This is a genomic window from Ramlibacter sp. PS3R-8 (assembly GCF_037572435.1).
Taxonomy (GTDB): Bacteria; Pseudomonadota; Gammaproteobacteria; order Burkholderiales; family Burkholderiaceae_C; genus Ramlibacter.
The window spans coordinates 792506-849251 of record NZ_JBBHGT010000001.1 but is presented as its reverse complement, the minus strand read 5'-3'; the positions used below and the strand labels follow the sequence as shown (position 1 = coordinate 849251).

General features: G+C 67.6%; 48 protein-coding genes and 2 tRNA genes (2 of these 50 cut by a window edge). 17 read left to right on the top strand and 33 right to left on the bottom strand.

The features are described from left to right. Window positions 1-636: the 5' portion of an Lnb N-terminal periplasmic domain-containing protein gene (locus WG902_RS04000; RefSeq protein WP_340058632.1), read on the bottom strand. It extends 405 nt beyond the left edge of the window; only the first 636 of its 1041 coding nucleotides appear in the window; its start codon is at window positions 634-636; the stop codon falls past the left edge of the window. 210 nt (window positions 637-846) lie between these two features. On the opposite strand from WG902_RS04000, the gene WG902_RS03995 reads away from it, so the two are divergent. From WG902_RS03995 to WG902_RS03980, 4 genes are read left to right on the top strand one after another with little or no spacing between them, the layout of a single operon-like run. After that, a complete protein-coding gene (locus tag WG902_RS03995; RefSeq protein WP_340058631.1) occupies window positions 847-2079 on the top strand; it encodes a DUF3300 domain-containing protein in 1233 nt (410 codons plus the stop codon). 2 nt (window positions 2080-2081) lie between these two features. Then, complete coding sequence (locus WG902_RS03990; protein ID WP_340058629.1) at window positions 2082-3005, top strand: DUF2950 domain-containing protein; 924 nt, start codon at window positions 2082-2084, stop codon at window positions 3003-3005. 2 nt (window positions 3006-3007) lie between these two features. Next, window positions 3008-4018 (top strand): amino acid ABC transporter substrate-binding protein, encoded by a 1011-nt coding sequence (locus WG902_RS03985; RefSeq protein WP_340058628.1) that lies wholly within the window; start codon window positions 3008-3010, stop codon window positions 4016-4018. 14 nt (window positions 4019-4032) lie between these two features. Continuing rightward, window positions 4033-5379, top strand: coding sequence for an ArsB/NhaD family transporter (locus WG902_RS03980; protein WP_340058626.1), 1347 nt, complete (start codon window positions 4033-4035; stop codon window positions 5377-5379). On the opposite strand, the gene WG902_RS03975 is transcribed toward WG902_RS03980, so the two are convergent. From WG902_RS03975 to WG902_RS03955, 5 genes are all read right to left on the bottom strand, one after another. Then, window positions 5369-5776, bottom strand: a complete 408-nt coding sequence (locus tag WG902_RS03975) for a response regulator transcription factor (protein ID WP_340058625.1) — start codon at window positions 5774-5776, stop codon at window positions 5369-5371. The two genes, WG902_RS03980 and WG902_RS03975, sit on opposite strands and share 11 nt — an antisense overlap. Window positions 5777-5826: 50 nt before the next feature. Further along, window positions 5827-6513, bottom strand: coding sequence for a response regulator transcription factor (locus WG902_RS03970; protein WP_340058624.1), 687 nt, complete (start codon window positions 6511-6513; stop codon window positions 5827-5829). Window positions 6514-6709: 196 nt separating this feature from the next. After that, complete coding sequence (locus tag WG902_RS03965; RefSeq protein ID WP_340058622.1) at window positions 6710-7723, bottom strand: zinc-binding dehydrogenase; 1014 nt, start codon at window positions 7721-7723, stop codon at window positions 6710-6712. A gap of 6 nt (window positions 7724-7729) precedes the next feature. Continuing rightward, window positions 7730-8701: a Bug family tripartite tricarboxylate transporter substrate binding protein gene (locus WG902_RS03960; protein WP_340058621.1), complete on the bottom strand. Its 972-nt coding sequence runs from the start codon at window positions 8699-8701 to the stop codon at window positions 7730-7732. A 35-nt stretch (window positions 8702-8736) separates the two neighbouring features. Beyond that, entirely contained in the window at window positions 8737-9351 is a 615-nt protein-coding gene (locus tag WG902_RS03955; protein WP_340058620.1) for a cupin domain-containing protein, read from the bottom strand. Between the two features lie 303 nt (window positions 9352-9654). Here WG902_RS03955 and WG902_RS03950 point away from each other — a divergent pair, with 303 nt between their 5' ends. Beyond that, window positions 9655-10215, top strand: coding sequence for an alpha/beta hydrolase (locus tag WG902_RS03950; RefSeq protein WP_340058619.1), 561 nt, complete (start codon window positions 9655-9657; stop codon window positions 10213-10215). Beyond that, window positions 10208-11119 carry a LysR family transcriptional regulator gene (locus WG902_RS03945; RefSeq protein WP_340058618.1) on the top strand — a complete coding sequence of 304 codons (912 nt, stop codon included), beginning with the start codon at window positions 10208-10210 and terminating at the stop codon, window positions 11117-11119. The genes WG902_RS03950 and WG902_RS03945 overlap by 8 nt, the downstream gene beginning before the upstream one ends. 156 nt (window positions 11120-11275) lie before the next feature. On the opposite strand, the gene WG902_RS03940 is transcribed toward WG902_RS03945, so the two are convergent. The 8 genes from WG902_RS03940 to WG902_RS03905 form a co-directional block, all read right to left on the bottom strand. Then, window positions 11276-11351 (bottom strand) — tRNA-Asn (locus WG902_RS03940). Between the two features lie 65 nt (window positions 11352-11416). Next, window positions 11417-12532 (bottom strand): NAD(P)/FAD-dependent oxidoreductase, encoded by a 1116-nt coding sequence (locus tag WG902_RS03935; RefSeq protein WP_340058617.1) that lies wholly within the window; start codon window positions 12530-12532, stop codon window positions 11417-11419. Window positions 12533-12569: 37 nt separating this feature from the next. Continuing rightward, window positions 12570-12899 (bottom strand): ferredoxin FdxA, encoded by a 330-nt coding sequence (gene fdxA / locus WG902_RS03930; RefSeq protein ID WP_340058616.1) that lies wholly within the window; start codon window positions 12897-12899, stop codon window positions 12570-12572. Window positions 12900-12952: 53 nt separating this feature from the next. After that, window positions 12953-14227 carry a sulfate adenylyltransferase subunit 1 gene (locus WG902_RS03925; RefSeq protein WP_340058615.1) on the bottom strand — a complete coding sequence of 425 codons (1275 nt, stop codon included), beginning with the start codon at window positions 14225-14227 and terminating at the stop codon, window positions 12953-12955. Continuing rightward, window positions 14227-15159 carry a sulfate adenylyltransferase subunit CysD gene (cysD, locus tag WG902_RS03920; protein WP_340058614.1) on the bottom strand — a complete coding sequence of 311 codons (933 nt, stop codon included), beginning with the start codon at window positions 15157-15159 and terminating at the stop codon, window positions 14227-14229. Before cysD ends, WG902_RS03925 begins: the two co-directional genes overlap by 1 nt. Beyond that, window positions 15156-15893 (bottom strand): phosphoadenylyl-sulfate reductase, encoded by a 738-nt coding sequence (locus WG902_RS03915; protein WP_340058613.1) that lies wholly within the window; start codon window positions 15891-15893, stop codon window positions 15156-15158. Before WG902_RS03915 ends, cysD begins: the two co-directional genes overlap by 4 nt. A gap of 1 nt (window position 15894) precedes the next feature. After that, the gene (locus WG902_RS03910; RefSeq protein ID WP_340058612.1) at window positions 15895-16269 is read right to left on the bottom strand and encodes a DUF934 domain-containing protein; all 375 of its coding nucleotides are present in this window, start codon (window positions 16267-16269) and stop codon (window positions 15895-15897) included. Continuing rightward, window positions 16266-18092 carry a nitrite/sulfite reductase gene (locus tag WG902_RS03905; RefSeq protein ID WP_340058611.1) on the bottom strand — a complete coding sequence of 609 codons (1827 nt, stop codon included), beginning with the start codon at window positions 18090-18092 and terminating at the stop codon, window positions 16266-16268. The genes WG902_RS03910 and WG902_RS03905 overlap by 4 nt, the downstream gene beginning before the upstream one ends. A 202-nt stretch (window positions 18093-18294) precedes the next feature. Between WG902_RS03905 and WG902_RS03900 the strand changes: the two genes are divergently transcribed. Continuing rightward, window positions 18295-19017 carry a hypothetical protein gene (locus tag WG902_RS03900; RefSeq protein WP_340058609.1) on the top strand — a complete coding sequence of 241 codons (723 nt, stop codon included), beginning with the start codon at window positions 18295-18297 and terminating at the stop codon, window positions 19015-19017. On the opposite strand, the gene mnmC is transcribed toward WG902_RS03900, so the two are convergent. Beyond that, window positions 19014-20771 (bottom strand): FAD-dependent 5-carboxymethylaminomethyl-2-thiouridine(34) oxidoreductase MnmC, encoded by a 1758-nt coding sequence (gene mnmC / locus WG902_RS03895; RefSeq protein ID WP_340058608.1) that lies wholly within the window; start codon window positions 20769-20771, stop codon window positions 19014-19016. The two genes, WG902_RS03900 and mnmC, sit on opposite strands and share 4 nt — an antisense overlap. Before the next feature lie 13 nt (window positions 20772-20784). After that, window positions 20785-21057, bottom strand: coding sequence for an oxidative damage protection protein (locus tag WG902_RS03890; protein WP_340058607.1), 273 nt, complete (start codon window positions 21055-21057; stop codon window positions 20785-20787). 131 nt (window positions 21058-21188) lie between these two features. On the opposite strand from WG902_RS03890, the gene WG902_RS03885 reads away from it, so the two are divergent. Together WG902_RS03885 and WG902_RS03880 are read left to right on the top strand one after the other, a co-directional pair. Further along, on the top strand, window positions 21189-22211 hold the full coding sequence (locus WG902_RS03885) for a sulfate ABC transporter substrate-binding protein (RefSeq protein ID WP_340058606.1): 1023 nt from the start codon (window positions 21189-21191) through the stop codon (window positions 22209-22211). Window positions 22212-22277: 66 nt separating this feature from the next. Further along, window positions 22278-22847 (top strand): NADPH-dependent FMN reductase, encoded by a 570-nt coding sequence (locus tag WG902_RS03880; protein ID WP_340058605.1) that lies wholly within the window; start codon window positions 22278-22280, stop codon window positions 22845-22847. A 6-nt stretch (window positions 22848-22853) separates the two neighbouring features. Here the strand turns inward: WG902_RS03880 and WG902_RS03875 are convergent, their stop codons facing one another. Then, window positions 22854-23504: an FMN-dependent NADH-azoreductase gene (locus WG902_RS03875; protein ID WP_340058604.1), complete on the bottom strand. Its 651-nt coding sequence runs from the start codon at window positions 23502-23504 to the stop codon at window positions 22854-22856. A gap of 115 nt (window positions 23505-23619) precedes the next feature. Here WG902_RS03875 and WG902_RS03870 point away from each other — a divergent pair, with 115 nt between their 5' ends. Continuing rightward, complete coding sequence (locus WG902_RS03870) at window positions 23620-24537, top strand: LysR substrate-binding domain-containing protein (RefSeq protein ID WP_340058603.1); 918 nt, start codon at window positions 23620-23622, stop codon at window positions 24535-24537. Here WG902_RS03870 and glgA read toward each other — a convergent pair. The 13 genes from glgA to WG902_RS03805 all read right to left on the bottom strand — a co-directional run bounded on the left by glgA (window position 24532) and on the right by WG902_RS03805 (window position 45208). Continuing rightward, a complete protein-coding gene (gene glgA / locus WG902_RS03865) occupies window positions 24532-26013 on the bottom strand; it encodes a glycogen synthase GlgA (protein ID WP_340058602.1) in 1482 nt (493 codons plus the stop codon). The two genes, WG902_RS03870 and glgA, sit on opposite strands and share 6 nt — an antisense overlap. After that, the gene (locus tag WG902_RS03860; protein ID WP_340058601.1) at window positions 26010-31085 is read right to left on the bottom strand and encodes a malto-oligosyltrehalose synthase; all 5076 of its coding nucleotides are present in this window, start codon (window positions 31083-31085) and stop codon (window positions 26010-26012) included. The genes glgA and WG902_RS03860 overlap by 4 nt, the downstream gene beginning before the upstream one ends. Then, complete coding sequence (treZ, locus tag WG902_RS03855) at window positions 31082-32899, bottom strand: malto-oligosyltrehalose trehalohydrolase (RefSeq protein ID WP_340058599.1); 1818 nt, start codon at window positions 32897-32899, stop codon at window positions 31082-31084. Before treZ ends, WG902_RS03860 begins: the two co-directional genes overlap by 4 nt. 4 nt (window positions 32900-32903) lie before the next feature. Continuing rightward, window positions 32904-35084 (bottom strand): glycogen debranching protein GlgX, encoded by a 2181-nt coding sequence (glgX, locus tag WG902_RS03850; protein WP_340058598.1) that lies wholly within the window; start codon window positions 35082-35084, stop codon window positions 32904-32906. Further along, window positions 35081-36379, bottom strand: coding sequence for a glucose-1-phosphate adenylyltransferase (locus tag WG902_RS03845; protein WP_340058596.1), 1299 nt, complete (start codon window positions 36377-36379; stop codon window positions 35081-35083). Before WG902_RS03845 ends, glgX begins: the two co-directional genes overlap by 4 nt. Then, the gene (glgB, locus tag WG902_RS03840; protein ID WP_340058595.1) at window positions 36366-38309 is read right to left on the bottom strand and encodes a 1,4-alpha-glucan branching protein GlgB; all 1944 of its coding nucleotides are present in this window, start codon (window positions 38307-38309) and stop codon (window positions 36366-36368) included. Before glgB ends, WG902_RS03845 begins: the two co-directional genes overlap by 14 nt. A gap of 153 nt (window positions 38310-38462) precedes the next feature. Next, window positions 38463-39176 carry an ABC transporter ATP-binding protein gene (locus tag WG902_RS03835; protein ID WP_340058594.1) on the bottom strand — a complete coding sequence of 238 codons (714 nt, stop codon included), beginning with the start codon at window positions 39174-39176 and terminating at the stop codon, window positions 38463-38465. Then, window positions 39169-39930: an ABC transporter ATP-binding protein gene (locus WG902_RS03830; protein ID WP_340058593.1), complete on the bottom strand. Its 762-nt coding sequence runs from the start codon at window positions 39928-39930 to the stop codon at window positions 39169-39171. Before WG902_RS03830 ends, WG902_RS03835 begins: the two co-directional genes overlap by 8 nt. Then, window positions 39923-40918 (bottom strand): branched-chain amino acid ABC transporter permease, encoded by a 996-nt coding sequence (locus WG902_RS03825; RefSeq protein ID WP_340058592.1) that lies wholly within the window; start codon window positions 40916-40918, stop codon window positions 39923-39925. Before WG902_RS03825 ends, WG902_RS03830 begins: the two co-directional genes overlap by 8 nt. Beyond that, a complete protein-coding gene (locus tag WG902_RS03820) occupies window positions 40915-41778 on the bottom strand; it encodes a branched-chain amino acid ABC transporter permease (protein WP_340058591.1) in 864 nt (287 codons plus the stop codon). Before WG902_RS03820 ends, WG902_RS03825 begins: the two co-directional genes overlap by 4 nt. Window positions 41779-41902: 124 nt before the next feature. After that, complete coding sequence (locus WG902_RS03815; RefSeq protein WP_340058590.1) at window positions 41903-43090, bottom strand: ABC transporter substrate-binding protein; 1188 nt, start codon at window positions 43088-43090, stop codon at window positions 41903-41905. A gap of 76 nt (window positions 43091-43166) precedes the next feature. Continuing rightward, entirely contained in the window at window positions 43167-44738 is a 1572-nt protein-coding gene (locus WG902_RS03810) for a benzoate-CoA ligase family protein (protein WP_340058589.1), read from the bottom strand. Beyond that, entirely contained in the window at window positions 44729-45208 is a 480-nt protein-coding gene (locus tag WG902_RS03805) for a flavodoxin domain-containing protein (RefSeq protein WP_340058588.1), read from the bottom strand. The genes WG902_RS03810 and WG902_RS03805 overlap by 10 nt, the downstream gene beginning before the upstream one ends. 111 nt (window positions 45209-45319) lie before the next feature. On the opposite strand from WG902_RS03805, the gene WG902_RS03800 reads away from it, so the two are divergent. The 3 genes from WG902_RS03800 to boxB all read left to right on the top strand — a co-directional run bounded on the left by WG902_RS03800 (window position 45320) and on the right by boxB (window position 49548). Then, window positions 45320-46237, top strand: a complete 918-nt coding sequence (locus WG902_RS03800; RefSeq protein WP_340058587.1) for a helix-turn-helix transcriptional regulator — start codon at window positions 45320-45322, stop codon at window positions 46235-46237. Window positions 46238-46242: 5 nt separating this feature from the next. Further along, window positions 46243-47937, top strand: a complete 1695-nt coding sequence (gene boxC / locus WG902_RS03795; protein WP_445263652.1) for a 2,3-epoxybenzoyl-CoA dihydrolase — start codon at window positions 46243-46245, stop codon at window positions 47935-47937. 186 nt (window positions 47938-48123) lie between these two features. After that, complete coding sequence (gene boxB, locus WG902_RS03790; protein WP_340058585.1) at window positions 48124-49548, top strand: benzoyl-CoA 2,3-epoxidase subunit BoxB; 1425 nt, start codon at window positions 48124-48126, stop codon at window positions 49546-49548. Between the two features lie 16 nt (window positions 49549-49564). On the opposite strand, the gene WG902_RS03785 is transcribed toward boxB, so the two are convergent. Next, on the bottom strand, window positions 49565-49933 hold the full coding sequence (locus WG902_RS03785; protein ID WP_340058583.1) for a hypothetical protein: 369 nt from the start codon (window positions 49931-49933) through the stop codon (window positions 49565-49567). A gap of 124 nt (window positions 49934-50057) precedes the next feature. Between WG902_RS03785 and WG902_RS03780 the strand changes: the two genes are divergently transcribed. Continuing rightward, entirely contained in the window at window positions 50058-52067 is a 2010-nt protein-coding gene (locus tag WG902_RS03780; protein ID WP_340058581.1) for a hypothetical protein, read from the top strand. On the opposite strand, the gene WG902_RS03775 is transcribed toward WG902_RS03780, so the two are convergent. After that, a complete protein-coding gene (locus WG902_RS03775) occupies window positions 52064-53644 on the bottom strand; it encodes a methyl-accepting chemotaxis protein (protein ID WP_340058580.1) in 1581 nt (526 codons plus the stop codon). The two genes, WG902_RS03780 and WG902_RS03775, sit on opposite strands and share 4 nt — an antisense overlap. 167 nt (window positions 53645-53811) lie before the next feature. Here WG902_RS03775 and WG902_RS03770 point away from each other — a divergent pair. The 3 genes from WG902_RS03770 to WG902_RS03760 all read left to right on the top strand — a co-directional run bounded on the left by WG902_RS03770 (window position 53812) and on the right by WG902_RS03760 (window position 55388). Next, window positions 53812-53888: transfer RNA gene (locus WG902_RS03770), tRNA-Pro, on the top strand. Between the two features lie 148 nt (window positions 53889-54036). Next, window positions 54037-54624, top strand: coding sequence for a hypothetical protein (locus tag WG902_RS03765; protein WP_340058579.1), 588 nt, complete (start codon window positions 54037-54039; stop codon window positions 54622-54624). 284 nt (window positions 54625-54908) lie between these two features. Continuing rightward, window positions 54909-55388, top strand: a complete 480-nt coding sequence (locus tag WG902_RS03760) for a hypothetical protein (RefSeq protein WP_340058578.1) — start codon at window positions 54909-54911, stop codon at window positions 55386-55388. Between the two features lie 1239 nt (window positions 55389-56627). On the opposite strand, the gene WG902_RS03755 is transcribed toward WG902_RS03760, so the two are convergent. Continuing rightward, window positions 56628-56746: the 3' portion of an alpha/beta hydrolase gene (locus WG902_RS03755; protein WP_340058577.1), read on the bottom strand. It continues 709 nt past the right edge of the window; the window shows 119 of its 828 coding nt (coding positions 710-828); its start codon lies off the right edge, out of view; its stop codon occupies window positions 56628-56630.

The window sequence follows — 56746 nt, the reverse complement described above, 5'->3', positions numbered from 1 at the left end:
CAGGTCCCGTTCGTCGCCAACCACGTACACGAGCTCGTACTGGCGGAAGAATCCGCCGAGCGTCGAGTAGCCTTCGGTTCGCTCCCTGCGCGCTTCGATCGATACCGCGAGGTACGCGTCACCGAAGCCGAAAGTGACGAACAGGTGCGCTATGGCGGGGCCCATCCAGTAGACGGAGACGAGATCCACGCTCTCCAGCTTGCGCAGGTCGAAGCTGCGGTCGTAGTAGCGCGCGTCGAAGACGGTTTCACTGCGGTAATCGAAGTTCCGGATGTTGTGGACGGTGACCACGTCGCCGTCGACGGTTGCGTGCGCCAGCCGGGCGACCTCGGGCGCCCACTCGCGGTCATTGGAAGGGCGGATGCCGCTCCACCATCCGAGCAGGGCGACGAACAGCGCACCCGCGACCAGCAGGCCGTGCCGCCGACGCCCCGGGACGAAGAACATCCAGCAAGACGCAAGAGCCACGACGCCGGCGGTGATCGCCATCGCCTGGCGCGTCGCCGGCCCGCCCGGACCGGCGAAATGGAGCAGCCCGGCACCCCATGCACCTGCGCACAGGATCGCAGCCGCGGTGATACCGACGCAGGCTGCACGTCCAGTCTTGCGAACGAAAGACTTCCTGGTCACGCTCATGAACGCACGGTCACCTTCCGCTTTGGACCGGCTCATTTCAGGGCCTGGGGGTACCCTGCGCTATAGGACCTTGGTCCACTGTGCAAGCCGGCGCGCCCACTTCACCATCCCCTCGACCAGACTTCCAGGGTGCACGTCATGATCCGATCGAGTCCCAGCTTGCTAGCCATCGTGGCTCTCGCCTGCCTAGCGTTGGCGGTGCCCCCTCGCATGGTGCTTGCGCAAGTGCCCGCGAGTCCGCCTGCGGCTGCGCCGGCCACGGGCGCCAAGGTTTACTCCGCAGCGGAGCTCGAGAAGCTGGTGGGGCCGTTCGCCCTCTATCCCGACGACCTCGTGGCGATAATCCTGCCGTCGTCGACCTTCCCGCTGCAGATCGTGCAGGCGGACCGGTTCCTCGAGAAACGCAAGACCAACCCCAAGCTTCCCATCGATGACGGCTGGGACGACGCCGTCAAGTCGCTGGTGAACTACCCCGAGGTCATCAAGAAGATGAGCGCCGACCTCGACTGGACCGAGAGCCTCGGCGAGGCCGTCGTCGCCAACAACGCCGCCGTCATGGACGCCGTGCAGGCCTTCCGCCGCAGGGCGCAAGGGGCCGGCAGCCTGAAGTCGGACACGCACCAGACGATCGTGGTGGAAAAGGAAGTCATCAAGATCCAGCCGACGGATCCGCAGGTGGTCTACGTCCCCCAATACAACCCCGAGCAGGTGGTGGTGTATGGCTCGCCCTACTACTACCCGTACTCGGCCCCGTATCCGGCGTACTGGTATCCCTATGCGCCGGGCGCGGCACTGGCTGCCGGCGTCATCTGGGGCGCCGCGATCGGTGCGATCTGGGGCGGCGGCCGCTACGGCGCCAACTACGGCGGCGGCAACAACAACATCACGATCAATCGCGGCAACAACAACATCAACACCGGCAACATCGGCAGCGGCAACCGCGGCGGTGGCAACTCCACCTGGAAATCGTCCAAGCAGCCCGGCCAGGTGTCGAGCGTGGGCAACCGGCAGCAGGGCGGCGGCGGCCGCGTGGGTGATGCGGGCGGCGGCCGCGGGGGCGATGTGGGCGGTGGCGGCAGGGGTGGCGGTGGCGGGGCTGGCATCGGTTCCGGCGGTGGTGCCGGCGGCGGAGTGGGTGGCGGTGGCAACCGCGCTGCGGCATCGTCGCGCCCGTCGGGCGGCGGCGGAGGCGGCGATGCCTTCGGCGGCATGGACTCGGGCGCCGGCGCCAATCGCGCCAGTTCGCGCGGGAGTGAAAGCCGCGCTTCGTCGAGTGGCGGAGCGCGCGCATCGCAGGGCGGTGGCGGCGGCGGCGGCGCTCGCGCCAGCGGAGGCTACAGCGGCGGTGGCGGCGGCGCCCGCGCCGGCGGAGGCTACGGCGGCGGAGGCGGCGGCCGCGGGGGCGGTGGCGGTGGACGCGGCGGCGGCGGAGGCAGGAGGTAATCATGAAAACCATCCAGGTTCGAACCATCAAGGGGATGCTGCTCGCTTGCATCCTGTCCGCGGCCTCCTGGCAGGCCGTTGCCCAGACAACGGGCGCCCAGCGCACGTTCGATTCGGCCGATGCAGCCGCCAAGGCGCTGGTCGCCGCGGCGGAAGCCAACGACGAGGCGGCGCTGGCCCAGATCTTCGGGCCGAAGCACGACAGCATCGCGTCCGAGGACAAGGTGCAGGGCCGCGAGAACCGCGCGCGATTCGCGCGGGCCGCCAAGGAGTACCTGCTGCTGCGTCCCGAGACGGATGGCCGGGTCACCTTGCTGGTCGGCACCGAGGCCTGGCCCTTGCCGATTCCGCTGGTGCAAAGCTCGGGCGCCTGGCGCTTCGACACCGCCGCGGGCGCCGAGGAAATCATCAATCGGCGCATCGGCGAAAACGAACTGGGTGCCATCGAGGTGCTGCAGTTCTACGGCGCCGCGCAGCTCCAGTACGCATCGAAGCCGCGTGACGGCAGCAACGTCCGGGCCTTCGCGCAGCGCCTCGCCAGTTCGGCCGGCCGGAAGGACGGCCTGTACTGGGAAGCGGACGCCGCGAAGGGCGACGAACCCAGCCCGATCGGCCCGATGCTCAAGGATGACGCCGCGGACCGCACGCCTGGCGAGGCCTATCGCGGCTACCGCTACCGGGTGCTCAAGGGACAGGGCCCCGCTGCGCCGGGGGGAGCCTACAGCTACGTGATCAACGGGCGCATGGTTGCCGGCTACGCACTGATAGCCTACCCCGCGCGGTATGGCCGTACCGGTGTCAAGACCTTCATCGTCAACCACTACGGGGTCGTGTACGAAAAGGATCTTGGACCGAAGACGCAGCAGGTGGCCGGGGCCATCACGACCTACAACCCGGACAAGACCTGGTCGCCGGTGACAGACTGACGATGCGGCTGGCGCGCGGCCTGTTGCTCTGCGCGGCTGCCCTGCTCGCCGCGCCAGTGCACGCTGGCGAGACCTTCAAGGCCGTCAAGGCGCGCGGCACCTTGCGGTGCGGGGTCAGTGAAGGCATTGCAGGCTTTTCGTCGCGTGATGCGACGGGGCGCTGGGTGGGCATGGACGCGGAGTTCTGCCGCGCCGTGGCGGCCGCAGCGCTCGGGAGCGGTGAAAAGGTCAGTTTCATCCCGCTGACGGCGTCCAGGCGATTTCCTGCCTTGCAGGCCGGTTCCATCGACATCCTGGTGCGCCAGACCACGTGGACCCTCGCGCGTGAAAGCGGCCTCAAGGTTCGCTTTGCGGGAATCCTGCTGTACGACGGGCAAGGCTTCATGGTCCCCGGAAAGAGCGCTGTCAGCTCCGTCGCCGCTCTGGACGGATCGACCGTGTGCGTGGAGAAGGGGACCACCCACGCCGACAACCTGGCCGAGTATTTCGCCACGAACGGATGGCGCGTCAGCCCCCTCGTGCTCGAATCGTCGGCCGAACTCGCGGCTGCCTTCCGCGGGGGCCGCTGCCAGGCCTACAGCTCGGACGTGTCGCAGCTGTCGTCGCTGCGCGCCTCGACCCCGGGCGGAGCGCAGGACTACGTCATCCTGAAAGATCGCATTTCGAAGGAGCCGATCGGTCCGGTCGTGCGAGCAGGCGATGAAGAGTGGCTCACGCTCGTGCGCTGGGTGCTCTTCATGCTGGTCGCAGCAGAGGAGCAGGGCATCACGGGTGCGAACGCCGCCAACCGGATGTCGACCCCGGCCGCGATCCGGGCCATCGGTGCGGCCGACGAGTTCAGCCAGTCGCTCGGCGTGGAACGAGGCTGGGCCCTCAGGGCGGTGCAGAGCGGCGGCAACTATGGCGAGATCTTCGAGCGCAGCCTGGGCGGGGGCAGTCCCTTGAAGCTGGAGCGCGGCCCGAACCGCCCCTGGACGCAGGGCGGGCTGATGTACGCGCCACCCATCCGATAAGCGAGACACCTGGCTTGAGCGACCTGCACATCTACGTCACGCTGGGAGTGTTCGCGACGGTCATCCTCGCGATCGCGTTCGACGTCGTCGACATGGCGCTGGCGGCGATGCTCGGGGTCAGTTGCCTGGTGGTGTTCGGTATCCTGAACGAGGCCGACATCGTGTCCGCCATGCGCGTTGCCGGCGGGCCCTTGCTGCTTCTCTTCGGCGGCATGGTGGTCGCGCGCGTCCTGAGCACGACGGGGGTCTTCGAACGCGTTGGCAACGTGTACTTGCGCGCCACGAAGGGCAGCGGAAAGCGGTTCCTGCTGCTGCTGTTCCTGCTGGTTGCGCCGCTGTGCGCCTTGCTGCCCAATGCCACGACCGTCGTCCTGCTCGCGCCCATCATCATCCGCGTGGCCAAGGCGCTCGACATCGACTTCGTGCCGGCGATGGTCCTGGCAGCGATCATCAGCAACTCCGCCGGCCTGCTGACGCTCGTCGGGGACCCCGCGACATTCCTCGTCGGCAGTTCGATCGGCATGAGTTTTGGCGAGTACCTGCGCAAGGTGAGCCTCGGCGGGGTGGCGGCCGTGCTGGTACCGCTCGCGCTGGTGCCCGTCCTGATGCCGGATCTGTGGCGCATGCGGCGTCCGCTGCCGCCGGCCGAGGCCGCTCCGCCGATCAAGCATCCCTGGTTCGCGGCGGCGTCGCTTGCCGTGCTCGCGGCCATGGTGGTCCTGTTCGTGGTCGGCGAAGAGCTGCCAACGCGCATCGTGCCGCCCGCCGTAGCGGTGATCGGCGCGTCGCTCGCGCTGCTGGTCGCCTTCACGGCCAAGCTGGAACCGCTCGACAACATCCTGGGCGACATCGACTGGAAGACGCTGGTGTTCCTGGCGGGCATCTTTTGCCTGGTGGAAGCGTTTGCCAAGACGGGCCTGCTCCAGATCATGGCGCTTCAGCTGCATGCATGGTTCGGCTCGCAGCTCATGCAAGTGGCAATGATGATGATCCTGGGCATCGGGCTCCTGTCAAGCCTGCTGGCCAATGTGCCGGTCGTTGCCGGATCGCTGGTCATGATCAAGGGCTACCTCGTGGCTGCAGCCGTGGTGCCTGAAATGGCGCTGGCGCCCGAGTTCACCGCCTGGCCGGCGCAGACGTTGCCTGTGTTCATCGCCATGATGTTCGGCGCCACGCTGGGCGGCAACGCGACCCTGATTGGCGCATCGGCCAACGTCGTGGCGGCGGGAGCGTGCGCCGCGAACGGGCGCAGGTTGACGTTCGCCAGGTTCCTGCGGTACGGACTCCCCATCATGGCCTGCCAGCTGGCGGTGTCCGCCGGCTATGTCTACTTGCTGGGCAGGTTCGCCTTCAAGGCGTAGCCGGCCTCGAAGCTGCCGGCGCCTCGGGTTTCGCTATCGCCCTCTGGATCGCATCCAGGAGCATCGTTTCATCCACGGGTTTGCGCAGGTAGGCCGTGGCGCCATACGCGAGCGTCTGGCGCCGGATCTCCGGCGTGTCGTCGCCCGTGATGATCACCACGGGCACGCCCGGGCGTGATGCGAGCAACGCTCTCTGCACGTCGACGCCCGTCATGTGCGGCATGCGCAAGTCGAGAACGACGCAACATGGAGAGCAGTCGGCAAGGGACCCCAGGAATTCGCTTCCGGAACCGAAGGTCCTGACCTGGAAGCCGGCGGAGCGCACCAGCCGTCCGAGCGCCTGGCGCACCGACTCCTCGTCATCGACGATGGCTACGAGGGCCGAGGCGGTGTGCATCCATGGAGAAGGTAGGCCCTGGCCGTGCAATAGCCAATGGGACCTTGGTCTTATCGAAGTTCGCTTCCCACCCGGCCGCGTTCCATCAGTCGGACCAGCTCGGCAACGGACCTGACGCGCATCTTCTCCATGACGCGGGCACGGTGCACCTTGACGGTCTTCTCCGCAGTGCCCAGATACCCCGCGATCTGCTTGTTCATGCGACCCTGGGCGACGTGGGCCAGCACCTCCTTCTCCCGCGGCGTCAGGGTCGCCATGCGTGCGGTTGCCAGGTCTTGCTGCACCTGCAAGGCGCGCAGCGTGGCGTCTTGCTCGATCGCGCGCGCAACCGCGGAGAACAGGAGTTCCGCGTCCACCGGCTTGGTCAGGAAGTCGACAGCGCCCCGTCGCATGGCGTCAGCGCACATGGGAACGTCTGCGCACCCCGAGAGAAAGACGATCGACACCGCGTGCGCACCTTCCTGCAAGCGGTGGGCAAGTCCGACGCCGTCGAGCCCGGGCAGGGCGACATCGAGCACAAGGCATGCATTCACGTCAGGGTTGTATGCGGCGAGGAAATCTTCGGCGCAGGAATGGGCCTGGACTTGATAGCAGCCAGTCGCGCCGAGCAGCCGTGCCAGCGCCACCCGCACGTGGAGGTCGTCATCGACCACGTGCACCGTCGGCAACTCCGCCTCGGTTGCTCGCAAGGACACGGGCTGCGGGCTTCGAAATTCGAACTGATGCGTGTTGTTCACTGGTTCCCCTCTTGCAGGCGTGCAGGTGCGCCCAAAGTTCCGCCCGAAGTGTAGGACGCCGAAAAACCGGCAGCCACAGCCCCTTCGGGCAGGTTCCCTGGTCGCCGCCTGAACCGTGAGCATGGAAAAAGGGGCCGGGTCATTTCGACCGGGCCCCTTGATTTTCCTTTGGAATCAACGACTTGTCTTGGCGCGCCTACAGCAGGCGGTCCGGAATCAACACCATCTTGCCCAGCGTCTGACGGGATTCCATCGCGGCATGCGCTTCGGCGGCACGACTCAGCGGCCAGCGCGTGGGTGCGGGTGACTTCAGTTTGCCCCGTGCCATCAGGTCGATCGCCTCGTTCATCAGCCGGCGCCGCGTTCCGTGCTGATCGTCCAGCGTGTGGATGGAATAGACGCGGACGCCGAGGCTTCGGCCCAGGCGCTGGCGCAGTGCGCCATAGAAGTCGGCATCCGGCATGAACCCTCCGAGATGGCTGTAGGAGAGCAGGGTCCCCAGCGGGGCGAGCAGGTCCAGGTTGCGAATCATGTCCGGCCCCGCCAGCGAATACACGACGTCGACGCCTCGTCCATTGGTGAGCTGCATCACTTCGGACGGCAGGTCTTCGCTTCGCAGCAGGACTTCGGCGATCCCCGCGGTGCGCACGAAAGCCGCCTTCTCGCGCGTGCTCACGATGCCGATGCAGTCTATCCCTCCTGCTGCGGCGAGTTGGGTGATGGCCAGCCCCACGCCGCCGGAGGCGCCATAGACCGCGACGGCGCGCGGCCGCCGGACACCTGACTCGTACAGCAGGGCCCCTGCCAGCTGGTAATTCGGCAGGCTCACGGCGTCGGTGAAGGCGATGCCGGGCGGCAGCACGAACAGGGCGTCCGCCGGCACCGCGATCGCGTCGGCGTAGCAGCCGCCGCGCACGGGCAACTCGCGCGAGCTGACGAGCACGTGCTGTCCTGGCCGGATGCCGTCCACCCGCGCGCCGATTGCGACAACGACGCCGGCCATTTCGTTGCCTGGAACGGCCGGCAATGGCGGCATCCACTTGTATTCGCCGCGCCGGATCATCAGGTCGGCGCTGCTGACGCCGATGGCCCGCGCCTGGACCACCACCTCGTGATCGCGAGCGATGGGCATCGGGTGCGACGCCGGCTGCAGGGCGGCCGGCCCTCCCGGCGCGGCGACCTGCATCACCAGGATCGTGGGCGGGCCCATCAGGAGCTACTCGGCCTTGACGCCGAGGCGCTTGAGGAGGTCGGACATGGCGAGCAGGTCGCGATTGAATTCGGCGGTGAACTGCTGCACGGATTGCGGTATGGCCTGGGCGCCCTGTTCCTGGAGCCACTTCTGCGCCGCAGCGGACTTCTGGAAATCCGCAACGCCCGCGTTGATCTTCTGGACGGTCTCGGGCGCCGTCTTCGCGGGCGCGAACAGGCCATACCAGCTGGAGATATTCATGTCCTTCAGCCCGAGCTCCGCGAAGGTCGGCAGGTCCGGGCTGAGCGGTGAACGCGTCGGCGACGCCACCGCGATCGCCTTCAGCCGGCCGTCGGCGAGCAAGGCCGACACCGTTTGCGGGCTGGCGAAGGTCATGTCGATGCGGCCCGCCTGCATGTCCGTCAACACGGGCGCAAGGCCCTTGTAGGGAACATGGATCATCCTGGTGCCGCTGGCGCGCATGAACATCTCGCCGGCGATGTGCGGAATGCCGCCATTGCCGGCCGAACCGAACGAGTACTTGCCCGGATCCTTGTTCAGCAATGCGATGACCTCGCCATAGGTCCTGGCGGGAAAGTGCCTGGCAACGGCAAGCAAGGTCGGCTGCTCGTTGACCTTGGCCACCGGCAGGATGTCGGTCGCGGTGTCGAATGGCAGCTTCTCGTACAAGGCTGGATTCACGACGATGGCGCGCGTGGCGATCAGCAGCGTGTGGCCGTCCGCCGGGGCGCGCGCCAACGCGGCCGCGGCAATGGTCCCGCCTGCGCCTGGCCGGTGGTCCACCACCACGGGAACGTTCCAGATGCTGGTGAGGTGCTGTCCCAGGCGCCGGGCGGCGTCGTCCAGCGGTCCGCCAGGAGCAGATGCAACCAGGATCGTGACGGCTTTGGCGGGATACGCAGGCGTGGCCGCGAAGGCGGGAAAGGCCAGGGCCCCCGCAGCCACCAGCATCAGCATTCGTTTCGAGGGGTTCATCCTGGTCTCCTGTTCTCGTTCTTGCCCGGTGCGTGTCAGTTGCCGTGCCAGACGGTGCCGAAGGTCACCCCCAGGTTGGCAAAGTTCGTGATCATCTGTTCGCCGTATTCCTTGCGCACCTTCTCGGCGAATCTGGGCGCATAGAGCAGGTCGTTGAAGGCATCCTTGATGCCGCCTTGCATGATCGCCATGATCAGCGCGTTGCCGTCGCTCACGTTGGTGACCTCGCGGAACACGCGCGGCGGCACCGCGATGAAGTCGTAGGGTTCCAGGATGGTCTCGTACTGTCCTTCGTTGCCCCACGCCACCTTGTACCGGCCGGTCAGGCAGATGAAGCATTCGACCGTCTTCATGTGCGCATGCAGGCGCGGGCCATGCCCCGGCGGGTTGTCGAGGATCGAAACCTCGACACCGGGTTCGCCGGAGACGGCCGGGATGGCATTCTTGCGCTTGTTCCCGGGAGGGGACATCAGCTTGAAGACGCTGTGCGCGGCCAGCTGCGCATACAGTTCTCCAGGAACGCCCACGTCGTTGGCCGCGCTGTAATTGCGCTTGGTCGGTGTGAGGTTCTTGAAGCGCGCAATGCGCGTTTCCATCTCCTCGGGCGTCGGCTCGAGGGTTTCCAGTGTCAGGGTGTGGTTCTCGCTCATGGGCTCTCCTTCGTCGGTCGCCGCATGATGCGTGCCGATGGTCGACGACGCCATGCTCGCAGCGCGAATTCCCGTCATAGACAAAGTGAATAGCAGGAGCTATCCTGAAGGCCGGCTGTCCCCTGGCTTCCTCTGTCACGAACCATCGATATTCGTATTAACCCTAGCATGTTGCCGCCCCCCCTGCGCCTCGATGTGCATCGCGACGGACAGCGTGTCCCGGCGGCCGCATGGCTACCTGGCCGGCCCAAGGCACTGGTCCTCGCCGGCCATGGGGGCAGCGGACACAAGGAAGCCCCTGGCATGCAGGCCATCGCAAGTGCGTTCCACGACCGTGGCATTGCCGTGCTTGCGATCGACGGACCCGTGCATGGCGAGCGTCGCCCGGACGGGTCCGTGGACCCTGCCGTCGCCAAGGCGGCCTTCCGCGACGCCTGGCGTCAAGGGACCGGCCGCGAGTCGATGGCGCAGGATTTTTCATGCGCTCTGGATGCGCTTTGCGCGCGGGAGGGTCTGCACGGCTTGCCCATGGGCTACGTCGGCGTTTCGATGGGGACCGCCTATGGCATTCCCTTGCTGGCCGCGGAGCCCCGGATCTCCGTCGCGGCGATCGGACTCTGGAGTGCCGCCTACCCGGCGAGCGCGCACCTCCTGGAGCACGCGCGGCGCATCCGGTGCCGGGTCTGGTTCACGCAGCAATGGCACGACGAGATCATCGACAGGGCCGGGGCCGCCGACCTGTTCGATGCCATCGGGTCGAACGACAAGCGCCTGGTCGCCTATCCGGGCGGTCATCGCGAACTCGACGGGGAACGGCTCGCCGATGCGGTGCGGTTCGTGGCCGAAAGCCTGGTGCGTGCCTAGCAACATCGACCTGCACCTGCTGCGCTGCTTTCAGGCGCTCCTGGCCGAACAGCATGTCAGCCGCGCGGCGCGCCACATCGGCATCGCCCAGCCGTCGATGAGCCACGCGCTGGGGCGATTGCGTGCCGTCTTCGACGATCCGCTGTTCGTCAATGCGCACGGCACCATGGTGCCTACGGCGCGCGCGCGCTCGCTGGCGGCACGGGTCGACGAGGTCGTGGGCAAGGCGGAGCTTCTGCTGGCCAGCACCGACCGGTTCGACCCGCGCACCGCGACGCTCGATTTCTCCGTGATGGCCGCGGAGTATGTCGAGTACGTCATGCTGCCCCCGCTGATGGAGCGCTTGCGCTCGGAAGCGCCTGGGATCCGCCTGCGTTTCCGGAATGCGGACCGTGAACGCGCATTCGACCTGATGGAAAGGGGCGAAGTGGACTTCCGCCTTGCGTGGTGGGCCGAGCCGGCCAGCACGTTGCGGTTCAAGGCCCTGTTCAACGACAGTTTCGTTTGCGTCGCGCGGCGCGGCCATCCTGCCGTGCGTAGCGGCAGCATCTCGGAAGCTGCTTTTGTCGACGCCGACCATGTGGTCGTCCAGCGCACGCGCAGCGGCTTGTCCTATGAGGCGCTGGAGTTAGCGTTCGCGCGGCGCAACCACACCAGAAAAGTCGTACTGCATGTCCAGGACGCCTTGAGCCTGTGCAACGTCGTCAGCCAGTCGGACTTGCTGGCGGCATTGCCGGAGCGCTTCGCCAAGCGACTCGGGCCGGTCTTCGGCCTGCAGGTGCTTGCGATTCCACTGTCGGTCGGGATGGCACGGCAATCGCTCTACTGGCACGAGCGTACGCACAAGCTTGCCAGCCATAAGTGGGTCAGGGAGCTGCTGACCTCCGTGGCAGCCTCCGTGTGAGGGCGAGGGCGGCGTTCATCGCCGTATCTCGTTCTTATGGCTGAGGTTGGGGGATGACGAGGCGAAAACCCCGAGCCGGGCGTTCCATGGCGGCCCGGGACCCCCAAGAGAAAAGGGTTTGCTGCCATTTTCATAGCAGCAAACCCTCTTGGAATTTGGCTCCCCGACCTGGGCTCGAACCAGGGACCTACGGATTAACAGTCCGGCGCTCTACCAACTGAGCTATCGGGGAACAGCCTTCAATTATAGCGTGGCTTTCCAGCGGTTCCTGGAGCGCGTCCACGCGACAGCAATGTGTCAGTCGAACACGGGCGACTCGACGCCCAGCACCTTGTGCAGCTTGGGGCTGGTGGTCGTGTACTGGAGGTGGATCTTGCCCTTCTCGGGGAAGATGATGGGCGCGGCGCCGAAGGCGGCCAGCGCGCATTCGTGGAACCCCGACAGGATCAGCTTCTTCTTGCCCGGGTAGGTATTGATGTCGCCCACCGCAAAGATGCCCGGCACGCTGGTCGCAAACTTCTCCGTGTCCACTTTGAGCTGCTTGCGCTCGATGTCCAGCCCCCAGTCGGCGATGGGGCCGAGCTTGGGCGACAGGCCGAAGAACACCAGCAGCATGTCCAGCGGGACGACGCGCGTCACGCCATCGGAGCCCGTGACCTTGACGCCCGTGAGCCGGCCGGACTTTTCTTCGTAGCCGGTGATCTGGCCGACGATGAACTGCATCTCCAGCTGCTCGCACAGCTCGCGCAGGCGCGCCACCGAGGCGGGCGCTGCCCGGAAGCCGTCGCGCCGGTGGATCAGGATGACGCTTTCGGCCTTGTGCGGGTTGCCGTCCGCATTGCCCGCCGCGAAGTTCAGCGCCCAATCCAGCGCGGAGTCGCCGCCGCCCACGATCACCAGGTTCCTGCCGGCGAATTCAGCGGGATTGCGCACCCGATAGTGCAGTTGGTCGCCGTCGAACTTGTCCAGGCCTTCCACTTTCAGCGTGCGCGGCTCGAAGGCGCCCACGCCCGCGGCGATGAAGATGGTCTTGGCCAGGAAGCGCACGCCCCGCGACGTCTCGATGAAGAAGCGGCCGTCGTCCTGCTTCTGCACCACGGTCACGGTCTGGCCCAGGTGAAAGGTGGCTCCGAAAGGCTCGATCTGCTTGAGCAGCGCGTCCGTCAGTTCCTTGCCGGTGCACACCGGGATGGCGGGGATGTCGTAGATCGGCTTGTCCGGGTACAGCTCGATGGGCTGGCCGCCGGGATAGGCCAGCGAGTCGATCACGTGGGCCTTGATCTCCAGCAAGCCCAGCTCGAACACCTGGAACAGCCCCACGGGGCCCGCGCCGACGATGACCGCATCGGTCTCGATGGGTCCGTCATGTGCCGCAGCCGTCTTGACCACTTCTTCGTTCAGTTTCAGTTCCATGATTCTTCAACATGCAAGCTCAAGGAGCTGGTGCGCCTCAGCGCACCAACTCCTTGAGCTTGTCCGGTTTGTCCTTCCATTCGTCCGCGTCGGCGGGCGCGGGCTTGCGCTTGGTGATGCTCTTCCAGCCGCCGGCGGTGGAGAGCTCCGCGTTCAGCTTGATGAAGGCGACCTGGTCCGCGGGCACGTCTTCCTCGGCATAGATCGCGTTCACCGGGCATTCGGGGATGCAGACCGCGCAGTCGATGCACTCGTCCGGGTCGATCACCAGCATGTTCGGGCCCTCGCGGAAGCAGTCCACGGGGCAGACGTCCACGCAGTCGGTGTACTTGCAGCGGATACAGGATTCGGTGACGACGTGGGTCATTGTGGGAGGAGGGTCTGGGAAGAGGGCCGGGAAACCCCTGATTTTATCCTGCGTCAGCGAACCATGACGGCGCCCGCCGTCTTGTGCGTCGCGGTGTCCACCAGCACCAGGGCCCCCAGCGCGCGGGAGCGCGCATAGGGCAGCGTGGCCAGTGGCTCCTGCAAGGCCAGCTCCACATGGCCGATGGAATTGGGCTCCAGGTGGTCCGCATCCTGTTCGGCCAGCGTAGTCACGTCCAGCTTGTGGACGATGCGCGTGACCCTGGCCTTGACCCAGCGGTGGCCATGCAGCGCAAAGTAGGTGCGGCCGGCGACCAGCGGCTCGTCGTCGAGCCAGGCGATCGTGACGGAGAGGTGGCGCGAGGGCGCAAAGCCGCCTGGCGCCAGCAGCCAGTCGCCGCGGGAAACGTCCACTTCACGGTCCAGGATGATGCCGGCGCTGTGGCGCGCGTGCACGGCCTGCGGCTCGCGGGCGTGGTCCAGCACCTGCGCCACCGTGGCGGTCTGGCCGCTGGGCAGCACGGTGACCTGCTGGCCCTGCTGCACGTGGCCGGTGGCCACGCGGCCCCAGAACACGCGGCGGCCGCGAGTGGTGTCGGCCGATGCGGAAAACTTCTCCACCCACTGCACCGGGAAAGCGAAGGCTTCGGTCGTTTCCGCCGGCGTCACGTCCAGTTGCTCCAGCAGCGCCAGCAGCGACAACCCGTGGTAGCCGCACCAGCCCGGCTGGCTGTCGACGACGTTGTGGCCCTTCAGCGCGGAGATCGGGACGATGGCGCGGGCCTTCACGCCCGCTGCTTCGGTGAAGGTCTCCAGCGCGGCGCGGATGTTGTCGAAAGCCAGGGTCGGATCGTCGACGGCGTCCAGCTTGTTGACGGCGAAGATGATCGCCGGCACGCGCAGCAGGTTGCACAGCAGCGTGTGCCGGCGGGTCTGGGGCAGCAGATCCAGGCGCCGCGCCTGCCACTTCAATTTGGTCGCATCGACCAGCACCACGGCCGCATCCGCGCTGGATGCCGCCGTCACCATGTTGCGGGTGTACTGCTCATGGCCGGGCGCGTCGCCGATGATGAATTTGCGCGTGGGCGTGGCGAAGTATCGGTAGGCCACGTCGATGGTGATGCCTTGCTCGCGCTCGGCGGACAGGCCGTCGGTGAGCAGCGCCAGGTCGGTCTCACCGGCGCGGGACACGCTGGCCAGCTGGTCCTGCAATACCGCACGGCTGTCCACCAGCAGGCGGCCGATCAGGGTGCTCTTGCCGTCGTCGACGGAGCCGCAGGTGATGAAGCGCAGCGCGGCGTCGTGGTCGGTGGCGATCGCGGTGGTCATCAGAAATACCCGTCCTTCTTGCGCTTTTCCATCGAGGAGTCGGACGTCTTGTCGTCCATGCGGGTGGCGCCACGCTCGCTGACTTCCACGCTCAGCGTCTCGGTCACCACGTCGGCCGCGTGGGCCGCCACGCTGGCGACCGGGCAGGTGCAGGTGATGTCGCCGACGGTGCGAAAGCGCACGGTGCGCGTGACGACCTGCTCGCCGTCCCTGGGCGGCGTCAGCGGGGTCACCGGCACCAGCAGGCCGCGGCGTTCGACCACTTCGCGCTGGTGCGCATAGTAGATCGAGGGCAGGGCGATGTTTTCGCGCTCGATGTACTGCCAGACGTCCAGCTCGGTCCAGTTCGAGATCGGGAACACGCGAAAGTGCTCGCCCGGCTGCAGCCGGGTGTTGAACAGCGTCCACAGCTCGGGCCGCTGCGCTTTCGGCTGCCATTGCCCGAAGCTGTCCCGGTGCGAGAAGATCCGTTCCTTGGCGCGGGCTTTTTCTTCGTCGCGCCGCGCGCCGCCGATCAGGGCGTCGAAGCGGAATTCCTCGATGGCTTCCAGCAGCGTCACCGACTGGTGCACGTTGCGGCTCTCGCCCGGGTGCGCCAGGCGCACCGTGCCGCGCTTCATCGAATCCTCGACGCTGCGCACGATCAGCTCGGCGCCGAGCTCCTTCGCCCTGGAGTCCCGGAAGTCGGTGACTTCCTGGAAGTTGTGGCCCGTATCGATCATCAACAGCGGGTAGGGGATGCGGCCCGCACCGAATGCCTTTTCCGCGCACTTCAGCATGACCAGCGAGTCCTTGCCGCCGGAGAACAGCAGCGTCGGCCGTTCGAAGGCGCCGGCGACTTCGCGCAGGATGAAGATCGCTTCCTCTTCGAGCGCGTCGAGGTGGCGGTTGCTGATGCGGCCCAGCAGCTGGGGTTCCGTCCGGGCGTTCATGCGGCGACTTTCTCTTCCTTGTTCACGTGCAGGCCGCACTCCTTGGCGGCTTCGTCCTCCCACCACCAGCGGCCGGCGCGGAAGTCCTCGCCCAGGCTGATGGCGCGCGTGCAGGGCGCGCAGCCGATGCTGGGGAAGAACTGGTCGTGCAGCGGGTTGTAGTCCACGCCCTCGGCCTGGATGTAGTGCCAGACGTCACCCCAGGTCCAGTCGGCCAGCGGATTGATCTTGGCGCGGCCGTTCCTGGCCACTTCGCTCGTGTCGATGGCAGGGACGTCGGCGCGGGCGGAGGATTGCTCGCGGCGCAGGCCCGTGATCCAGGCGCGTTGCCCGGCGAGCGCGCGCTGCAGCGGCTCCAGCTTGCGGATCTGGCAGCAGGCCTTGCGCAGTTCGATGCTGCGGTACATCGCGTCCTTGCCTTCGCGGCCGACGAAATGCACCACGGACTCCTGGACCGGGCGATACACCTCGACGCGGGTGCGCGAGGTGGCGCGGGTGCGCTCCAGCAGGTCCAGCGTCTCGCCGTGCAGCATGCCGGTTTCCAGCACGAACACCGGGATGTCCAGCTCCAGGCCGTTGATCAGGTGCGTGATCACCACGTCCTCGGCACCGAGGCTGGACGCCTGCTTCAGCGGCGCGAATTCCGAGGCGGCCCGGACCAGCAGCTTGCGGGTTTCGCCGAGCTTGGTTTCATAGTCGCGCGAGGCGCGCGCGTGCAGGTCGATCGCGCCCATCTCAGCTCCGCGCGAACAGCGGCCGCGTCACCACGGCATCGCCCTGGTAGAACCCGGCGTAGCGGGCGAACTGGCGCTCGGCATCGGCCGGATCCTTGCCTTCCTTGAGCACGGCGCTGGAAAAGCCCACGCGGTACATCTGCACCAGCTGGTCGACCAGCACGTCGCCGGTGGCACGGATGTCGCCCTGGAAGTCGCGGCGCTGGCGCAGCAGGCGGGCCTGCGTGAAGGCGCGGCCGTCGGTGAACTTGGGAAAGTCCAGTTCGACGCGATCGACGCCCTCCAGCGCGGCCTCCAGCGGGTCGGCGTCATTGGCCAGCACCAGCACCTGCAGGTGATCGGCCGGCACGGCGCCGGCAGCGAAGATGGTGATCATGCGGTTTCGCGCTCCACGAAGCGGGCGCCGTTGGCGGCGGCCTTGAAGGGGTCGATGCCCACGCGGCGCAGCGTGGTGATGAAACTTTCGGCCTTGCCGTCGGCGCCGGCGCGGCGCTCGCGCCGGTAGGTGTCCAGCACCGCCTCGATCACCACCGGCACTTCGGCCGCGGAGAACGACGGACCGACGACCTTGCCGGGCAAGGCGGGGCCGGACAGCGCGGTGCCATCGGAGCCGCCGAGCGTCACCTGGTACCACTCCTTGCCGTCCTTGTCGACGCCGAGGATGCCGATGTGGCCGGCGTGGTGGTGGCCGCAGGAGTTGATGCAACCGGAGATGTTCACGCGGATGTCACCCAGGTCGAACTCTTCGTCCAGGTCCTGGTAGCGCTGCGTGATCGCTTCGGCGATGGGCAGCGAGCGCGCGTTGGCCAGCGAGCAGAAATCGCCGCCGGGGCAGGCGATCAGGTCGGTCAGCAGGCCGATGTTGGGCTTGGCGAAGCCGGCCTTGCGGGCCGCGGCCCACAGCGCGGGCAGGTCGTCCTGGTGCACCCAGGGCAGGATCAGGTTCTGTTCGTGCGTCAGGCGCGCCTCGCGGGCCGAGAAGCGGTCCGCCAGGTCCGCCGCCTGTTCCATCTGGTCGGCCGTCGCATCGCCGGGCGCGTAGCCCAGGCGCTTGAACGACAGCGTCACGATGCGCAGCTCGGGGTTCTTGTGCGGGCGCACGTTGCGCTGCAGCCAGCGGTGGTACTGCGGGTCGGCTTCGGCGTCGGCGCGCACGATGGCCTGCACCTGGGCCTCCGCGCCCTTGCGCGTGTGGGGCACGATCGCCGGTGCCACGAACGATGCGGCCACGCGGTCGTACTCCGCCTGCGTCAGCGTGTGCGGGCCGCCGTCGTGTTCGACGATCGCCTTGAACTCCGCTTCCACCTTGTCGATGTAGCGCTGGCCCTCGGCCTTCACCAGGATCTTGATGCGCGCCTTCCACGCGTTATCGCGGCGGCCGTACTCGTTGTAGACCCGGATGCAGGCCTCGATGTAGGTCAGCAGGTGCTGCCAGGGCAGGAACTCGCGCACGACGGTGCCGATGATGGGCGTGCGGCCCATGCCGCCGCCCACCTGCACGCGGAAGCCCAGCTCGCCGGCCTCGCTGCGCACCAGCTGCAGGCCGATGTCGTACCAGCCCAGGGCCGCATGGTCGTGCTTCGAGCCGTTCAGCGCCACCTTGAACTTGCGCGGCAGGAAGGCGAACTCGGGGTGCAGCGTGCTCCACTGCCGCAGGATCTCGGCGAACGGCCGCGGGTCCGCCACTTCGTCGATGCCGATGCCGGCGAATTCGTCGGTGGTGATGTTGCGGATGGTGTTGCCGCTGGTCTGGATGCCGTGCATCTCGGCGGCGGCCAGCAGCGCCATCACCTCGGCGGCCTTGGTGATCGGGATCCAGTTGAACTGCACGTTGGTGCGCGTCGTGAAGTGGCCATACCCGACCTGGAGCTTCGTGGCCACGGGCGCGCCGCCGGGCACCGGCACCTCCCCCAGCGCCTGCTGCTTTTCCTGCGCGTCGCGCAGCAGGCCGGAATCCGGCTGGTCGTACTCGCGCGCAACGCGGGCCAGGGCGCGCAGCTGGTAGCTGGCGATGTCGCCGTAGGGCACGGCAACGCGCAGCATCGGCGCATAACGCTGGATGTACCAGCCGTTCTGCAGGCGCAGCGGCCGGAACTCGTCGTCGCTGAGCTTGCCGGCTTGCCAGCGTTCGAGCTGGTCGCGGAACTGGTCGGCACGTGAACGCACGAACTGACGGTCGAAATCGGTGTATTGGTACATGGGAACCTGGCGATCAACAACCCACGCGCGGGGGCCGGAGACGGGAATGTAGAGAGCGGCCTTATGAATCCAAACTATTTTTTTATTCCGGCCTTATGCGGATAAGCTTATGCACAAGCACGGACGCGGCTTGGCGGCGGTTGGGTCCGCGATGCCGGATAAGGCCGGAAAAGCTGGTTTTCACAAGGGGACACCGCAGGGCATGGCGCAGCGCATCTTCATCCAGGTGCTCGGGTTCTCCGAAGAGGAGCGGCACGCGCTCAACACGGTGTTCCGGCTGTCCGAACAGTGCCTGACGATGTACCAGCTGTGGACACCCGAAGCACCCGAGCCGGCGGGGGTGGCCTTGCTGGACGCCCAGAGTCACGAAGCCCGGCTGCATGCCGAGTCGCCGCGCAACCAGGGGCTCAAGATGTTGTGGGTGGGCGACAACCCCCCGCAAGGTGTCTGGCGGGCGTTCAACCGGCCCATGTCCTGGCCGGACATCCTGGAATCGCTCGATGCATTGTTCGCCGTGCAGCAGGGCATCGACCTCGACCTCGATGCCGTCGTGGCCGAGCCGATGTCCCTCAAGCAGGCCCTGATCGTCAGTCCCGACCGCGACGTCCGCCTGTACTTGCGGGCCCGGCTCGCCCTGGCGCGCGTCACGCTGGCCGATGAAGCGGAGAGCGCCACGGGCGCCATGGAGCTGGCACGCGACAAGCAGTACGACGTGGCCGTCGTGGATTGCGGCGTGCGGGACATGACCGCGTGGGCCCTGTTGCGCCAGCTTCGCAAGGGCCGCCGCCCCGTGGCCCATGTCGCTCTCACCAAGCAGCGCCGATCGCTTGCCGAACACGTGCGGGCCTGGTACGGCGGCGCCGAGGCGTTGCTGGACCAGCCGCCCCACCCGGCGCGCCTGGATGCCTGGTTGAGCCGCTTCTAGGCGAGCGCGCGAGCGACGTCCAGCGTCTGCGCCAGCCGCGCCTCCAGCGGCAACGGTTCGGCGTGCAGGCGGGCTGCCAGCAATTCGCCGCACAGCGCCGCGAAGGTCAGTCCGCGCGACCCCATCGCGGTGCTCACCCACAAGCCCGGCGCGATTTCGCCCACCAGCGGCCTGCGGTCGGCCGACGCGCAACGCACGCCGCTCCACGAGCGCACCGCGCCACGGTCGATCGCCGCTGCCATGGCGCCTGCGGCAGCCGGCAGCACCGCCCGAACCCGCTCCAGGTTGGCCAATGTGTCTTCGCTGCGATTGGATGTGTCCGCGTCGCCGCGCCGGTAGCTCGAGCCGGTGATCCAGGCGCCCCGGTCCACCAGCGGCACGTGGGGGAGGAAGTGCCCGTTTCCATTGACGGGGAAGGGCGGCAACGCCCGGTCGTCATCGGCATGTGGCGCCCACGTCACCTGGCCCCCGACGGCGTGCAGTTGCAGCCGGTCGCCCATCAGCGCGTTGCTGCCCAGGCCTGCGGCGACCACGACGAGGTCGGCGTCGGCCAGGCGTCCGCCGTCCGCAGCGACGATGCCCCAGCGAGCCCCGTCGCGCACGATGGCGGCCACCGCGCATGGTCCGACGAACCGGATCCCGGGCTCGCGCAGCCAGCTTCGCACCAGCGCCGCCGGTTCGATCCACGCTGCCTTCTGGTGCCACCAGGCCGTGTCCGCCGCCGCGACGCCCGCAGCCAGCTTCTGGGCATCGGTCGCCTCGCGGCTCCAGGGCAGCAAGGCCTCGCCGAGTGCCGGCAGGCTGCGATGGTCGGTGCCGCGCCACTCCAGCACGCCGGTTTCGGCCCACTCCAGTCCGGGGGCCAGCCGCTGGCGTGCCTGCTCCAGCGTCATGCGCACCCCCGCGCGTGACAGGCGCGACAGCAGGTTGTCGTCCGGGGATTGGTGCGGAGCCAGCAATCCCGCCGGAAGGCTCGATGCGCCGGCGGCTGGCGCGGCCGCCGCGTCCAGCACGCGCACCTGCCAGCCGCGCCGCGCCAGACTGGCGGCTGCCGCCGCCCCCGCCAATCCGGCCCCGATCACCACGGCGTCGCCGATGAGGGCGCCGCTTTCCAGGTCCAGCGCCTTCACCGGCCAGGCCGGGTCATGGCGCGCCGCCAATCCTGCGCCGGCGGCGGGCAAGCCTGGTCGAACCTGCACACGCCAGCCACAGGTCTGCAGGTCATGCCGCAGGGACTGCGAAGCCGCGGGTGCGGCCAGCATGGCGCCGCGCCGGCACAGGCGGGTCACCGCCTTGAGCCGATCGATCGTCCACGGCGCAGCGCCGACGCCAGCGTCCAGGAACACGGCATCGGCGCGAAAGGCCTGCTCGCGCAGCATGGCCGCGGGATCGCCGACGCAAAGCGTGAGCAGCACGCGGTCCTGCTCGAAAGAGAGGCGATGAAAGCCTGGCACCAGTCCTTGCCACTGCGATGCCAGCGCGTCGGCCAGCGGCTGCAACAAGGGATAGGTGCGCACGACGGCGTGCAGGTCGCCGGCGGCGGCGGGCCGCTCGACGAGCGCGACGACATGCAGCAGCCGCGGCCGCAGCGGGTCGCTGCGCCACGCCTGCCACGTCGAAAGGAATTTCAGGCCGGCGCCGAAACCGGTGTCCAGTACGCGCCAGTGCGGCCGGCCTTCCCAGGCGCGTGGGAGTTCGCAGCCTTCCAGGAAAACGTGCCGGACGTGTTCCAGCCCGCCGGCGGCCGCGGTCATCGCCCGGGCACTGTCAGGCGGGCGGAGGTGTGTAGCCCGCCGCGGCGTCCGCGCCACTGCCGAAGAAGTGGTTCTCCATCTGGCGCTTCAGGTACTCGCGGGCGCGCTGGTCCGCCAGGTTCAGGCGGTTCTCGTTGACCAGCATGGTCTGGTGCTTCAACCAGGCCGCCCAGGCTTCCTTGCTGACGGTTTCGTAGATCCGCTTGCCCAGCTCGCCCGGGTACGGAGGGAAATCGAGGCCTTCGGCTTCGCGGCCGAGCTTGATGCATTGAACGGTGCGTGCCATCGACGCCTCCTTGGATTTGATATGCGGTTGGGGAGCTGAGCTTATGCGGATAAACAAACGACAACTCAGTCGTTCGCGCTGGACCCGCCGGCTTCCAGAATGCGTCCACTCTCAACAAGGACGCCTTTTCCATGAGCCTTCGCCGCGACTTTATCAAGATTCCCCTGGCACTCGCCGCTGCAGCCGGCCTGAGCCTGGCAGGCTTGCCCGCTTTCGCGCAAACCGTGCAACTGCTCAACGTCTCCTACGACCCCACGCGCGAGCTGTACGTCGACTTCAACCGCGCCTTCGCCGCGTACTGGAAGGGCAAGACGGGGCAGGACGTCACGGTCAAGCAATCGCACGGCGGTTCCGGCAAGCAGGCGCGCTCCATCATCGACGGCCTGGACGCCGACATTGCGACGCTGGCCCTGGCCGGCGACACCGACGCGCTGGTGAAGAACGGCGGCTGGCTGGCGGCCGACTGGCAAAAACGCCTGCCCCACAACGCCTCGCCCTACACCTCGACCATCGTGCTGGTCGTGCGGCAGGGCAACCCCAAGGGCATCAAGGACTGGGATGACCTGGTCAAGCCGGGGATCAGCGTGATCACGCCCAATCCCAAGACCTCCGGAGGTGCCCGCTGGAATTACCTGGCGGCCTGGGAGTTCGGCAAGCGAAAGCTCGGCGGCGATGCCAACGCCAGGGAGTTCGTGGCCCGGCTGTTCGCCAACGTGCCCATCCTCGACACCGGGGCGCGGGGGTCGACGATCACCTTCGCCCAGCGCAACCAGGGTGACGTGCTGATCGCCTGGGAGAACGAGGCTTACCTGCTGGAGAAGGAATTCGGCAGCAAGGTCGACGTCGTGTATCCGTCCCTGTCGATCCTGGCCGAGCCCGCAGTGGCGGTGATTGACCGGAACGTCGCGCGCAAGGGAACGCGCGTCGTGGCCGAGGAGTACCTGAAGTACCTCTACACCGAGGAAGGACAGGACATCATCGGCAAGCACTTCTACCGCCCGGCCGTATCGCAGAAGGCGCAGGCCAAGTACGAGAAGCAGTTTCCCAAGCTGAACCTGTTCACCATCGAACAGGGTTTCGGCGGCTGGGCCAGGGCCGACAAGGAACACTTCGCCGACGGAGGCAGCTTCGACCAGATCTATACCCGCAAATAGGACGCCGCTGACATCGCAGGCCGCGCGCGGGGCGCACCATGTGCTCCGGTGTCTTGACCGGAGAACATGATGACTTACCGCATTGCCGTGGTCGTGGGCAGCCTGCGCCGCGAATCCTTCAACCGCCAGCTCGCGCTTGCGTTGCCGCGGCTGGCGCCGCAAGGGATGGAGTTCGTGCCCGTGCGCATCGACGACCTGCCCCTTTACAACCAGGACGACGACGCCAGGCAGGCCGAGCCGGTGCGCAGGTTGAAGAGCGAAATTTCCGGCGCACAGGGCGTGCTGTTCGTGACGCCGGAATACAACCGGTCGATCCCGGGCGTCTTGAAGAACGCCATCGACCATGCCTCGCGGCCCTACGGCCAGAGCGCGTGGGCCGGCAAGCCGGCGGCGGTGATCGGCGTATCGGTCGGCGCCATCGGCACCGCGATCGCGCAGCAGCACTTGCGCAACGTTCTGGCCTACCTGGACATGCCCACGCTCGGACAACCCGAGATGTTCATCCAGAACAAGCCCGGGCTGTTCGCGGCCGACGGCAGCATCGGCGCCGACGACACGAAGAAGTTCCTGCAGAAGTTCGTGGAGCGCTTCGCCGAGTTCGTGCGGCAGCACGCGGATGCTGCCGCCGCCCGCTGACGACTGCTACGCGCGCAGGGCGGCCTTGCCTTCGTTGGCGGCTTCGCGCACCTGGGCACGGATCTCGATGTCGGCCGCGGCCAGGGCCTGGTCCTTCGCCGCCGGGCCCATCGCGACGCCTTCGGCACGCACGAAGCGCACGTCGGTGATGCCGAAGAAGCCGAAGACCGTCTTCAGGTAGCTTTCCTGGTGGTCCAGGAAGGACAGCGCCGGATTCGTCGAGTACACGCCGCCGCGGCTGGAGACGACGATCACGGTCTTGCCGCCGGCCAGGCCTTGCGGGCCCTTGTCGGTGTACGTGAAGGTGCGGCCCGCTTGCGCGACGCGATCGATCCAGGCCTTGAGCTGGCTGGGGATCGAGAAGTTGTACATCGGCGCGCCGACCACCACCACGTCCGCGGCCAGGAACTGGCTCACCAGACGCTCGGAAATCGCGTTCTCGCGCTTTTGCGCTTCCGTCAGCGTGTCGGCGTCCAGGCCGAGACGGAAGCCCAGCGAGTCGGTGTTCAGGTGCGTGGGCGCGTCCACGGCCAGGTCGAGGTATTCGACGGTGGTGCCGGGGTGGCTGGCTTGCCACTGCGCGACGGTGCGCCGGGTCAGTTCGCGGGAAACGGAATTCGCGCCCAGGGCGCTGGAATCGATGTGCAGCAATTTCATGGTCTTCTCCTGTTCGGGGACGGCTCTGGAGCCGATGGATAGAGTGTGATGGCGCATCGATCTTTTGATAAGTCGCCAAAATCGGGTTTAATCGTCCTGCTGATAGGACGATGCCATGCAGGACCTGAACGACTTGCTCTACTTCGCCGAGGTGGTGGACCGCGGCGGCTTCGCGGCCGCCGGGCGCGCACTGAACCTGCCCAAGTCCAAGCTCTCGCGGCGGGTGGCGGAACTGGAGGAGCGTCTCGGGGTGCGCCTGCTGCATCGGACGACCCGCAAGCTCTCGTTGACCGCGGCCGGCGAGATCTATCACCGGCACTGCACCGCGATGCGGGAACAGGCGGAGGCCGCCGACGAGGCGGTGGCGCGCGTGCAGACCGAGCCGCGCGGTACCGTGCGCATCTCCTGCCCGGTCACGCTGGCGCAGACCACCTTCGGTCCGCTGCTGCCGCGCTTCCTGGCGGAGCATCCGCAGGTGCGCATCGACATGCAGGTGACCAACCGCGTGGTCGACCTGGTGCAGGAGGGCGTGGACGTCGCGATCCGGGTGCGCGGCTCGCTCGACGACAGCGGTTCGCTCGTGATCAAGAACCTCGGTGAAACGGCCGGTGCGCTGGTGGCGAGCCCGCAACTGTTGCAACGCTTCGGCACGCCGGCCGGCGTGGAGGACCTGCATCGCCTGCCGACGGTGGCCATGTCGGCGGCCGACGGACGCGCAAGCTGGCACATGGTGGGCCCGCGCGGCGCCACCTTCGAGCTGCAGCATGGCCCGGTCTATACCGCGGACGACCTGCTCTCATTGAAATTCGCGGTGGTGCAGGGCACCGGGATGTGCGTCTTGCCCGACTACCTGTGCAGCGAGGAACTGCGCCTCGGCGAGCTGGTGCAGGTGCTCCCCGGCTGGGCGCCCGCCAGGATGAAGGTGCTGGCGGTGTTCCCCTCGCGACGCGGCATGGTGCCGGCCGTGCGCCGCCTGCTCGACTTCCTCGCCGGCCACGTGGTCGGCGAACGCATCGCGCCCGGAGTGCTATAGCGCCGCAGCGATGCCGCGGCCTGCCTCGATGGCCGCTGCCCGGTACACCTCGAGGTAGCGCCTGGCGCTGTCTTCCCAGCCGAAGTGCCGCGCCATGCCATTGGCCTGGATGCGCTTCCACTGCTTCGGCTCGCGCCATGCGCGTTGCGCGCGCTCGAGCGCATCGGCGAGACCCTCGCCGTGCGCGCCGGCCATCACGAACCCGGTTCCATTCTCGGGATCGGCGCTGGCGTCCGTGACGGAGTCGAGCAGGCCGCCGACCGGCGCCACGATCGGCGGCGTGCCGTAGGCCTGGCTGTACATCTGGTTCAGGCCGCAGGGCTCGAAGCGTGACGGCATCAGGAATGCGTCGGCACCGGCCTCGATCAGGTGCGCGAGGCCTTCGTCGAAGCCGAGCGTGACGGCGACCTGCTTCGGATGCTGCGCGGCCGCGTCGCGCAGCGCCTGCTGCAGCGCCGGGTCGCCTTGCCCGAGCACCACGAGCTGGGCGCCGGACGACAGCAGTTGCGGCAGGTTTTCCAGCACCAGGTCGATTCCTTTTTGCGGCGTGATGCGGCTGACCACCGCGAACAGCATCGCACCGGCCTCGAGCTGCAAGCCCAGCCGCGCCTGCAGCGCCGCCTTGCACGCCGCCTTGCCCTTCAGGCGGCCCCGGCTGAAGCGGTGCGGCAGCAGCACGTCCTTGGCCGGGTCCCACACCTTCGGGTCGATGCCGTTGAGGATGCCGCTCAAACGGGAAGAGCGCGCGCGCAGGATGCCGTCGAAGCCGATGCCGTGTTCCGGCGCCTGGATCTCGCGCGCGTAAGTCGGGCTCACGGTGGTGACCGCATCGGCGAACTGGATGCCGGCCTTGAGCATCGAGAGCTGGCCCCAGAACTCCACGCCATCGATGCCGCGCCAGTGCCCGGGGATCCCCAGCGGATCCGCCGTTGCCATGTCGAACGTGCCCTGGAAGGCCAGGTTGTGGATCGTCAGCACGCTGGCTGCGGTGGGTTCGTGCGGCGAGACCAGCCGCGACTGCGCCAGGTACAGCGGCGCGAGGCCGCAGGGCCAGTCGTTCGCATGCACGACGTCGGCCACCCAGCCGCGCAAGGGTGAATGCGGGGTGCCGACCAACGCGGCGACGCGGGCGAGCAGGCCGAACCGCAGGGCGTTGTCGTGGTAGTCGCGGCCGCTTGCATCGACGTAAGGACCCCCGGGCCGCTGGTACAGGCCCGCACATGTGAGCAGCAGCATGGTGACGCCGCTGCCCACCTTGACGGGCACCAGCTGGGCGGCCGGCCACGGTCCCCACGGCGCCAGGTCCACGCCTTCGCCCATCTCGCCGGCGACCTTCATGCCCTGGTAGGCCGGCATGAGCACGTGGACGTCGTGGCCGAGCGAGGCCAGCGTGGCCGGCAGCGCCGCGCTCACGTCGCCCAGGCCGCCGGTCTTCACGTACGGCGCGCATTCGGGCGTGGCGAAAAGGATGTTCATGTTCCGGGTTCGGCGTCGGCGACGAGCACCGCAAAAGGCAGGCCGCCCGCGCCGCCGAACATGGCGGCCAGGTCGAGCGAAGGCTCGTCACCCGGGGGCAGCGTGAACACCTCGCCGGTGAGCCAGTTGCGCCAGCGCCGGAAGCGTCGCAGCCCCGCGGCCTCCTGCGAGCAGCGCAGGCCGGTGCCTTGCCACACATCGGGCGACCAGGCCTCGTCATCGCCGTCACACAGGGTGTAGGTCAGCCGCGCCACCACCACCAGCACCGCCTCGCGCTCGTGGATGCGCGCGAAGGCCAGCGCATGTTCGGCGGCGTCGCCTTCCACGCCCAGCGCCACGTAGCTTCCATCGCGGAAGAGAGCGCTGTGTTCGCGCCGCAGCCGCAGCAGCCGCCAGGTGACCAGCTGCTTGATCCGGCCGTCCGCCGCCTTCGCATGCAAGTCGCGCCACGCGCCCGCCTGCGGCCAGCCGCCTTCGTACAGCGCGCTCAGACCTTCCAGGTCGCGAGCCAGTCGCGGGTAATCCACCGGCCGCCGGTTGTCCGGGTCGACCAGGCTGAAATTCCAAAGTTCGCAGCCCTGGTAGACGTCCGGCACGCCCGGCACCGTGAACTTGAGCGCCAGCTGTGCGAGGCTGTTGCGAAAGCCGAAGGGCCCGATGCCGGCGGTGAACCGCTGCAGCTCGTCGGCGAAGGGACTCGGGTGTCCGGCGCGCAGCACGCCGTCGATGTAGCGTTCGATGGCCTCTTCGTAGTCCGGCGAGGGCGCGACCCAGCTCGTTTCCTGCTTGGCTTCGCGGATCGCCTTGCGCATGTAGGCCTGCACGCGGCTGCGCAGGTCTTCGCGGGCGGCGTCGTCCGGCGGCTCCGCCGGCCAGATCCCCACCAGGGTCTGGAACAGCAGCCAGATGTCGTTGTTGCTCGGCCAGGTGCCCTTGGGCGTGCGCGTCAGGTACAGCTGCGCCCAGCCGGACAGGCGCAGCACGCAGTCTTCCCACTGCGCGGGCAGCTCCGACAGCACGGCGATGCGGGCGCGCAGGTCCTCGCCGCGCTTGCTGTCGTGCGTGGACGTGCCCAGCATGCAGTGCGGGCGGTGCCGCTGGCGCGTGAAGTTGGCGAAGTGGAAGGCCGACACCGACACGCCAAAGCTGCGCGGATCCGACCCCACCTCGTTGAGCGACAGCAGGGGCACGTAGCGGTAGAAGGCCGTGTCCTCCATCGCCTTGGCCGTGACCGGCGCGGTGAACTGCTGCCAGCGCGCCAGGAAGCGCGAGCGCGGCTCGCGGGGCAATTGCGCCCCCTCGCCTTCGCCCAGCAGCACTTCGCGCAGGTGTTCCAGCACGGTGGCTTCGGATTTGCCCAGGCGCCGTTCCGCGCCCGCAATGGCCCAGTCCAGGTGCCGGCGGTCCATGTCGCTGGCGGGCTCGTCGGCGCGCAGGTACGTGCGGTAGACGGGGAAGGCCGCGGCGACTTCGGCCAGCGCGGCGCGCAGGCGGTTGCGCGTGAAGTCGCAGCGGCGCCGGTTGCGCCGCGTCAGGCGGTGCAAGGTGTGCGCCAGCCAGTTCAGCTCGGAATACAGCGACGTCTCGATGATCAGCTTCTTGCACTCGTAGAGCAGCGCATCGAAGTCCGTCGGCGCGTCGGTGAACGCGTGGTAGGCGGCGAGCATCGCGTTCTCGTTGCGGCTCTCCACGAACAGGCCGCCGACCAGGCTGCCGAAGCGGTACCCCGTATCGCCATGCACGGGCCAGTCCTCCGGCAACGGCTCGTGCTCGGCCTGGATCTTTTCCACCAGCAGGTACAGCGAGCGGGGATCATGCCCGCCCACCTCCGCCTGCGCAGCGTAGCGCGCCTGCAATTGCGCGAAGTAGGCCTGGGGGTCGCTCAGGCCGTCGGGATGGTCGATGCGCAGCCCGGTGAGCAGGCCGTCCTGCAGCCAGTGCAGCACCTTGCGGTGCGTCGCCTCGAACACCTCGGGGCGCTCCATGCGCAGCCCGGCCAGCGTGTTGACGTCGAAGAAGCGGCGGTAGTTGACGTCATCGCTGGCCACGCGCCAGTCGGCCAGCCGGTAGGCCTGCGATGCGATCAGCTGCTCGAGGGCGTCGAAACTCGCCGGCTCGCCGGCCTGTCCGTTCAAGCGCTGCACGCAAGCGTCGATCCAGCGCGCCAGCCATTCGTGGCCCGACGCCAACCGCGCGAGTTGGCGTTTGAACACCGCGGCATCGCGCACGCGGTTGCGCCGCGCTTCGGGCTCGGCGTCGTTGCGCGAGGGCAGTCGGCCCATCGAATCGAGCAACGCGGCCACGACGGCATGGCTGTCGCCTTCGCTGTCGTCGCGCGCGGGCGGCGCTGACAGCGCGGCGAAGATCGCCGGATAGCTGGCGGGATCGATGGGGAAGCGGTGGTCCCAGTAGCGCAGCCCGAACTCGCCGGCTTCCGCGTCGAAGTGAAGCTGGATTTCACCGGCTTCCAGCACCTTGCCGAAATGGTCGCCCAGCACCGGCAGCAGCAGCCGCCCGGCCATCTCGGCCTGGGCCGGCTGCCATTCGATGTCGAAGGTTTCCGCGTGGGCCGACGCGCGTCCGTGCTCCAGCACGTCGAGCCACCATGCGTTGTCGGCCTCCAGCACGCCCATGTGGTTGGGCACGATGTCCAGGATCTGTCCCATGCCATTGCGGCGCAGCGCCTGGCACATGCGCGCATGCGCGCGCTCGTCGCCCACTTCGTCGTTCAGCGCGCCATGGTCGATGATGTCGTAGCCATGCGTGCTGCCTGGCCGCGCCCGCAGGTAAGGCGAGCTGTACAGGTGGCTGATGCCCAGCGCATGCAGGTAGGGAACGGCCTGCGTGATGTCCTCGAAGGTGCAGCCCTTGTGGAATTGCACGCGGTAGGTGCCGCAGGGCACGTTGGCCGTCTCCAGCGATGGCAGCTCCAGCGGAGCCGCATCGCGTGCCTTCGGGCCATGCCGCTCGGCGCGCAGCACCGTGGTCAGGGAGGCCCAGCGCGCATCGCTGGCCAGCGCCTCGACCGTGACGGGCAGTTTGCGCCGCCAGTTGGGGAACCGGTCCTCGGTGGTCCCGGGCACGTTGACCTGCAGCAGCTGGCCGGTGACGTCTTCCAGCTGCACGCCCACCAGCCAGCAGGGCGTGCGCGCGAGGTAGGCATAGACGGCGTCCACCAGCGCGCTGGTGGCGTCCGGCAGCGACGTCGGCTGCACGCTGGCGCCCTGGGGCAGCAGGCCCTCGTGCTGCAGCGCCAGCAGCAGTCGGGCGCGGTCCTGCGCCCGGTTCAGGACTTGCTGCTCATGGGACGCATCGTCGGGGTACAGCGACAGCCTGGCGGATAGTTCGATGTCCTCACCGAGCCAGAAGCCCCGCAGCGTGGGCAGGTCATGCGTGCTGACCACGGCCAGCGCCTTGGCCTGCCACTGCGAAGGCCGGCGAAAACCGCCGTCTTCCTGGCGCTCGAACAGCAGCGGCCGATAGGACAGCAGGTTGCCCTCCCGCATGTGGTCGCGCATCGCGGGAGCCACGTTGCCCAGGTCCTCGCCGATCACCATGCACTCGTGGCGCAGGCTTTCCAGCGCCAGCACGCCCATCAGGTCGTCCAGCGGGTAGTCCACGTAGGTGCCGCCGTCCGGGCCGGTCCAGAACAGGCGCATCAACGCCATCACGTGGTCCAGCCGCAGCGCGCCGCTGTGCCGCATGTTGGCGCGCAGCGTTTCGATGAAGGGCTGGTAACGCGCCTGCTTCAGCCGCTGCGGACTCCACGGCGGCAGGCCCCAGTCCTGCCCGGTCGGGGCCAGCGGGTCGGGCGGTGCGCCGGCGTGCATGCCCAGCGCGAACATGTCGTGTTCCACCCAGGTCTCCGCGCCGCCGCCGTTGACGCCGACAGCCAGGTCGCAGTACAGCCCGATGCCCATGCCGCGGCTGCGCGCGTAGCGCTGACAGGACTCCAGCTGCACTTCGGCCAGCCACTGCAGCCAGAAGCGGAACTGGACGTCGGAGGCGTGCTGGTCGCGGAAGGCCCGCACGGCGGCGCCGTCCGGGTCGCGATACTCCTGCGGCCATGCCGGCCAGCCCCACACCCCGTGGTCGGCCGCGTGCAGGTGCTCCTGCAGGGCCTCGAACAGCGCATGCCTGCCGATGGTGTCCTCGCGCTGCTTCATGTAGGCGCTGAAGTGCGCGCCGCGCGAGCGGTCGCGGCCCAGCTCGTTCCGCTCGAAGTGACGCCACAGGATGCGCAGGACCTCCGTCTTGGCGGCCGCCACGCCCTCGTAATCCACCATCTCGGTGTCACGCAGGGTTCGCAGCTTGTCCTGGAAGGCGTCGGACTGCACCTTCTGCACGGCCTCCTCGCAGCCGCTCAGGTCCACCAGGGTCTGCACGTCGAGGTAGGCGGGATTGAGGGCCCGGCGGCTCGAAGGCGAATACGGGCTGGCCACCGCAGGGTTGTGCGGGAAGAGGGCGTGCAGCGGACTGAGCCCGATGAAGGACGCGCCCTGGTGGGCGGCCGCGTCGCACAGGCGGCGCAGGTCGCCGAAGTCGCCGATGCCCCAGTTGCGCGAGGAGCGCAGCGCGTACAACTGGATGGTGCAGCCCCACCAGCGCTCGCCGTCCCGCAGGCCGGGCGCCACGAAGCAGGCGCGCGGCGCCAGCACCACGCGGCAGTACTCGCCGGCCGGCGCCCCGTCGAGCGTCAGGCGGTAGTAGCCGGGGGCCAGGTCGGCCGGCAGTTGCACGGTGGCCTGCTGGTAGCTGCGCTGCAACTCGCCGCTCGCCGCGCTGCCCCGCCCGTCCTCCGGCACCAGCCGCCACGTTGCCGGCGCGCTGTCGTGGCTGGTCCAGCGCAGCGAGCTGTCGGCGCCGGTGCGCGCGACATGCACTGGCGGCAGGCCGAGATGCTGTTCGCGCGCGTCGGCGCCATCGCCGGCCATCGCCGCGACGGCACGCTCCAGCACGGCGGCGGGGACGAGTTCTTCCTTGCCCCAGAAGCCGTGGTACCGGTCGGCCACGCCGAGGCGCCGGGCCTGCTCCGCCAGCGCCGCGGGCGCCAGGTCAGTCACCGCATTCACAGTGTGATTTCCTGTCCGAAAGTCCAGCGCGCCGCATGGCCGGGCCAGACGCCGCGGTCGGCGCCGGCCGGCCACCGGTGGCTGAAGACATGCTGCGCTTCCACCGGCCCCAGGTGCTGGGGTTCGACGTGCAAGGGTTGGGAACCGAGGTTGAGTTCGAGGCACAACATCGCGCCGTCACTGTACCGCCACTGCACCGACAGGCCGCGGTCGCCGATGCGCTGCGCGGAATGCTTGCCCGTGAGCAGCAGCCCCTGGCGTGGCGTGATCCATTGCCTGCGCGCCGACAGCGCCGATCGCACCTCCGCGAGCCGTTGCGCACCCGGACCCACGCGCGAGTGGACTGGATCCGGACGGCTGGCTTCGAAAGTGGTGCGGCTGCAGGGATCCGGCAAGTCGCTGCCGCCCTCGTGGCCGAACTCGCGTTTGCGCCCGGCCCGCACGGCGTCGCGCAGTTCGCCTTCCCAGTCGGCGAAATAAAGGAAGGGCTCGGCCGCACCCCATTCCTCGCCGAAGAACAGCATCGGGATCGCGGGTGTCAGCAGCGCCAGCAGCGTCGGCAGGGCCGCGGCTTCGGCCGGCAGCAGTTGCGCCAGGCGCTCGCCACGCGCCCGGTTGCCGACCTGGTCGTGGTTGTGGGCGAAATTCACCAGCGTGGTCAGCGGCTGCGGCGGCGTCGCGCGCACGTCCTTGCGGGCTCCGCCTTCGTGCCGCTTCGACCCCTCGAACAGCATGCCGTGGGTGAAGCAGCGCGCGAGCAGGTCCATGGGCGCGGCGCCGTAGTCGTGGTAGTAGCGCTGGGTCTCCCCGGTCATCGCGACGTGCACGACGTGGTGGAAATCGTCGTTCCACTGGGCGTCGAAGCGGCCCGCCCGCGGCTGCGGCGCCAGGTGGTCGTACCCGTTGTCCTCGTTCTCCAGCACCAGGTGGACGTGCCGCCCGGCGCTGGCCGCGCGCACACGCTCCGACAATTCCTCCAGCACGTGGCGCGGCCCGTCGTCGCTGATCGCGTGCACCGCATCGAGGCGCAAGCCGTCGAAGCGGAACTCCTGGATCCAGTACACCGCGTTCTCGATGAAGAACTCGCGCACCCAGTGGCTGCCCGGGCCGTCGAAGTTGATGGCCGCACCCCAGGGGCTGGACTTCGTCTTCGAGAAGAAATCGGGCGCGTACGCATGAAGGTAGTTGCCGTCGGGACCGAAGTGGTTGTAGACCACATCCAGGAACACCATCAGGCCGATGCGATGGGCCTGCTGCACGAAGGCCTTCAGGTCGTCCGGCGAGCCGTACGCCTGGTGCGGCGCGAACGGCAGCACGCCGTCGTAACCCCAGCCGAACTTGCCGCCGAAGCTGGCCACGGGCATCAGTTCCACCGCGGTGATGCCGATGTCGGCCAGGGCTTGCAGGCGTCGCGCGGCGGCGGCGAACGTGCCTTCCGGCGTGAAGGTGCCCACGTGCAGCTCGTACAGCACGGTGTCCTGCCAGGGGCGGCCGGTCCACCCGTCGTCCCACGCGAAGGCGGCGGGGTCCGTCAGGACGCTGGGTCCGTGCGGGCCTTCCGGGTTGTCGCGTGATGCCGGATCGGGCACCAGCAGGCCGCCGTCGATGCGCCACCGGTAAGGCAGACCCGCAGCGGCTTGCGGCAAGGTGCACTCCCACCAGCCATCGCCCGCGGATTGCGCGGCCCGCAGTTCCGGCGCGTCGCCGCGGCCGGTCGCGAGCTCCACCTGCCGCGCCGCGGGCGCCCACAGCCGGAACGCCGCGCCGCGGCCGTGCAGGCGGGCGCCGAAAGGCATCTCGTGCTGGCAATGCACCTTGCTACTCCTGCGGCGCCTGGGTCAGCAGCGCCATGGAGTGCGCCAGCAACTCCAGCTTGGCCTCCGGCGCGTAGCGGCGTGCGCCGTCCTCGTCGAAGAAGCCTTCGCCGGTATAGATGCGAAGCGCCCATTCCCCTTCGTGCCGCGCCACTGCGGGCAGGGTGAAGGTTGCGTCCTCGCCGGTGGCGTTGAACACCAGCAGCACCGAGCGGCCCGACTCCTCTTCGTGCGAGGGCGCGAAGCGCGCGTCCAGCACCGCGGCCACGCAGCGCACCGCCGGGTTGGTCCATTCCTCCGGCGTCATCTCCTGGCCCCACACGCTGTACCAGACGATGTCGCGGCGGCCGTCCTCGTCCGCATGGCCGGTGAGCCAGGCGTTGTGCCGCAGCACCGGCAGTTCGCGGCGCAGCTTCAGCATCGACTGCGTGAAGGCGAGCAGCGGGTCCTGGCGGCGCTCGTCGGCCCAGTCGAACCAGCTGATGGGGTTGTCCTGGCAATAGGCGTTGTTGTTGCCGCCTTGCGTGCGGCTCATCTCGTCGCCGCCCAGCAGCAGGGGCACGCCGCGCGAGCAGAACAGGGTGGTGAGGAAGTTGCGCTTCTGCCGCTCGCGAAAGGCCAGGATCTCGGCGTCCTCGGTCGGACCTTCGGCGCCGCAGTTCCAGCTGCGGTTGTGGCTTTCGCCATCGCGGTTGTCCTCGGCGTTGGCTTCGTTGTGCTTGTCGTTGTAGCTGACCAGATCGTTGAGGGTGAAGCCGTCGTGCACCGTGATCAGGTTGACGCTGGCGCGCGGCCCGCGCCGCGAGGGGCCGTAGATGTCGGCGGAGCCGCACAGCGCCGCCGCGAAGTCGCCGAGGCTGCCTTCGACGCCGCGCCAGTAGTCGCGCACGCGGTCGCGGTACTGGCCGTTCCACTCGCTCCAGCCCTGCGGAAAGCCGCCGACCTGGTAGCCGTATTCGCCCAGGTCCCAGGGCTCGGCGATCATCTTGGCGCGCTTGAGCACCGGGTCCTGCGCCACGGCCGACAGGAAGGGTCCGCGGTGGTCGAAGCCGCCCATGCCGTTGCGCGCGATGGCGGGCGCCAGGTCGAAGCGGAAGCCGTCCACGTGCATCTCCTCCACCCAGTAGCGCAGGCTGTCCATGACCAGGCGCAGCATCGCCGGGTGGCTGGCGTTGAGCGTGTTGCCGGTGCCGGTGAAATCCAGGTAGTGGCGGTGGTCCTCGGTGAGGCGGTAGTAGCTGCGGTTGTCGATGCCCTTGAAGCACAGCGTCGGCCCGAGATGGTTGCCCTCGCAACTGTGGTTGTAGACCACGTCCAGGATCACTTCGAGCCCCGCTGCGTGAAGCGCCTTGACCATCTGGCGGAATTCGTTGACGTCGTTGCCGGCCATGTAGCGCGGATCCGGCGCGAAGAAGCCGATGCTGTTGTAGCCCCAGTAGTTGGCCAGCCCGAGGTCGACCAGCCGGCGCTCGTCGTTGAAGGCATGCACCGGCAGCAGTTCGATCGACGTGACGCCGAGTTTCTTCAGGTGCGCGATCGCGGGCTCGGTCGCCAGCCCCGCGAAGGTGCCGCGCAGGTGTTCGGGCACCTCGGGCATCTGCTTCGTGAAGCCCCGCACATGCACCTCGTAGAAGATGCTGTCCTCCATCGGCACGCCCGGATGCCGGTCGTCGCCCCAGTCGAAATGCGGATCGACCACCACGCACTTGGCCGCTTGCGCGGCGTTGTCGACCGTGTCCATGTGCAGGTCGCGCTTGTCCTGCCCGAGCGGATAGCCGTACTGCCAGGCGGCGCCCTTCAACGGCCGGTCCAGCTGTTTCGCGTAGGGGTCCAGCAGCAGCTTGTACGGATTGCAGCGCCAGCCCTGCAGCGGATCGTACGGGCCATGCACTCGCACGCCGTAGCGCGTGCCGGCCGGCAGGCCCGGCACGAAGCCGTGCCAGATGTCGTCCGTGCGCGCCGGCAAGGCGATGCGTCGTTCCTCGTGCGCGCCCTCGGCGTCGAACAGGCAGATCTCCACCCGCTCGGCGGCGCTCGCGAACACCGCGAAGTTCACCCCGCCGTCCTCCAGGTGCGCGCCGAGCGGCCACGGATGGCCGGCCTGCACCGCGCCCGCCGCCCCGCCGGCGGCGGGCGGGGCGCTGGCGCGGTGGGCTCGGGTCTTGGCGACGGCTCGCGCCGTCATGCGTGCACCTGCAGGCGCGGCGCCGCCTCGCCCATCCGCAGGGCCTGGTCCATCGCCGCGAGGAAGGGCGATGCCGCGCGGCGTGCCGGAAAGGCGCCCGCCGGCACCACCACGATGCCCGAATCCGTGACGGCAAAGCGCTTGCGGTCCTGCTCCAGGTCGAAGCCGATGCGCTCGCCGGGCGGAATGTCGTTGTCCTGGTCGATGATGGCGCGACGCACGCGCGCGCCCTGGCCGATGCGCGAGCGCTCCATCACGATGGAATGCTCGATGCACGCGCCGCGCTCGACCAGCACCGAGCGGCGCAGCATCGCGTGGTCCAGTTCCGCGCCGTCCACGATGCTGCCGGAGCCGACCACCGAGCGGTGGATCACGCCGTCCTCGATCTGGGCCGACTCGGCCTGCTCCGGGCTGGCATAGATCGGCCAGCGGCGGTTCGTGATGCGGAACCTGGGCTGCGCGCCCAGGGTGTCGAAGTGCGCCTGGAAATACGCGTCGATCGTGCCCACGTCGCGCCAGTAGGCCTGCTCCTCGTAGCTTTCGGTGCCGGGAATGGTGTTGCCGGCGAAGTCGTAGGCCACGAGCTTGTGGGACTTCACCATCGACGGCAGGATGTGCTTGCCGAAGTCCGTTTCACCGTTGTCGTGCATGCGCTTCAACTGGCGCAGCAGCACGTCGGCGTTGAAGATGTAGTTGCCCATCGAGGCCAGGGCCTGCGTGCGGCTGCCCGGCATGGGGCGCGCGCTCTTCGGCTTTTCCTTGAAGTCCGTGATGCGGTGATTGTCGTCCACGTCCACGATGCCGAACTGGTCGCACTCGCGCAGGTCGACCGGCAGCGTGGCGACGCTCGCATGGGCATTGCTGCGGACATGGAAGTCGATCATCTGCCGCACGTCCATGCGATAGATGTGGTCGGCGCCGAACACCGCCACGACGTCCGGCTGCATGGTCTCGATCAGGTGGATGTTCTGGTAGACCGCGTCCGCCGTGCCCTGGAACCAGTCCGGGCCATTGCGCATCTGCGGGGGAACGACGGTGATGAAGTGCTGCGGCATGAAACGCGCCATGGTCCACGTCTGGCGCACGTGCTCGATGAGCGATTGCGACTTGTACTGCACCAGCAGGTAGGTCGAGTAGATCTCCGAGTTGACCAGGTTCGACAACACGAAGTCGACGATGCGGTGCTTGCCGTTGAAGGGGACCGCCGGCTTGCAACGGTTCGCGGTGAGCGGGTGCAGGCGCGAGCCTTCGCCGCCTGCCATGACGAAGGCCAGCACGTTCTTAGTGGCGGGCATGGGGTGCTTCCTCGAGGTCTGTCGTTGGGATGGGGCCGTTGCAAAGGAACACCGTGCCCAGGGGCGGCACGGCGACGAGGGCGCTGGCCGGCCAGCCGCCCACCGGATGGGCCGTGGCCTGCACGCGCCCGAGATTGCCCACGCCGCTGCCGCCGTAGATGGCTGCGTCGCTGTTGAGGAGCTCGTGCCAGTCGCCGGCGGCGGGCAGCGCCACGCGCAGCGCGCTGCGGGGCTCCGGCGTCAGGTTGACGATGACCACGACCTGCGCGTCATCGGGGCCGGCGCGCCGCAGGAAGGTGAGGATGGTCGGCTCGTAGCGTTCACACGGCAGCCAGCTGAAGCCCTGCGCATCGAAGTCGTGCACGTGCAGCGCGGGCAGGCGCCGGTACAGCGCATTGAGGTCCGTGATCCAGCGCGCGAGGCCGGCGTGGAACGGCCGTGCCCAGAGGTGCCAGTCCAGTGTGCGCTCGTGGTGCCATTCCTCGTACTGGCCGAACTCGCCGCCCATGAACAGCAGCTTCTTGCCCGGGTGCGCCCACATGTAGCCGAACAGGTTGCGCAGGCCGGCGAAGCGCTGCCACTCGTCACCGGGCTGGCGCGCCAGCAGGCTGCCCTTGCCGTACACCACCTCGTCGTGCGAAAGCGGCAGGATGAAGTTCTCGTGGAAGGCGTACACCGCGGAGAAGCGGATGTCGTCGCCGTGGTAGCGCCGGTAGAAATGCGGCCGCGACGCATAGCGCAGCGTGTCGTTCATCCACCCCATGTTCCACTTCATGCCGAAGCCCAGGCCGCCCCAGTCCACCGGGCGCGAGACCCCCGGCCACGCCGTGGACTCTTCGGCGATCACGTGCACGTCCGGGAACTGCGCGTACACCGAGGTGTTCAGGTCGTGCATGAAACGCACTGCCTCGTGGTTCTGGTTGCCGCCCTGCGCGTTCGGAATCCACTCGCCGTGGCGGCGCCCGTAATCCAGGTACAGCATGGACGCGACCGCGTCGACCCGCAGGCCGTCGAAGTGGTACTTCTCCAGCCAGAACAGCGCATTGCTGATCAGGAAGTCGCGCACCTCGTAGCGCCCGTAGTTGAAGATCAGGCTGCTCCACTCCGGGTGGAAGCCCAGCCGCGGGTCCTCGTGCTCGTACAACGCAGTGCCGTCGAAGCGGGCGAGGGCGTGCGGGTCGGACGGGAAGTGCGAGGGCACCCAGTCGAGGATGACGCCGATGCCGCGCTGGTGCAGCGTATCCACGAACACCATCAGGTCCTGCGGCGTGCCGTAGCGGGAGCACGCGGCGAAGTAGCCGGTGATCTGGTAACCCCAGGAGCCGTAGAACGGATGCTCGGCCACCGGCATCAGTTCCACGTGCGTGAAGCCCAGGTTCTGGCAATGCGCCGCCAGCCGCAAGGCCAGGTCGCGGTAGTTCAGGAAACGGCCATCCTCTTCGCGCTGCCAGGACCCGAGGTGCACCTCGTAGATGGACATCGGGCTCTTGTGCGACTGGCGCTGCCAGCGCGTGCGCATCCATTCCTGGTCGCCCCACTCGTGAGAGAGGTCCCAGATCTGCGATGCGGTGCCCGGCGCCGGCTCCATGCGAAAGCCATACGGATCCGCCTTGTCCATCCAGTGTCCGTGCGCGTCCTGGATGCGGTATTTGTAGTACTGGCCCGCGCGTGCGCCCTCGACGAAGCCGCTCCAGCGTCCGCTGCCGTCTTCCAGCCGGTGCAGGGGTTGGAAATGCCAGTTGTTGAACGCGCCGATCACCCCGACGCTGCGCGCGTTGGGCGCCCACACCATGAACCAGGCGCCGCTTTCAGAGAGATGCGCGCCCATCACCTCGAACTGGCGGTGATGGTGGCTCGCCTGGTGGTCCCGCGCGTCGTCCCGGCGCCCGGGTGCGGCGCGCTTCTCCTCTTCGGGCAATTGGGGCTTCATGGCCGGCATCGTTGTAGCGGGCCATTGTGTTGGCGGCCCAGCACGGCGCTTGAAGGAAGCGCAGATCAAGCGGCGTAGGCGGGAACCTACATTTCGTTGGGGTTCGCGCGGGCAGCCCGGTGTCGTGCGCCGCTGACGAAGGGCGGGCGTTTGTCAGACGCCGAGGTGCTGCTCCAGCAGATGAGGCTGGGCGCGCAGCTCTGTCGAGCTCCCCGCGAAAACGACCTCGCCCTTGACCAGGATGACGTTCCGGTCGGTCACCTGCGTCACCTGCTTCCAGTTCTTGTCGACGATCACGCTGGAAATGCCGCTCGCGCGGATCAGGCCGCAGATCCGCCAGATCTCGCGCGCCACCAGCGGCGCCAGGCCCTCCGTGGCCTCGTCGAGGATGAGCACGTCCGGATTGGTCATGAGCGCCCGGCCGATCGTGAGCATCTGCTGCTCGCCGCCGGACAGCTGCTGGCCGCCATGGGCCAGCCTTTCGTGCAAGCGCGGAAACGTCTGCAGCACGCGCTCGAAAGTCCAATCGCGCTGCCCGGCCGTACCCGCCCGCGCCGCCATCACGAGATTTTCCTTGACGCTCAGATTGCCGAAGATGCCCCGACCCTCCGGCACATAGGCAATGCCGAGCTGGGCGACTTCGTAGGACGGCCGACCCGCCATGTCGCGGCCCTTCACGCGCACGCTGCCGGCGCGCGGCCGGACCAGCCCGATCAGGCTCTTGAGCAAGGTGCTCTTGCCCATGCCGTTGCGTCCCATCAGGCCGATGGTCTCGCCGCGGTCCACATGGAAGTCGACGCCGCGCAGGATGTGGCTTGCGCCGTAGTACGTCTGCAGGCCGCGCGCCTCGATCAGCCGGTCAGCCATGGCCCACCTCGTCGACGCCCAGGTAGGCCGCCTGCACGCCAGCGTCCGCTCGCACCTGCTGCGGCGTGCCGCTGGCGATGATCTGCCCGTTGACCATCACCGTCAGGTGATCGGCCAGGGCGAACACCGCGTCCATGTCGTGCTCCACCAGCATCATCGCGTGCCGCTGCTTCAGCCGCAGCAGCAGTTCCACCATGCGCTCCGCCTCCGCGGTGCCCATGCCCGCCAGCGGCTCGTCGAGCAGCATCACCTGCGGGTCGGTGGCCAGCGTCATCGCGATCTCGAGCTGGCGCTGCTCGCCGTGGCTGGCCGCGCCGGCGACGAGGTCGCGCCGTTGCGCAAGACCGGCGAGTTCGAGGGCTCGCTCGGCCCGTTCGTTGGCCTGCTGCACGCCCGTCGCGCGCGCCAGCCACCGGGCCGCATGCGGCGTGCGCGACTGCGCGGCGAGGCGGATGTTCTCCCACACCGTGAACGGCAGGAAGATGTTGGTCTTCTGGTAGCTGCGGCCCAGGCCCGCCCGCGAGATGCGCTCCGGGCTCCAGCCGGTCACGTCGCGTCCGGCCAGCGTGATGCTGCCGGAGGTTGGCGCCAGGTCGCCCGAGAGCAGGTTGGCCAGGGTGGACTTGCCGGCGCCGTTGGGACCGATCACCGCGTGAATGCGCTCGCGCCACAGGTCCAGTGTCACGCCGTTCACGGCGGCCAGGCCGCCGAAGCGCTTGGTCAGGCCGCGCGCGGACAACAGCACGTCATTCATGGCGGTCCTTGCGGCGCAGCACGCGCTCCAGCAGGCCCAGCAGGCCGCGCGGCGCGAAGGCCACCACCGCCACGATGAACAGGCCGGTCCACAATTGCCAGTGCTTGCCGGCGTTGAAGCCGCCGATGGTGGGCAGGTCCTTGGCTTCGTGCAGCAGCATTTCGAACGCGAACGCGCCGGCGATGGCGCCGGCGAAGTTGCCCATGCCGCCCAGGATGACCATCATGATGGCGTGCGCGCTCATGTGGAACCCCATCAGCTCGGGGTTCACGAAGCCGGTCTGCGCGCCCCACAGGTAGCCCGCCAGCCCGGCCAGCCCGCCGGCGAGCGTGAAGGCCGCCAGCTTGTAGCCGAAGGTGCCGAAGCCCAGCGCGCGCATGCGGTGCTCGTTGATGCGGATGCCTGCGAGGGCACGGCCGAACGGGCTGAACAGCAGCCTGCGCAGGAACAGGTAGACCAGCACCAGCATGGCCAGCGTGAAGTAGTAGAAGACGCGCTTGTTCTCCAGGTCGAACAGGACCGCGGATGGCTTGAAGTTGATGTAGATGCCGTCCGAGCCGCCCAGCGCCTTGTTGTCGAAGAACAGGAAGAACACCATCTGCGCGAAGGCCATGGTGACCATGATGAAGTAGATGCCGCGCGTGCGGACCACGAAGAAGCCGATCACCAGCGCGGCCAGGGCGGAGGCGCCGACCGCGGCCGGCAACGTCCACCACAGGCTGGCCGGCTCCCCCTGGGGCGTGAGGAAGGCAAGGGCATAGCCGGCGATGCCGAAGAACGCTGCGTGCCCCAGCGACACCAGCCCGGTCACGCCCAGCAGCAGGTCCAGGCTCATCGCGAAGATGCCCAGGATCATCATCCGGGCGACCATGGCGGTGTAGAAGTCGGTGCCGAAGAACGGGAACGCGAGCAGCGCGACCAGGCCGAGCACCAGCGCGAACTGCAGTCCGCGCGGCAGCGTTTCGAGGTTGGCCTTCACCGCGCTCATTGCTTGAACAGTCCTTCCGGTTTCCAGAGCAGGACTGCGGCCATCAGCATGTAGACGAGCATGCCCGCCACCTGCGGCAGCAGCACCTTGCCGAACGTGTCCACCAGGCCCACCAGCAGCGCGGAGATCAGCGCGCCGCGCACCGAGCCGATGCCGCCGATCACCACCACCACGAAGCACATGATCAGCACCTGCGAACCCATGTTCGGGTACACGCTGGAGATCGGCGCGGCGATCATGCCGGCGATGGTGGCCAGGCCGACGCCGAGGGCGAACACCACCGCGTGGATCAACTTGACGTTGACGCCCAGCGCCTCGGTCATCTCGTGGTTGAAGGCGCCCGCGCGGATCTTCATGCCCAGGCGCGTGCGCGAGATCAGGAAGTACAGGCCCAGCGCCAGCGCGATGCACAGGCCCGACATGAACAGGCGGTAGACCGGATAGGAAAGGTTGTCGGTCAGCGGGATCGAGGCCGACAGCAGCGTGGGGATGGTCACGCCATGCACGTCGTCGCCCCACAGGATGGAGCGCATCTCCTCGAAGATGTAGATCAGGCCGAAGGTCAGGAGCACCTGGTCCAGGTGGTCGCGGTGGTAGAAGTGGCGAAACAGCAGGCGCTCGAGCACCAGGCCGAAGGCCACCGAGATCGCGGTGCCCAGCGCGATGGCGAGCACCAGGCTGCCCGTCTTGAGCGCGAGGGACCACGCAAGGTACGCGCCCAGCATGTAGAAGCTGCCGTGCGCGAGGTTCACCACGCCCATGATCCCGAAGATCAGCGTCAGGCCGGCGGCCAGCATGAACAGCAGCAGGCCGTACTGGACGCTGTTCAGCAGCTGGATGAGGAAGTTGGCGAAGTCCATGCGGAAGTGAGCGGGCGAATCGTAGGCCGGTGGTGAGCGCAGCGAACCCCGGTTGGGTCGCGCGCAGCCATACCGGGGTTCCCGCGTCACCCCGGCCTACGAAGCCGTAGCGAGGCCGGGGGCCTCAACCCATCTTGCAGCCCGCGCCCGAGTCGGCCAGCGCCTTGGCGGCGATGCCGATCACCTTGTTGTCCTTGTTCTCGACGCGGCGCAGGTAGATGTCCTGCACCGGGTTGTGCGACGGGCTCATCGTCCACTTGCCGCGCGGGCTGTCGATGGTCTGCGTCTCCAGCGACTTGTACAGCGCCTGCTTGTTGGCGATGTCGCCCTTGACCGCCGCCATGCCTTGCGCCAGCAGCAGGCCGGTGTCGTAGCCCTGCACGGAGTACACGTCGGGCTGCATCTTGAACTGCGTCGCATAGGCGTTGCGGAACTGCCGGTTGCGCGGCGTGTCCAGCGAGTCGGCGTAGTGCATCGTCGTCATGATGCCTTCGGCCGCCGGACCGGCCGCATCGAGCACGCCCTCGGTGAGGAAGCCCGAACCCCACAGCGGGATGCGGTCCTTCAGGCCGGCCGCCGCGTAGTCCCGGATGAACTTGGCCGCGCCGCCGCCGGCGAAGAAGCAGGCCACCGCATCGGGACGCAGCGATGCGATCTCGGTCAGCAGCGCCTGGAATTCCACGTTGGGGAAGGGCAGGCCCAGCTCCTTGATGATGGTGCCGCCCGCCGCCGTGTAGCTTTCCTTGAAGCCCTCGAAGGCCTCGTCGCCCGCGGCGTACTTCCAGGTGATCCAGACGGTGCGCTTGAGGCCCTTGTCCATCATCGGCTTGCCCAGTGCGCGCGTCGGCTGGCTGTTGGAGAACGAAGTGCGGAAGACGTTCGGGGCGCACAGGGCGCGGGTGGCGGCATGCACGCCAGCGTTGGGAATCAGGTTGAGCACGCCGCTTTCCCGCGCGACCCGCTGGATGCCCATCTGCACGCCGGAGTGCACGGTGCCGATCAGCACGTCGACCTTGTCGCGCTGCACCAGGCGGTTGGCGTTCTCGACGCCCTTGGACGGCTCGGACTCGTCGTCCACCTTGAACCATTCGATCTCTCGGCCACCGAGCTTGCCGCCCTTTTCGTTGATGGCCATGCGCACGCCATTTTCGATGGCCACGCCGAGCTGGGCGAACGTGCCCGTGTACGGCAGCATGAAACCCACGCGCACCCGGTTGGACTGCGCGCGCACGATCTCGGGCAGCAACAGGCTGGTGGACGCCGCGCCGACGAGGGCGGCGCCGCGGGAAAGCACGAGGCGGCGGGTGGTCATGGAAGTTTCCTTGTGATTGTTGAGGCCTGAAGCAATTCTGATCCGAACCCGCGGCGGTCCGCCACATGGGTTTCCCTCAGGCGGCGGCTGCGCGCAGCTTGAACCGCTGGATCTTCCCCGTCGCTGTTTTCGGCAGCTCGGGCACGAACTCGATCCAGCGCGGGTACTTGTACGGCGCCAGCCTGGTCTTCACGTGCGCCTGCAGCTCTTCGGCCGTCACCTGCTGCCCGGTCTTCAGCACCACGTAAGCCTTCGGCTTGACCAGGCCTTCGTGGTCGGCGATGCCGATCACCGCGGCCTCGAGCACCGACGCATGCGTCATGAGGCAGCCCTCGACCTCGAAGGGCGACACGTAGATGCCGCCCACTTTCAGCATGTCGTCGCTGCGCCCGCCATACGTGTAGTAGCCGTCGGCGTCGCGCGTGTACTTGTCGCCGCTGCGCGTCCACTCGCCCGCGAAGGTGGCTTTCGTCCTGGCGCGGTTGTTCCAGTACATGATCGCGGCGGTCGGGCCGTTGATCTGCAACTCGCCGATTTCGCCCGGCCCGCACTCGCGGCCATCGTCGGCCACGATGCGCAGTTCGTAGCCGGGCACGGCTTGCCCGGTCGTGCCGTAGCGCACCCGGCCGGGGCGGTTGGACAGGAAGATGTGCAGCATCTCGGTGGAGCCGATGCCGTCGAGGATCTCGACCCCGTAGGCCTCGGTCCAGCGCTGGCCGATCTCCGCCGGCAGCGCCTCGCCGGCGCTGGTGCACACGCGCAGCGCGATTTCCTTTTTCCCGGGCCTGGCGGGATCCGCCAGCAGCGCGGCGAACAGGGTCGGCACGCCGCAGAAGATGGTGGGACGGAATTTCTTCAGCACGCCGAACACGTCCGCGGGCGTCGGCCGCGAGGGCAGCAGCACCGTGGTCGCGCCCACGCTCATGGGGAAGGTGAGGGCGTTGCCCAGGCCGTAGGCGAAGAACAGCTTGGCCGCGGAGAAGACGACGTCGTCCTCGCGCATCCCGAGGATGGCGCGGCCGTAGAGTTCGGCCGTCAGGACCAGGTGGCTGTGCAGGTGCACCGTGCCCTTGGGCGTGCCGGTGGAGCCGCTGGAATAAAGCCAGAAGCAGGCGTCGTCGCTGCAGGTGCCGGCGACTTCGGTGCTCGCCTTGCCGCTGGCGACCAGTTGCGCGACGGAACGCTCGCCGTCGTCACCGGCGATGAAGATCTGCTGGAGGGTCGAGAGCTTGCCGATCAGCGGCTCGAACGCGGGCAACAGCGGCTTCGACACGAACAGCGCCTGCGCCCGCGAATCGCGCAGCATGAAGTCGAAGTCCTTCGTGGTCAGCAGCGTGTTGGCGGCCACCGGCACCACGCCGGCCAGGATGCAACCGAGGAAGACCACGGGCCACTCGAGCGTGTCCAGCATGGCGACGAGCACGCGCGCTTCGGGCGCGATACCGCGCTCGCGCAACGCCGCCGCGAAGCGCCGCGCCTGGTCGTCCAGCCGGCCGTAGGTAAGCTGGGCGCCGCTGGCTGCGTCGATGTACGCCACCTTCTCGGGCCGCGCGGCATTGCGGCCCAGGAGATCGTGCGCGGCGTTGTAGTCGCGCGGGATGTCGACGCGCGGCGGGCTGCTGCGGTGGTCGGCGTGGCTCAGGTGCATGTCTGCTTTTGCATCGCCGGGATCGCTTCCTTCTCCAGCCACTCCCTGCACCAGGCCGTGCCCAGTTCTTCCGGCATCGTGCCGGCGCTGGCGTCGTGGCACCACACCTCGCCGATGCGCTGGGCGCCCAGGCCTTGCAGGCGCTCGTCGAACTTCTTGCCGCCGAAGCAGAAGGTCTGCGCATAGGTGCGGTCGCCCAAGGCGATGACGCCATAACGCACGTGGCCCAGGAACCTGGGTTGCGCGTCCAGCGACTCGTACAGCGCGCGTGCGTTGTCGGGGACGTCGCCGGAGCCGTAGGTGGAACTGCAGATGAGATATAGCGCATCTTCGTCGAAGACGGTGATGTCCCTGCCGTCCATCAACACCACTTCGATGTCGTCGACGAGATCGGCGCAGTCCATCTGGATGGCCTGCGCGACATAGTCGGCCGTGCTGGTCATGGTGCCAACGAGGATCTTGAGCTTCATGTGGGTCCGATCACATGCAGTAAACTGCTTGACATTCAATGTTCACGCAGTATACTGCAATTCCGCTCCGGCGCAAGACCCTGCTCCAGCCCGTTTCCCCCCATGCAGCTCATGACCGATACCGAATCCCGCGTCACGCTCTTCGAGCTGGGTGGACGGGTGCGTGCCTGGCGCGCGCGGCGCGGCATGACGCGCAAGCAACTGGCGGCCGACTCCGGCTTGTCCGAGCGGTTCCTGGCGGATGTGGAGACGGGCAAGGGCAACGTCTCGATCAATTCGCTGGAAGCCGCGGCGCACGCATTGAACATCACCATCCTGGACTTGCTGCAGGACGCGCCCCGGCCGGCCCTCGCGCGGCTGCACGGCCTGCTGGCGCGCCTGGACGACAGCGCACTGGACCAGGCGTACGCGTTGCTCGGCACCACGTTCGGCCTGGCCGACGAGCAAGGCCGCGAGCAGCGCATCGCCCTCGTGGGCCTGCGCGGCGCCGGCAAGACGACGCTGGGCGAGCAGCTTGCCGCGCACCGCGGCGTGCCATTCATCGAGCTGGACCGCGAGATCGAACGCGAAGCCGGCACCAGCATGAACGAGATCCTGCTGCTGCACGGCCAGGCCGGCTACCGGCGCTACGAGCGCCGCGCCCTGCTGCGCATCGCCGAGGAGCATGCGGACGGCGTGGTGATGACCACCGGCGGCAGCATCGTCAGCGAGCGCGAGACCTTCGACCTGCTGCAAAGCCACTTCTATTGCGTGTGGGTGAAGGCCAGCCCGGAAGAACACATGAGCCGCGTGGTGGCCCAGGGCGACATGCGCCCTTTCGCCGCCGGCGACGGCGGCAATGGCGACGGTTCGCGCAACGCCATGGGAGAAGCGCTGGAGGACATCCGCCGCATCCTCGCGAGCCGTGAAGCCCTTTATGCACGCGCCGATGCGGTGGTGGACACCGCGGCGCGCAGCGTCAAGCAATCCCTGAAAGACCTGCAACGCGCCGTGCCGGCGCCGCAGGCCGAAGCCCTGGAGACGAGATGAACGCCATGACCGAACCCCTGCTGTTCAAGCAGACCCTGGCCGGGGAGGAGCGCGAGCTGGTCAGCTTTGCCACGCATCCTTCGCGCTACCGCCACTGGACCCTGGCCGTCGAAGGCGACGTCGCCCGGCTGAAGCTCGACATCGACGAGGACGGCGGCATCAAGCCGGGCTACAAGCTCAAGCTCAATAGCTACGACCTCGGCGTCGACATCGAACTGCACGACGCCGTCAACCGCATCCGCTTCGAGCACCCCGCCGTGAAGGTGGTGGTGTTCGAAAGCGCCAAGGAGCGCATCTGGTGCTCCGGGGCCAACATCTACATGCTGGGCCTGTCCACGCACGCGTGGAAAGTGAACTTCTGCAAGTTCACCAACGAGACCCGCAATGGGCTGGAGGACTCTTCGCGCAACGACGGCCTGAAGTCGGTGGCCGCGGTCACCGGCGCCTGCGCCGGCGGCGGCTACGAGCTGGCCCTGGCCTGCGACCGCATCGCGATGGTGGACGACCGCTCTTCCACCGTCAGCCTGCCGGAAGTGCCGCTGCTGGGCGTGTTGCCCGGAACCGGCGGCCTCACGCGCGTGACCGACAAGCGCAAGGTGCGGCGCGACCTGGCCGACATCTTCTGCACCACCAGCGAGGGCGTGCGTGCCGACCGCGCCAAGGACTGGAAGCTGGTCGACGCCTGCGCCAAGCCGCAGCAGTTCGCCGCGCTGGTGGACCATGAAGTGGCGGCGTTGCGATCGCAATCCGCGCGCAGCGGCCCGGAGACTGGCATCGCACTCACGCCACTGAAGGCCGTGATCGACGAACAGGGCTACCACTACGACGTGGTCGATGTGCAGATCGACCGCGCCACGCGCATCGCCACCTTCACGGTGTCCGCGCCCAAGTCGGGCGTCGAGTCGACGCCGGACGCGATCGTCGCGGCCGGCGTGAACTGGTGGCCGCTGAAGCTGGCCCGCGAGCTGGACGACGCCATCCTGAACCTGCGCACCAACGAGCTGGAGATCGGCACCTGGGTCATCAAGACCCGCGGCGACGCCAACCTGGTGATGGCGGCCGACGCGGTGCTGGAGAAGAACAAGTCGCACTGGCTGGTGCGCGAGACCATCGGCGCGCTGCGCCGCACGCTGGCCCGCCTGGACGTGACCAGCCGATCGCTGATCGCGCTGGTCGACGAAGGCTCGTGCTTTGCCGGCACCTTCTACGAACTGGCGCTCGCCTGTGACCGCATCTACATGCTGGACCTGCCGGACGCTCCCGACGCCGCGCCGGCGCTGCGCCTGAACGCAGCGAACTTCGGCCGCTATCCGGTGGTCAACGGCCTGACGCGGCTGCAGACGCGCCTGTACGAAGACGCGTCGACCATCGCGCAATTGCAAGGCCTGCAGGACAGCCCGCTGCGCGCCGACCAGGCGCTGGCGCTGGGCCTGGTGACGCTGACCCCGGACGACATCGACTGGGATGACGAGATCCGCCTGATGCTGGAAGAGCGCGCCTCGCTGTCGCCGGACGCGCTGACCGGGATGGAGGCGTCGCTGCGTTTTCCGGGCAGGGAGACGATGGAGACGCGCATCTTTGCCCGGCTTTCGGCCTGGCAGAACTGGATCTTCATCCGTCCGAATGCGGTGGGCGAAGAGGGCGCACTGAAGCTGTTCGGCACTGGGAAGAAGGCGAAATTCGACTGGAAACGCATCTGACCGTGTGTCGGGGTCGCTGACGCGAACCCGACCTACGAACTGGAAACGCATCTGACCGCGTGTCCACGAACCGGAACATGTAGGGCGGGTTCGCGCAGCGACCCCGCCAAAGCTAACAACCTTGCGGGACAGACCAGGAAATTGCACAGCAATTTTTGCTCTGTCCTCAACTGACCAGGAAACCCCATGACCACCATCGACCTCCAGGCCAAGATCCCCAACAACGTCAGCCTCGCCGACAACCGCCAGCTGCAGCGCGCCCTCGAACACTGGCAACCCGCCTTCCTGAACTGGTGGGACGAGATGGGCCCCAGCGACTTCAAGGCCAAGGAGGTGTACCTGCGCACCGCCGTCGGCGTGGACGCCCAGGGCTGGGCGCAGTACGGCTACACGCCGATGCCCGACTACCGCTGGGGCATCTTCCTGGCAGACCGGGAACAGAACCGCAAGATCGGCTTCGGCGACCACATGGGCGAGGACGTCTGGCAGGACGTGCCCGGCGAATACCGCTCCACCTTCCGCCGCCTGATCGTGACCCAGGGCGACACCGAGCCCGCATCCGTCGAACAGCAGCGGCTGCTGGGCCACACGGCGCCGTCGCTGTACGACCTGCGCAACCTGTTCCAGGTGAACGTGGAAGAGGGCCGGCACCTCTGGGCCATGGTGTACCTGCTCCACGCGCACTTCGGGCGCGACGGCCGCGAGGAAGCGGAGGAACTGCTCATGCGCCACAGCGGCGACGCCGACAAGCCGCGCATCCTGGGCACGTTCAACGAGCCGATGGACAACTGGCTGTCCTTCTTCATGTTCACGTACTTCACGGACCGGGACGGCAAGTTCCAGCTGAAGTCCTTCGCCGAAAGCGCGTTCGACCCGCTGGCGCGCACCACGCGCTTCATGCTGACCGAGGAAGCGCACCACATGTTCGTGGGCGAGACCGGGGTGGGCCGCGTCATCAAGCGCACGCTCGAAGTGATGAAGGAGCTGGACACCGACGACTGGAACAAGGTGCGCGAGCATGGCGCCATCGACCTGCCCACCATCCAGCGCTTCATGAACTTCTGGTTCTCCAGCTCGCTGGACCTGTTCGGCTCCGAATCCTCCTCCAACGCGGCGAACTACTTCTCCAACGGCATCAAGGGCCGTCCGGACGAAGCCAAGTTCGGCGACCACCGCGAAGTGGACACGTCCATGACGATCCAGGTGCCGGACGGCAAGGGCGCAGTGAAGGACGAAGAGGTTTCCGTGCGCAACGGCATGAACGAAGTGACGCGCCTGGAATACGTCAAGGATTGCAACGTGGGTGTCACGCGCTGGAACATGGGCATCAAGCGCGCCGGCGTGCCGTTCGAGCTGAAATTGCCCTCGACGCGCTTTCGCCGCCAGGTCGGCGTGTGGGCGAACGTGCCAACGACGCCGGAAGGCCAGCCGATCCCGCAGGCGGAGTTCGATGCGAAGAAGGCCGACTGGCTTCCCTCCGACGCGGACGTGGCTTTCATCAAGAGCCTGATGCACCGCGTCACGGAGCCCGGCAAGATGGCGGCGTGGATCGCGCCGCCGGACCGCGGGATCAACGCCAATCCGGTGGAGTACGAGTACGTGAAGCTCTGAGCCGGGAGACGGCGCTTCAGCGCCCCATGCGTCTTTCGTACGCCGCCAGCCAGCGTTCGTTCAGCGTCGGGCCGCTCTCGGTGGAGCCCGGCGCGTTGAACACCACCTGCAGCGTGTTGTTGGCCTGCGGCCGCAGGTCGATGGTGACCGGTGCGCCGGCCTTGACGCCGGAGATGCGCCCGGTGCTGCGGTCCGCTTGCGTGACCTGCACCCCGGCGTCGGCCGCGGCGCCCAGGGCGGCGTCCCATGACTTGTCGAAGCTCGGCGGCGAGGCGACGGTGGTGGTGGTCGCCGCGTAACCGTAATACGGGTAGTAGGGGTAGTAGGGATAGGTGTAGCAGCCGCTGAGCAGCACCGCCGCGGCCGCAATCGTGAATCGTCTCATCGCCTGGTCTCCTGAGCATGGGTTCGCTGCCGCGGAGCGGCAGGACCACTCCCTCGAGGGATGATGACGAGTCGGGACATGTGAAGATATAGGCCTTTGGGGCAACCCGCTACAGTAGCGGCCGATGCTTCGACATTCGGCCGCCCTGCTGATCGCACTCGCCTTGGGAGGCCATGCCGGCGCGCAGACGCGCGACCGGGCGCCGTTGCCCGAGCTGCTGCGGCAGGCCGGCGCTGCGACGAGCACCGGCGCTCCCGACCTGGCCGGACTCGATGCCTCCCCGACGCGCGATCAGCAATTGCCGTTCTTTCGTGCCGTGATGGCAGCGCCACTGGATGCGCCCTACCGCGCCGGCGTATGGGGCGACTCGTTCAAGGCCGCGGCCGGATCGCCGCACGCGTTGGTCACGCGTGCGGGCGCGCTCACGGGCGCCCGGCTGCGACGTCCGATCGACTTCGGAATGCCCGCCATCGAAGCGCGGCTGCGCGCGGCGCCCGATCCGCTGGCTGCGGCCCTCGCGTGGATGGCGCTCACGCAAGCAGGCGCCGGCTGGGTGCCGGTCCTCCCCGATCGCGCACAGCTGCCCGATCCCTTGCGCTACGAGCTCGCGCGCGTGCTGGCTGCGATGGCGCAGTCGCATGAATTCCTGCAGCGCGCGTTCGAGCGTTTTCCTCCGGGCGTGACCCCGCAGTTGCTGCGCCGCCAGGCGTTCGAGGGCCAACTCGGCCCGTTCGAGACACCTGACTATCGCCAGTTGCTTCCCCTTGTCGAGCGCGAAGCGGTGATCGGCGGCATGCTCGATCTCGTTGGCGCCGTCGAGCGCCTGCAGCGCTTCGTCAAGAGCGAAGCGGCCTTGCCTTCGGTCGACTGGTCGCTGCAGACGCCCTTCGGATGGATCCTCGTCGACACCACCGGCCGCAACAACCGCCGCCGGCTGAAAAATCCCCTGCTGGTGCTGGACGTCGGTGGCGACGACGAGTACGAGTTCCTCGCGCCCGACGACACGCACCGGATGAGCGTGCTCCTCGACCATCGCGGCAACGACAGGTATGCGACGGCAGCACCCGGCGCCGATCCGTCGAGCGCAACCCTCGGCTACGGCATCCTCTGGGACACCCAGGGCGACGACCGCTACGAGGGAACCGCACAGGCGCAGGCTTCGGCGCTCTTCGGCGCGGCATTGCTTGTCGATGGGGGTGGCAGCAACCGGTTCGTAGCGAGCAGCCGTTCGCAAGCCCATGCCGTCGGCGGCCTCGCCGTGCTGCTCAGTGGCGGCGGCGACGATGAATTCACCTCACAGACCTACTCGCAGGCCACGGGCGGGCCGCAGGGGGTGGCGGTGCTGGTCGACACCGGCGGCAACGATCGCTACGCGTTGAACAACACGCCGCTGGTCCGGCCTTCACCGCAGCTTGCCGATCGCAACACTTCGATGGGACAGGGCGCGGGCTACGGAATGCGGGGGGACTTCTTCGACGGCCGCTCGCTCGCGGGTGGCATCGGCCTGCTGCTGGACCTGGGAGGGAATGACCGGTACGAGGCGCAGGTCTTCGCGCAGGGCGTGGGCTACTACGAGGGCCTCGGCGTCCTGCTGGACGACGGCGGCGACGATCGATTCGAGTCGGCGTGGTACGCGATGGGCTCGGCAGCGCATTACGCCGCCGGCGTGCTGCTGGCGCGTGGCAATGGAAACGACGTCTACCGCTCGAGCCACGAGATGGCGCTGGGCGCCGCCACGGACCTGTCGGTCGGCGTCTTCGTGGACGAGGGCGGCAATGACGACTACACCGTGGGCCAGCTGAGCCTGGGCGTGGGGCACGCGAACAGCACCGGCGTCTTCGTCGACGGCGCGGGGGACGACAGCTACACGGTCATGTCCACGGATTGCCGCGCGCTCGGCGCCGCGTACCAGCATGCGTGGGGCGATGCGCGCGAAACCTTGCCGAATCTCGGCCTCTTCATGGATCTTGGTGGAATCGACAGCTACCCGGCCCATTGCACGCGCGCCGCGAACAACGCCCGCTGGAGCGGCCCGCGCGTGTGGCCGCTGCTCGATCTGGCCAGCGAGGCGGCTGCCGGAATCGACGGCGAATGGCCGCTGCCGTTTGCATTGCGCCTGCTGACGCGGCCCTAGGCAGCCGGCAGCACCTGGTAGTCCAGAGCCTTCACGCTGTCCAGGCGAAAGCGGGAGACGGCCTGCAGCAGGTCCGATGCCTGCCGGCTCAGGCTGTCGGCAGCGGCCGCTGCCTCCTCGACCAGCGAGGCATTGCTTTGCGTGACCTGGTCGATCTGCGTGACGGCCAGGCTGACTTCGGCCACGCCCTGGGTCTGTTCCGTCGTCGCGGTGCTGATCTCCGCCAGCAGCGACGTCATCGCCTGGACCTGTTGCACGACGTCGGCCATGCTGCGGCCAGCGTGGGCGGCCTGCTGTTCGCCGGCGCCCACCTGCTGCACGCTCGCCTCGATCAGCGACTTGATCTCGCGCGCCGCGGCGGCACTGCGCTGCGCCAGCGAGCGGACCTCCGCCGCGACCACGGCGAAGCCGCGCCCCTGCTCGCCCGCGCGGGCTGCCTCCACGGCGGCGTTCAGCGCGAGGATGTTGGTCTGGAACGCGATGCCATCGATCACGCTGGTGATGTCGGTGATGCGGCGGCTGGCGTCCGTGATGCCGGCCATGGTGGTGACCAGCCGGGTGACGGCATCCCCGCTCGCACTGGCCGCCTGGCTGGCGGAGATCGACATCTCGCTGGCACGCCGCGTGGCGTCGGAGTTGTGGCGCACGATGGTGTTGATCTGTTCCATGGAGGCGGCGGTCTGCTGCAGGTTGCTCGCCTGCTCCTCGGTGCGCTGGCTCAGGTCCTGGTTGCCGTTGGCGATCTGCACCGTGCCGGCGGCGATGTGCTCGCTGCTCTGGCGCACCGTGCCCACCAACCGTTGCAGGCTGTCGTTCATCTGCGCCAGCGAGGCCAGGAGCTGGGAAATTTCGTCGTTGCCTTGCACGCTGATGCGCGAACTGAGGTCGCCGCGGGCCACGGTGTCCGAGATCGCGACGGCCTGGCGCAGGCGGCCGACGATGCTGCGCGACACTGCGATGCTCACGCAGAGCAACACGACCGCCGAGAGCGCCATGGCGCCGATGATCGCAGTGGATGCCAGTCGGCCCGCGCGTTCGCTGGCCTGCTGCGTCGCCTGGGAGTGGCGGGCCATCTGGTCGCTCAGCGCCGACATGTCCTTTTCCACCTGGTTGAAGCTTGCCTTGAAGCCGTCCGACTTCCTGGCAGCCTGGGCGGTGTCGGTGAAAGCCAGCGTCACCATTTCCGTCGTGCGCGCGAGATAGGCTTCCAGGTCCGGCCGCAGGTCGCGCAGCGACGCGCGGATGTCCTCGTCGAGGTCGGCCAGCTCCAGCTGCTGAATGGATTTCTCGAACCGGTCGGTGTGGGCCGCGAGATCCGCCTTGATCGCCTTCTGCTTGTCCGGCTCGTCCCGCATGCCAAGTTCCATCGCGGCGAGCACGTCGGCGCGAAGCGCATCGTGCGCCATGTCCGCGGTCATCTGGTTGCGCATGGCAACCCCGTCGCTCAGGACCTGCTGGGTGGCGGCGGTCAGCGATTCAACAGCCAGGTAGCCAGTGAGGCCGACCGCGAGCACGAAAGAGAGCGCAAGGCCGCTGAACGCGATCAGCTTGCGCGCGATGGTCATCCGGAAATTCATTGGGTGGATCGAGCGTAAGGAAATGTAAGCTCGACAGTAGCACGCGGCCCGGCGCGGAAAGGGCTGCGGCGGACGGAAGGTGCGCAGCGAGGAATGGGTGGCGCGAGGAGCGATGGCCGTGCAACGACCAAGGCACGATGGACGGCGCGCTTAGAATGCAGGCTCGTCGGAGCGTAGCGCAGTCTGGTAGCGCATCTGGTTTGGGACCAGAGGGTCGTAGGTTCGAATCCTATCGCTCCGACCATCTAACCTGTTGATCTTCAACAGGTTTTTTGGTTTTGATAGCTGCATAAAATTGCGGCAACTTTCTAACGCAGTGCAATTCTTCTAACGGCGTAGACCCTTGGGAGCTATTGTTGACTATGATGAGTCAGCGTAGGGGCAACGACTCGATGTCAAAGAAGGCGCAGGCACAACAGCAAGGTGACGATCCGCTCAGTACAGAGGGCTTTGCGCTCTCTATTGGCATTTCGAATCAGCGGGTCGGCCCGGAATTCACTGTGGCTCAGATCAACATGGATCTGGCCGGTGCCCCTGCACCGGCGCGCAAGTTTGTTTCAGACGGGTTTTCAGTACGACCACGGCCCGAACTCGGCATGGTCCGCATGCTGTTCTTCCAGTCGAAACTGGATGGTAGCCCCAGGGCATTACTGGACGTGCATCTGACCGCTGAGAGTCTTCGTGACTGGATTCGAACGAACGCGCAGGTCATCCCGCCGGATGGGTTCGGAGTTGCTCCGTCGGAAATTACGAGTGAGCCTGAGCAGAGCGTTTCAATGGCCGCAAACTTTCTCCGTGTTGGTAGCAATCCAAATGGCGCGTCGGTGGATTTTTATTATGCTTCGCCGGTGTCCCTACAGCGTGCGATCGACGATCGTGTGATCCGTATGGAGCCTGTCGTCCGCGTTCAGATGCCGCCACAAGTGTTTGCGGGAATTATGAGATCTCTCCATCAGTACAGTATTGGAACTGCTTCATGAAGGGGATGACAGTCTTTGAGTCGTTTACTGACTTCCAACCTGCAGCTTGGATGTTGGACGGCGGTGCTATTCAGCGGCCGGTTCGGGGACGCGAATATGGGGGTGCGGCGAGGCTGACATCTAGGGGGCTGGGCCGAGATCTGTTTCAGATGTGGGGCACCGCTCTAAAGCGCCGTGCTCCTGGCACTGCCGTTACAAGCGCGGCCCCGGCATCCTCCTTCGGCGCGAAGCAGCGCATTACGTACAACGCTGGAGCACGCCAGCTTGCCCGGGTGACTTCTCCCGTGAGCACCGTCCGGCTGCAAGGCTTGGTACGCTTTGAGATAGCGTCCGCGTTGTCCAACCCAGCCATAGTTGCTCTCGGTCCTCATGGCCTGCGTCGATTGCAGGAGTTCGCTGCACTTCCACCAGGTTGGGACGGTGGTGCAAGTTCTCCACTTAATGCGAACTCGTTGGCGGTGTTTGACCAGTTTATGCGTTCAGCTCACATTACGCCGCCAGATGTGGCGGTTTTCATGAGTCACGAGGGCGCTTTAATTTTGAACTGGCCCGATGCAGTCGGTGCGATTTCAGAGTTGCAATTTAACGCTGACGGCACCATAAATCTCTTTCAGGAAGCAGCAAATCATGAGGCGACGTATCGCGTCGAAGATTGCGCCGATCTCATGGGTGCATTAGGTCTGACACCAACGCCGCAGCAGATTTGGCAAGTCAGTCTTCCGCTCGAGACCACGTCCCGCCAGCAGCGACTTTTAACACTCTAACGTGAGTCAACCCGATGTTCTCGCGCCCAGCGAGGAGGTGGTGCGAGCGTTGCACGCGCCGTTCTGGGACCCGGTTAAGAAACGCGGCACAAAGAGTGCCTTTCAACAGTCCGATGTATCGGTGAGTCGCCTAGCGATTTTGGATCACTCGGCCATCGTGTCAATATTGAAGACGGATCTGAGGCAGGGCGTTGCGGCTACTGCGAAGGTAGCCGTAGCAAGCGTTGTCGGGGCATGCCACGGAAGCAAAACTCACGCGGTACAGGTAGTTGCAGATCCGGTTTTACGTTCCGCCACGCGATCCGAAAACCCATCCCATGCACTGATACAAGTGCGCGATTTGCAAGATCCGCATAAGCCCAAAAAGCTTACCGACGGAATGGCCAGCTCAATTCTGAGGCAATGCACCATTGTCGAAGTGCCGTAAGCCCGTGTGACCCACGGGCCGGTTCACACAATTTTCGTTCGTCTGCTAGTGTCTGGTGCCGCTCATCTGGTGGCCTCCGTCTCTTGTGCCTTGCGGTGCCGCACGTAATTCGCTGTCTAGCCTTCAGTGCTGTGCGTGGCCATTCGCCGAGCTTGCTGCAGGCGGTGGCTCTCTTGCTCCATCGAGCTGCGCCGGATCAAGGTGGCGGCATTCTGTAGCGCCGACGGCAAGCGGACCCGCCAGGGTGCTCCTTGGCGGCGCTGATCGACCTCGCCTACCTCGCCGGCCAGCGTATCGGAGATCTGCTGGACCTGCGGTCGACGCGTTTGGACGTCGCGGCTGAAGGACACAGTAAGGGGGGATAGAGGAGATCGGCCGTCGCAACTTGCGCTGGGTGATCACCAGCAAAGAAGCGCAGCGATACGACTACGAGCCTTCAAGTCAGCCCGTGGGCGCGCGATCGCGCGATCGCGCGATCGGGCGTGAAAGGTCTGCACTTTCATGACCTGCACGCAAAGGCGGTCACCGAGGATACCGGTCGAGCGCCGGCGTGGGCATGGTTCTGAGGCTGTCGACCGGAGTGCTGCCGGCCGGCCTGTCCACGCTCCTTTGCGAAGCCCATCAATTCGTGCAGCCCGGCGCGCATTTCGTTGTGCGTCCGCGGCTTGGCGCGGTACGGCTTCAGGAATCTGGTGCAGTAAGGTGGCGTCACCAGGCTCGCTCGGAATTCGGTGAAGGCGGGCTGACGGCGTTCATCACCCACTTGTCGTTCGCCCTCGTCTTTCCAGCGAGCCTGCCCCACGCGGTGCCGGCTACGGAAAATACCTCCCCAGCGCCTCCTCGAACGCCGGCACGTCGGTCCCGACGTGGCTCGCGGCGAATCCCATGTGCTCCACCGTCATGCCCGCGTAGTTCGCGGCCCGCAGGCGGC

What these genes read in the sequence shown, in the direction of transcription:
- WG902_RS03995 (WP_340058631.1), top strand. Translation starts at nt 847, where the DNA reads ATGGTGCTTGCGCAAGTGCCCGCGAGTCCGCCTGCGGCTGCGCCGGCC.
- WG902_RS03990 (WP_340058629.1), top strand. Translation starts at nt 2,082, where the DNA reads ATGAAAACCATCCAGGTTCGAACCATCAAGGGGATGCTGCTCGCTTGC.
- WG902_RS03985 (WP_340058628.1), top strand. Translation starts at nt 3,008, where the DNA reads ATGCGGCTGGCGCGCGGCCTGTTGCTCTGCGCGGCTGCCCTGCTCGCC.
- WG902_RS03975 (WP_340058625.1), bottom strand. Translation starts at nt 5,776, where the DNA reads ATGCACACCGCCTCGGCCCTCGTAGCCATCGTCGATGACGAGGAGTCG.
- WG902_RS03965 (WP_340058622.1), bottom strand. Translation starts at nt 7,723, where the DNA reads ATGGGCCCGCCCACGATCCTGGTGATGCAGGTCGCCGCGCCGGGAGGG.
- WG902_RS03960 (WP_340058621.1), bottom strand. Translation starts at nt 8,701, where the DNA reads ATGAACCCCTCGAAACGAATGCTGATGCTGGTGGCTGCGGGGGCCCTG.
- WG902_RS03955 (WP_340058620.1), bottom strand. Translation starts at nt 9,351, where the DNA reads ATGAGCGAGAACCACACCCTGACACTGGAAACCCTCGAGCCGACGCCC.
- WG902_RS03950 (WP_340058619.1), top strand. Translation starts at nt 9,655, where the DNA reads ATGCAGGCCATCGCAAGTGCGTTCCACGACCGTGGCATTGCCGTGCTT.
- WG902_RS03935 (WP_340058617.1), bottom strand. Translation starts at nt 12,532, where the DNA reads ATGGAACTGAAACTGAACGAAGAAGTGGTCAAGACGGCTGCGGCACAT.
- fdxA (WP_340058616.1), bottom strand. Translation starts at nt 12,899, where the DNA reads ATGACCCACGTCGTCACCGAATCCTGTATCCGCTGCAAGTACACCGAC.
- WG902_RS03925 (WP_340058615.1), bottom strand. Translation starts at nt 14,227, where the DNA reads ATGACCACCGCGATCGCCACCGACCACGACGCCGCGCTGCGCTTCATC.
- cysD (WP_340058614.1), bottom strand. Translation starts at nt 15,159, where the DNA reads ATGAACGCCCGGACGGAACCCCAGCTGCTGGGCCGCATCAGCAACCGC.
- WG902_RS03915 (WP_340058613.1), bottom strand. Translation starts at nt 15,893, where the DNA reads ATGGGCGCGATCGACCTGCACGCGCGCGCCTCGCGCGACTATGAAACC.
- WG902_RS03910 (WP_340058612.1), bottom strand. Translation starts at nt 16,269, where the DNA reads ATGATCACCATCTTCGCTGCCGGCGCCGTGCCGGCCGATCACCTGCAG.
- WG902_RS03905 (WP_340058611.1), bottom strand. Translation starts at nt 18,092, where the DNA reads ATGTACCAATACACCGATTTCGACCGTCAGTTCGTGCGTTCACGTGCC.
- WG902_RS03900 (WP_340058609.1), top strand. Translation starts at nt 18,295, where the DNA reads ATGGCGCAGCGCATCTTCATCCAGGTGCTCGGGTTCTCCGAAGAGGAG.
- mnmC (WP_340058608.1), bottom strand. Translation starts at nt 20,771, where the DNA reads ATGACCGCGGCCGCCGGCGGGCTGGAACACGTCCGGCACGTTTTCCTG.
- WG902_RS03890 (WP_340058607.1), bottom strand. Translation starts at nt 21,057, where the DNA reads ATGGCACGCACCGTTCAATGCATCAAGCTCGGCCGCGAAGCCGAAGGC.
- WG902_RS03885 (WP_340058606.1), top strand. Translation starts at nt 21,189, where the DNA reads ATGAGCCTTCGCCGCGACTTTATCAAGATTCCCCTGGCACTCGCCGCT.
- WG902_RS03880 (WP_340058605.1), top strand. Translation starts at nt 22,278, where the DNA reads ATGATGACTTACCGCATTGCCGTGGTCGTGGGCAGCCTGCGCCGCGAA.
- WG902_RS03875 (WP_340058604.1), bottom strand. Translation starts at nt 23,504, where the DNA reads ATGAAATTGCTGCACATCGATTCCAGCGCCCTGGGCGCGAATTCCGTT.
- WG902_RS03870 (WP_340058603.1), top strand. Translation starts at nt 23,620, where the DNA reads ATGCAGGACCTGAACGACTTGCTCTACTTCGCCGAGGTGGTGGACCGC.
- glgA (WP_340058602.1), bottom strand. Translation starts at nt 26,013, where the DNA reads ATGAACATCCTTTTCGCCACGCCCGAATGCGCGCCGTACGTGAAGACC.
- glgX (WP_340058598.1), bottom strand. Translation starts at nt 35,084, where the DNA reads ATGACGGCGCGAGCCGTCGCCAAGACCCGAGCCCACCGCGCCAGCGCC.
- WG902_RS03845 (WP_340058596.1), bottom strand. Translation starts at nt 36,379, where the DNA reads ATGCCCGCCACTAAGAACGTGCTGGCCTTCGTCATGGCAGGCGGCGAA.
- glgB (WP_340058595.1), bottom strand. Translation starts at nt 38,309, where the DNA reads ATGAAGCCCCAATTGCCCGAAGAGGAGAAGCGCGCCGCACCCGGGCGC.
- WG902_RS03835 (WP_340058594.1), bottom strand. Translation starts at nt 39,176, where the DNA reads ATGGCTGACCGGCTGATCGAGGCGCGCGGCCTGCAGACGTACTACGGC.
- WG902_RS03830 (WP_340058593.1), bottom strand. Translation starts at nt 39,930, where the DNA reads ATGAATGACGTGCTGTTGTCCGCGCGCGGCCTGACCAAGCGCTTCGGC.
- WG902_RS03825 (WP_340058592.1), bottom strand. Translation starts at nt 40,918, where the DNA reads ATGAGCGCGGTGAAGGCCAACCTCGAAACGCTGCCGCGCGGACTGCAG.
- WG902_RS03820 (WP_340058591.1), bottom strand. Translation starts at nt 41,778, where the DNA reads ATGGACTTCGCCAACTTCCTCATCCAGCTGCTGAACAGCGTCCAGTAC.
- WG902_RS03815 (WP_340058590.1), bottom strand. Translation starts at nt 43,090, where the DNA reads ATGACCACCCGCCGCCTCGTGCTTTCCCGCGGCGCCGCCCTCGTCGGC.
- WG902_RS03810 (WP_340058589.1), bottom strand. Translation starts at nt 44,738, where the DNA reads ATGCACCTGAGCCACGCCGACCACCGCAGCAGCCCGCCGCGCGTCGAC.
- WG902_RS03805 (WP_340058588.1), bottom strand. Translation starts at nt 45,208, where the DNA reads ATGAAGCTCAAGATCCTCGTTGGCACCATGACCAGCACGGCCGACTAT.
- WG902_RS03800 (WP_340058587.1), top strand. Translation starts at nt 45,320, where the DNA reads ATGACCGATACCGAATCCCGCGTCACGCTCTTCGAGCTGGGTGGACGG.
- boxC (WP_445263652.1), top strand. Translation starts at nt 46,243, where the DNA reads ATGACCGAACCCCTGCTGTTCAAGCAGACCCTGGCCGGGGAGGAGCGC.
- boxB (WP_340058585.1), top strand. Translation starts at nt 48,124, where the DNA reads ATGACCACCATCGACCTCCAGGCCAAGATCCCCAACAACGTCAGCCTC.
- WG902_RS03785 (WP_340058583.1), bottom strand. Translation starts at nt 49,933, where the DNA reads ATGAGACGATTCACGATTGCGGCCGCGGCGGTGCTGCTCAGCGGCTGC.
- WG902_RS03780 (WP_340058581.1), top strand. Translation starts at nt 50,058, where the DNA reads ATGCTTCGACATTCGGCCGCCCTGCTGATCGCACTCGCCTTGGGAGGC.
- WG902_RS03775 (WP_340058580.1), bottom strand. Translation starts at nt 53,644, where the DNA reads ATGAATTTCCGGATGACCATCGCGCGCAAGCTGATCGCGTTCAGCGGC.
- WG902_RS03765 (WP_340058579.1), top strand. Translation starts at nt 54,037, where the DNA reads ATGTCAAAGAAGGCGCAGGCACAACAGCAAGGTGACGATCCGCTCAGT.